We start from the raw sequence: 57,671 nt of genomic DNA, 5'->3' as shown, positions 1-57,671 counted from the left end.
AACTGCAATGTATTATTCCTGAAAAAATCTTTACGGCTGCCGTTATTAAAACTTACTTCGATTATTTTACAGGAACTTTCAGGATCACTGAATGGCAGGTTCATCAGCCAGTCGTGCACGTTTAGCCTGTTACAGCCACCGGTACTGCACCCGCCATTGCTTTTGCAACCGTTAGGTTTGCCCGTTCCGCAACTTCCACAACCCATATCTGTTAATTTACGTGGTTAGATGTATTGTTTAAGAAGGCGGAAGAAGACTATTGTGTGACAAGCTGCAGGAATACTATTGAGCTTTCGTTGTGTCACTCACTTGTACGCTTGGTTCTTTACGCAGCTGCGGGGCGCAGTATGCCATCAGTACTATGGCTGCAACCTTTAGACTCCATTTTTTTAGCGGTGTAAATGTTGCGCTATGCGGAGTTTGACAGACCATATCATTACTATTGCTGCTGCATTACCTGCCCCTGCAGGGCTTTCCTATTGTTCAATAACGATTCAACGGTACAAGAGTGCGACGCAACAGGCGATGCCATTTATTCAAATGCCGGGCACATAAAAAAACTCAACATTATCAACGGGCATAAGCCATTTCTGCACCAGCACAAAAATCTTTCTTCCTCAATCGGTCAAAAATAGGGCTTTATCCTGAATGATGTGGTACATTTTGATTGTTAAGGCATGGAAGAGCATTTTGGCGTTTGCATTGCGCTCTATGTAGTATGTGGCTTTGTCCAGCTCTTCAATAATGACCTGTTGCTGGCTTACCGAGGTTATTTTATTCAGTCGTTGTGCAAAGTCTTTTTCTTTATCTGAAATGGCCAGCCTCTCGCCCATTACGCGCAGGCGTATGCTTTGTTCCAGCAGATGATTGAAATAAAGGATCAGTTGCTTTTGCTTCTCGCGGCCCAGTTTACTAATGTCATCAACCCATTTCACCTGGTCTGGCAACATACCCCTGATGACAAATTTCAGCCAGTCGCTGAGCAGGCTTATCCAGTCTTCTTCCGAATGTTGGAGTAACTGCAGCGCTTCCCGGTAATTGCCTTCTGCAATGGCGGCGGTTTGGGCTGCAACTGCAGGTGTGGCGTTGGCTCTCTCAATAAGTGCCTTTTCTATCTCGCTGTTTTCCGGCAACGGAATTTTTACCAACTGGCAGCGCGACAGAATAGTAGGCAATATCTGCTCTTCATTTTCTGCTACGAGGATAAAAAGTGTACTGGCGGGCGGTTCTTCAATAAGCTTTAAAAGTTTGTTGCCTTCTTTACCAAGGTATTCCGGCATCCAGAGCACGAGAACTTTGTATTCGCTTTCAAAACTTTTCAGGTTTAGCTTATGGATGATGTCGTTACATTCTTCGGCTGTTATATTTCCCTGCTTGTTTTCTGCACCTATAAACTGCAGCCAGTCAAATGCATTGCCATAAGCGTATTGCGCAATAAACTCACGCCACTCGGTTATATAATCGGTGCTTTTGGGTTTGTCGCCGCTTTTGCGCGGAATTACAGGATAGGCGTAATGAATATCAGGATGTATATACCTGGTAGCTTTACTGTACGCCTCATGTCTTTCCATAAAGGCGTCTGCTTCAGCAGGTGTTGCAGGTACATTTGGCGCAACCGGCTCTTCTTCTCCAAACAAGGAAGGGCCTGCGTTTTGGGCGGGTTGCGCATGCGGGTTAAGGCTTACATACTGGGCAAATGCCAGTGCAAGCGGTAATGCACCCGAACCTTCTTTGCCAAGGAAAAGCAGCGCATGGCTAAGCCTGTTGTGCTGCACCATTTCGCATAGCTGCTGCTTGGTTGCCTGTTGCCCTATCACATCTCTGAAAAGCATAGTTGCGAAGATAGGTTTTGCACCTCTTTTGGTTTGGCATCAAATAAAAAAGGTTGATAAGTTTTTATCAACCTTCTTTTAAAATATAAGCGGTTTCTAATTCAGGTATTTCAGCAACTCCGGGCTATCGGGCGTAACCTTACTGTCGAAATGAGCCAGGAGGTTACCATTCTCATCGATGATAAACTTGTTGAAGTTCCAGGAAATGGTCGCATCAAGCACGCCATTCTCACTCTTGTTACATAAGTATTTGTATACAGGCGTTGTGTTGCTGCCCTTCACATCAACCCTTGTGGTTAATGGGAAAGTAACGCCGTAATTCTTTTTGCAAAAAGCAGAGATCTCCGTATCGTCTTTGTATTCCTGCCCGCCAAAATTATCTGAAGGAAAACCGATGATCACCAGTTTATCTTTATGTGCTTCATATAATTTTTCCAGCCCTTCGTACTGCGGCGTAAATCCGCATTTTGAGGCTGTATTTACAATCAGGATTTTCTTGCCTTTGTATTTAGAAAAATCAATGGTGCTGCCATCGAGTGCCTTAATGGAGAATTCGTAAATAGTTTTGGCAGCAATACTTTCTGTTGCGGCATTGCGTGCTGTATCCACTGTTGCCGAAGTGCATGCAACAAACACAAGCGTTGCGATTAGTAATTTCATTCCTTTCATTTTTATGGTGTTGTTTAACAGTATAAAAGTAAAAAGGTTTAGCCTAAAGATTGTGTAAAGTTTTTTACAGGCTTTATAAGCCCGATTCGTAGCAGCCTATGTCAGGATCATTGCCGCGCTCTTTGCCGTCGAGGTCTATTGTGGTGCCCGTCTGCATTCCTGCATTTATGCAGGGAGAGAATTCCTGCAAATGAAAATCGAACCTGTTATTAAAAGCATCAATGGCCAGAAAAGCCGGGTCTTCGTTTTGTATGCTGCTGGTAAAAGTTGCATTGGCCGGCTGATTGCCTTTGTATAACACATTTTCAAATGTAGTCTCAAATGTGCTGTTACCTTTCTGCACTGTACTGATCTCGTCTGTAACAAATCCTTCCCCGCCATAAAAAATGCAGTTGGTAAACAATGCCTGCAATGGAAATATTTGGTCATTGTCATCATAATCAGTTAACGCAAGTACCGGAAGCTGGTGCGACAAAAAGCTGTTGCTGTAAGATGCCACCGTACAATGGTCAAAATTATACCTGCCGCCTGCAGCAATTTGTATATTCTGGCCACAATTACTCAACAGGCAGTTAACTGCCCGCAGGCTGCTGAAAGCCGCAAATATGCCGGTGCCTGACGCATTATCGACAATGCATTGCTCCATTACAAGTTTTGGGTTATCGTTCAATGCAGGATTTTTTAACACCAGCGCATTGGTTGCGTTTAGCAGTGATACGAAGGCGAGTTCATTATTGATGCTGCTGTTATTAAAGGTAATGCCCTGCCAGCTTCCCGGTAAATCCCTGTAATATTCATCCAGCCTGTCATTGCGAAAAATAATCTGAGTACTGTCGTATTTTTCGCCCACGGCGGTAAGTGTGCCATCTACCATAATACCAGCGCCGGCATGGCAATAGATGCGGCTACCTTTTTCGATGGTTAGCGTGGCTGCAGGGGAAACGGTTAGTATGCCTTTCAGCACAACCGGCAACGTGTTTTTCCAGGTAGTGTCCTTTGTTACAACAGCATTGTTTAAGAATACTGCATTTTGCCCGTAAGCATCCAGTTGCACAAAGGTTTCTTTGCCATTGTATTCAATTTTGATGCTGTCCTGTATAATGAACGGGTTCGTGCTGTTATTTGGATCAATTGTTATTGCAACAAACACATAAATACTGTCGTTGGGTGCTATTTCTATGTCCGTAAAAGCGTTGCCTGCTGTACCATCAACATTCATATGAAAGAAAGAAGCGCTGCCACCAGCCAGTACAATATTGCTGATGCGTAACTTTTGATCATTGGCATTAAAGATCTTAAAAGACTGCGTTACCGAGCCAACCGAAGTAAAAACCGTATCAAAATGTACAGTGTCTGCAGATGTAAATACAAAAGCGTTGGGACTATCTGTAAAACCTGTTTTTTTACAGGCAGCTAATGACAGCAGTAACAACACCGTTATGCTAAAGACAACATTCCTCGCTTTCATTCTTTCAAATGTAATATGAAAATGCATACATGGTCATTACACGTTTGTCAATTTATCTTTTTGATTTCATCCCGGGTATCCGGGCCAGCATTATGCAGTTGTCAAATGGTAAATGCCACAGTGGCAATATACAGTGTGGTTCCGGGTACAGACAATACCTGTTCACCACATGCCTCAAGCGTTGCGCCGGTTGTAATAATATCGTCTACCAGTAAGATATTTTTGCCTTCTATGGCTGCCGGGTTGGTTACGGCAAAAACATTTTGCATAGATTGCCACCTGCTTACCCGGTCTTTGTGTGTTTGCGTTTCAGTAAAAATTTTTCTTTCCACTGCACCTGTTAATACCGGTCTTTGCCACGCACTGCTTAAACCGGCTGCTATTATTGCAGCCTGGTTGTAACCGCGCTTCTTTTCTTTTCGCGGGTTTAGCGGCAACGGCACAATCGCATCTACGTTATCAAAACGGTCTGTTGCTGCCATCATCCTGCCCAGTTGTCTTCCCAGGTAAAAACCAATCTCTTTATTCCCGTGGTATTTAAGCCCTGCTATAAGGTCTCTTAACAAACTATCTTTGGTAAAGTAATATGCACCTCCTGCAGCTTCCACCTGCAGCCGGCCGTAAAATTTTTGCTCAACAAGGTTGTGCTTATCTGCAATAAAGTTTGTTACAGGCAGTTGCAAATAACATTTTGCACATAAGATGGAATCATTATTTATAATGTCTGTTCCGCAACCTTCACATACGTGCGGAAAAAACAGGTGCATAAAGCTGTGGAACGTTTGAGTAAGGGTGGCAGGCATTTCAAAAAAAGGTTTGTTTAAATATAAAATATTTACACGTTAAAACAAATAACGGTATACTTCATCTACACGTGTAAGCGCAATTACTTCTATCTTAAACTGGTTTTTATCAAAACCTTTCTTATTAAATTTTGAGACAATGATTTTTTCAAAACCCAATTTCTGCGCCTCTGCAATACGTTGCTCTATCCTGTTTACAGCGCGTATCTCTCCGTTCAATCCTATTTCACCTGCAAAACAAATGTGCGCCGGCAACGGAATGTCTTCATAAGATGAAAGCAATGCACAGATTACTGCAAGATCAATCGATGGGTCTTCTACCTTAAGGCCACCGGCAATATTTACAAACACATCTTTTACGCCAAACTGAAAACCGCCGCGCTTTTCCAGCACCGCCAGCAGCAGTTGTAACCGCCGGAGATCAAAACCAGAAACCGTTCTCTGTGGTGTGCCGTATACACTCTGTGTTACCAATGCCTGCACTTCAATCAACAGCGGGCGCATTCCTTCCATGCTTGCAGCAATGGCGCTGCCGCTCAGTTGTTCTTCTTTCTGGTTAATCAGAATTTCCGATGGGTTTAGTACCGGGCGCATACCGTCGCCGGTCATTTCGTATATACCTAATTCTGCCGTGCTGCCAAAACGGTTTTTAAGTGTGCGTAAAATTCTATACGCATAGTGGCGGTCACCTTCAAATTGCAAAACAGTATCTACCATATGCTCCAGCAGCTTCGGCCCGGCAATGGTGCCGTCTTTGGTAATATGACCGATCAAAAAAACCGGCGTATCAGTCTCTTTGGCAAAACGCTGGAAAGCGGCTGCACATTCTCTTATCTGTGTAATGCTGCCTGCTGAAGAATCTACAATATCAGATTGTAAAGTTTGAATAGAATCCACAATCACAAAATCGGGTTTTAGTTTTTTTATTTCCTGGAAGATGATGTGTGTGGATGTTTCAGTAAGCAGGTAAAAATTTTCATTGCTTATTTTAAGCCTGTCTGCACGCATTTTTATCTGTTGCTCACTCTCCTCCCCGCTTATGTATAGTGTTACAACATCCTGTAGTTCGAGTGCATCCTGTAAAAGCAATGTGCTTTTGCCAATGCCCGGCTCTCCTGCTACCAATACAATACTACCGGGCACAATGCCCCCACCGAGTACGCGGTTTAACTCACTGTCTTTTGCTGTTATTCGTCTCTCTGCTTTGGTACTTACTTCATTCAACGCTACAACAGCAGCGGTTCTTTTATCTGCATGATAAGATTTCCAGGTTTCAGTTGTTTTCCTGGCACCTTTATCTACAACTTCCTCAATAAATGTGTTCCATTCATTACAGGCCGGGCATTTGCCCAGCCACTTGGTACTTTCATAACCGCAATTGCCGCAAAAGAACGCCGTTTTTATTTTGCTCATTACGTAAAGATAATTGTGATGCAATGATACATGGTATAAATGCTGAAGAAGTACAACAACCCATGATGTGTATTGATTTTTTTATACACGGCACCTGTATACGCAGTATCGTTGCTGATGTTTTGCTGCAGTACAAGAGTGCGACGCAACGGAAGCTTCATAGCAGCACAACCGCCGGGCTCATAAACCAAAAAATGCATAGAAAGATGTTAGGTAACCAGCATCGGTAGTAATGGCATCGCCTGTTGTGTCACTCACTTGTGCGTTTGGTTTTTTATGGCGGCAGTGGCGTTCCGGTCCATCGGGTTTGTTGCAGCCAACAATCTAAACAGTTGCAAACCTTGTGTGCTGCCGGTAAAGTTTTGATTTAAAAACAAGAACCAAACAAACCATATTGAACCTGTGAAAAGATAGTTTTAATGCGTTAATTTATATAAAGCAAAAGGTCGGCAAGAATGCCGACCCTTTACTTACTAACCCATTAAATTCTGCCACTAAATTACAATTTTGAGGTTCATTTCAAAATTATTTTTTCTCGTTGTTGAAAACTTTAAGGATTGGCGGTGCTGGCTTTAATAAATCCTTGCAGGCTTTACATTACGCAAAAAATACATACCATTTATCATATATATAAAATTGATTAATAAAAGCTTGACTACGTTTTGTGACAATTTATTGAGACAAAAACTGAAAAAAACATGATAATATCCTGGCAATTTTTGAAAAATGTATAAAAACAAGGCTCATTTTCTGATTGTTAAGAAAAATATAATGGTAATTTTAGGCTTTAAGCATTGTAACTGCGCTGTTTAACAGAAATCAAAACTAATTGCACATGAGAAAACTGCTATTGAGCTTTTGGGGGCTCTTGTTTCTGGTTATTTCCCACGCCCAGACCACAGTGAGTGGAAAAATTACAGACGGGAAAGACGGATCTCCCATTGTAGGAGCAACCGTAAAGTCAAAAGGTGGCAAAGCCACGGTACTTTCCCAGGATGACGGTACATTTTCAATCAACGTTGAGGCAGGCATCAAATCGCTCATTATTTCTTTTATAGGCTATGCCGAAAAAGAAATTCCTGCAAGTGGTTCTAACCTGTTGGTAACCATGACACAATCTGACCAATCCCTGAGTGAGGTGGTGGTAGTGGGTTATGGTACAAAGATCAAAAAAGATCTTACCGGCAATATTGCCAAGGTTAAAGGAGCGGATGTGCAGAACATGCCGGTACCTAACCTTAACCAGGCTTTGCAGGGGCGTGCCGCAGGTGTATTTGTAGAAGCAAACAACGGGAAAGTAGGCGAAGGCGTAAAAATAAGGATCCGTGGTTCGGGATCAATCTCCGCTTCAAACTCGCCTTTATATGTAATAGATGGCGTACCTATCAGCAACGGATCTTATTCGGGCAGCCCGCTGGCTGATATCAACTTTAATGATATTGAATCTTTCGACATTCTGAAAGATGCCTCTGCCGCCGCTATTTACGGCTCAAGAGCGGCTAATGGTGTAGTACTGATTACCACTAAAAAAGGCAAATCGGGCAAAACATCTTTCCAGGTAAATACGCAATACGGCTCTAACAAACCAACACACCTGCGTGGTTTTCTTAATGCGAAAGAATACGTGGACCTTTTAAGAGAAGCCGCGATAAACAGTGATAATATTGAAGGTGTAGATCCGCTCGACCCGGATCAATACGAAAACTCCTGGCTGGAATTTGCGGAAGGCAGGTTAGACCGCTATTCAGGCTGGTCTGACTGGAGATCGCTTGAAACAAATACCAACTGGGAAAAGCTGGCTTTCAACGACAATGCACGTACGTCTGCACTGGATGTTTCTGCATCAGGTGGTAATGACAAGACAAAATTTTATATCAGCGCTGCCTATAACAACCAGGATGGTATTCTGATCGGTAATAATTTCAGGAGAATTTCTACAAGGATCAACCTTGAGCAAAAAGTGAGTGACAAATTCCAGGTTGGTTTAAACCTGAGCCTTTCGCAAACAGTTGCCGGACGTGTACCAAACGATAATGAGTTTGCCACACCCATGCAGATTGTAGCGCTTTCACCTGTTACACCGCTGCGGGATCTTGATGGCAATGTATATAACTCACCAACCACTACATATTCAAACCCATATGTAGATTATACAGATGGCCATTATAAGTCTACTACCTACAGGAACATAGGTAATATCTTTGGCCAGTACAGCATTTTACCTTCGTTGTTTTTCAGGTCTGAGTTTGGTGTAGATATACAAAACCAGAATGATGACCAGTTCTACGGTTTCAACACAACCTATGGTAATGGCACCAACGGTTATGGTGAATCTGACTGGTACCAGGCGTTGAACTACAATACCAACAACTATTTCAATTTCAATAAAACGTTTGGCACTGTACACAACCTTGACGTCGTTGTAGGTATGGCCTACCAGGAATATAAAACCGAATCAGCAAACGTTTACGGAGAACAGTTTCCGGTAGAAGATTTACAAAAACTGGCAAGTGCGGGGTTAATCAAAGGTGGCACGTCAAGGTCGAATCAAACCGCTATACTTTCCTATTTTGCCAGACTTAATTACAAGTTTAACAACAAGTATTTACTGACTGCAAGTAACCGTATTGACGGATCGTCAGTTTTTGGTTCTGATAAGCGATATGGATTCTTTCCTGCTTTTTCTTTAGGATGGATAATAACAGAAGAAAAATTTTTAGAAACCTCCAAAGTTTTAAGTTTTTTGAAATTGAGAGGAAGTTTTGGGCTGTCAGGGAATGACGATGGCTTTGGTAGCTTTTCTTCACTTGGATTGTGGAGTGGTTCTTCTTATGGAGGCACATCAGGTCTTGCACCAATACAACTCGCTAATAAAGATCTGCGTTGGGAAAAATCTAACCAGGTGGATATTGGTTTAGATTTCGGCTTTTTCAACAATCGCTTAAATGGTGAAATCGACTATTACAACCGTAAAACACAGGATCTGATCTATAATGTGCCGGTTCCGGCAAACTCAGGCTTTACCAGCCAGACCGTAAACATCGGCTCAATGGAAAACAAAGGTGTTGAGATCGTTTTAAACGGTGATATTATCTCTTCCAAGTCGTTTAAATGGACCAGCAGCTTCAATATTTCTTTCAATAAAAACAAAGTGCTGCAGTTGGATGGTGAACAAAAACTAATACCCGGTAATGATGGCCGTTACCTGAATTCACTGATCGTTGGCGAATCAATAGGTGTATTTTATGGACCGAAGTTCGCAGGAGTTGACCCGGAAAATGGTGACGCGCTGTACTACCTCGAAGATGGCAAGGCAACAACAAATGATTATGATGCAGCGGGCAACTTCGTGGTGGGTAACCCGAACCCGACAACCATTGCCGGGTTCAACAACTCTTTTTCTTATAAAGGCATCGAACTTTCCGTCTTGTTCCAGGGTGTTTTTGGCAACCAGGTGCTGAATGGTGCAGGTGGCTTTATGAGCGCCAGCTTCGACTGGTTTGATAACCAGACAAGAGAGCAGCTGGACAGATGGCAGAAGCCCGGCGATATTACCAACGTACCACAATTAAGGCTTGGTTACGGTAATGGTATCAGTGCTTCAAGCCGTTACGTATATGATGCAGACTATATAAGGCTGAAGAACATTACACTCGCTTACAGGCTACCTTCAAGCATTGCCACCAGGCTCAGATTGCAGTCAGCCCGATTGTATGTAACAGGCGTAAACCTCTTAACCTTTACAGATTATCCCGGCTGGGATCCTGAAGTGAATACTGATTACAGGGCGGGTAATATCAACCAGGGCTCAGACTTTTATGCTGCACCACAGATCAAAAACATTTCAATTGGCCTGAACATCGGGTTCTGATTTGACTACTTTAAAACTGAAGCAATGAAAAAAATATTTTTTATAATTACTGTTACAGGGCTGATGCTTTCGGGATGTTCTAAAAATCTTGATATAAAGCCAACCCAGGAAATAGCGGAGGGAGAAGTTTTTACCAATGATGCCAATATAAAGGCCGCTTTAAACGGGGCATATGATGCGCTGAGCAGCAGTTCGCTACTCGGCGGCGATATGCAATTGTATTCAGAACTGCTGGGCTCTGATGATGAGATAAGATGGGCGGGAACATTTAATGAGCCCCGTGAGATATGGAACAAAGCTATCCTAACAAACAATGGGTATGTAAGTGCCACCTGGAACGCGGCTTACCGCGCAACCAATATTTGCAATAACATCATCAATGCTATTGACAAAGTGAACGAAGAAGACAGGGACAGGGTAAAAGGAGAAGCCTTGTTTATTCGCGGCGTTATCTATTTTGAGCTTGTTAAGTTATATGGTAAGCCTTACAGCGCCGGTAATACAACTGCTAATTTGGGTGTGCAGATTGTAACCACCCCTACGGTGGGCAATATATCTGAATCCAATTATGTGCCGCGGAGTACCGTACAGGAAACCTATGACCTGGTTGTGGCAGATCTTACTACAGCCAAGTCTTTGTTACCCGAAGAAAATGGTGTGTATGCCACCACCTATGCTGCCTCAGCATATCTTTCCAGGGTTTACCTGCAGATGGAAGATTACGCAAAAGCCAGGGATGAAGCGGATGCTGTAATTGCGGGCGGATATTATGCACTGAACAACTCTTACGCATCCTGCTTCAATAATGAAAGCAATACTGATGAAGATATTTTTGCCATGCAGGTAACAGCACAGGATGGCGCAAATGATATGCACCTGTTCTGGTCTATTCCTGATTTTGGCGGCAGGGATGGCGATGTGGACGTGGAAGAAAAACACCTGGACCTGTACGAGGCCGACGATGAAAGGCTGGCGTTATTCTACCTGGATGACCAGGATATTTACCGTAGCGGTAAATGGCAGATCCAATACAGGAACCTGCCTGTAATAAGACTGGCAGAAATGTATTTAACAAGGGCAGAATGTAATTTCCGTTTGGGAACAGCTGTTGGTGATTCTCCGGAAAATGACATTGATGTAATCAGGAGCCGGGCTGGCTTAGGCTCACTGGATGAGCTTTCCCTTGATGACATTATACTTGAACGACATCTTGAACTGGCTCATGAAGGTCAGCGCGTACACGATATCAAAAGATTAAAAGGCTCTGCAGACGGATTTGCATACGATGCCAATGAAATGGTATTCCCGATCCCGATAAGCCAGATCAATGCTGTAGGAGCAACCATTTTGCAACAAAACGATGGTTACTAAATATTGTAACACCTTCGAAAGTTAAATAAAAAAATGCCCGTTTTCAACGGGCATTTTTTTATTTAAAAAAGCAGTAAATCATTACTGCTGATCAGATGGTCAGTTCAATCCTGTTTCCTTCAGGATCAGCAACAACGCTTTCATAATAGCCATCTCCCGTAAACCTTGGTTCGCCCAATATTTTTACTCCTGCATTTCTCATAACCGCGGTTAACCTGTTTACTTCTTCGGCAGTGCCAAACGAAATGGCAAAATGTGCGAGACCTGTATACACGTGATTCAAATCATTATGGGTAAAAATAACGCCGGACATTTCCATTAGCTCCAGCCGTACCCCTTCACCAAAGGTGAGAAAGTAAGAAGAGAATTGTTTTACAGGATTATGATAACGTGTATTTGCCGTAGCATTGAACCACTTTACATAAAAGGTTTTCATGGCCTCAAGGTCTTTACACCAGATTGCGAGATGCTCAATATGCATGTTATACCAAAAATTTTACGATCAATATCGAAAAGGTAAGCTCAATTACCCAAATTGGTATAATCTTTTTGCCCGTGAAATACTTCCACAACGCAAAATCTGCATAAAACAGGTTGATCTCTGTAAACGGAAATAAAAACAATAACAGCCAGAAGCTCCTGATGTTTCCTGTGCCGGTTATCATCATATAGGGAAACAATATGAGCAGGGCGCAACATAAAATAAGGAACGGGGAAAATCTTTTTATAATAGAAATTTTTCCTGGTTCTGCGGGGTCCTCATCGCTTACTGCATACAGGCGGTAATCATCGTCTGTGGATAAGGGGGTTCTTTTTAACGGATTTGCTTTCTTTGCCATGATCTTTCACTCCTCTGTATATGTGTGTAAACGTGTGCAGAACATAGATAGTTTTAAGAGCACAAGGTTTAACAAGGAAATGCGTAAAAGCTGTATAAAGCGTTTACATAAAGTTAAAACGCATCTCCCGGCTTTGCAATAGCCTGTTCAGGCTGTGGCATTTTTTCAAGAATCAACGCGGCCTGCGCCACCGCGTGCCGGCATACAGGCTTCGTGCTGTTTACCTGTGTTATACAGTTGCAGTGTGCGACGCAACAGTTGCCCAATAGTAGCAATGCAGCTTAGTACACAATAAAAAACCTTCTTATTGCTAAGAAGGTTTATGAATCATGTGCGTTGATATTTTGTTGTTTGAAATACCTGCTGCATCGTGGTATTACTCACATTACACCCGTTCATCTGCCATATCCGGGATAGCTTCTACTTTATAAGCACCGGCATCGAGCTTGGCTTTTGTTTCAGTAAATGCTTTCAGCGTTTCTTCAATATCTGCATCGGTATGTGCTGCAGTGGGAATAAGGCGATAAATGATATGACCTTTTGGTATTACGGGATACACAACGATGGAACAAAATACATGGTAATTTTCGCGGAGGTCATGCACCATGGCTGTAGCTTCTTCTACGCCACCTTTCATGTAAACAGGGGTTACTGGAGAATCGGTCTTACCAATATCGAAACCCCTTTCTTTTAAACCACCCTGCAGTTTGGTAGCATTCTGCCACAGTTTTTCCTTCAGCCCGGGCATGGTGCGCAACATTTCCAGGCGTTTGAGATTGCCAACCACAATCGGCATAGGCAAGCTCTTGGCGAAGATCTGCGAACGTACATTGTAGCGTATATAATCAATGATCACCCTTGGGCCGGCGATAAATGCACCGATCGATGCCATTGATTTTGCAAACGTGGAAAAGTAAAGATCAATCTCATCCTGGCAGCCCTGCTCTTCCCCGGCGCCGGCGCCTGTTTTACCCAATGTGCCAAAGCCGTGTGCATCGTCTACCAGCAAACGAAACTCGTATTTCGCTTTTAACGCTGCTATTTCTTTCAGTTTACCCTGGTCGCCCGCCATACCAAATACACCTTCGGTAATAACGAGTATACCACCGCGCCCCTGCTCTTCAATTAGTTTTGTGGCACGCTGTAACTGCTTTTCGCAGTCGGCAATATCATTGTGCTTGTACACATAACGGTGCCCCGGGTGTAAACGCAAACCATCAATGATGCATGCATGGCTCTCGGCATCGTACACGATTACGTCGTGTCTTCCGCAAAGTGCATCAATGGCGCTCATGATGCCCTGGTAACCGAAGTTGAGCAGAATGGCATCTTCTTTATGTTCAAACGCGGCCAGTTCTTTCTCGAGCTGTTCGTGGTTATTACTGTTGCCACTCATCATGCGTGCACCCATAGGCAGTGCCAGGCCGTATTGCGAAGCAGCTTCGGCATCTACTTTCCGGATCTCCGGGTGATTGGCGAGACCGAGGTAATTATTAAGACTCCACACAATCATTTCCTGGCCGCGAAACTGCATGCGGCTGCCGATTTCGCCTTCCAGTTTTGGAAAAGCGTAGTAACCATGTGCCCTTTCGCGGTGCTCGCCAATGGGCCCGTAATTCTTCACTAGACGTTCGAAAATGTCTGCCATATGTACTTAAAATTTAGATAATGATGAACTTAGCTGTGGTACTTTTACTCATCGCCTGTTGTGTCACTCACTTGTACTTTCTGTCCGTTAATCAGCAAGTGTACAACCTTACAAGGGTTAGTAAAATTTGCGCAAAAATAAGAAAATGGTAATAATGGAAAATTGTAAAGATTTACAGTATGCTGCAGATGTTGTTTATACGGCGTTGTTGTTGCCGGTCTCCCGGCCGTAAGCCGCCTTGTTGGCGCCCGCCTGCTTACCTTCAGCGAGCATCATTTTGTTGTTGCAATGAATTACAGTATGGGTTTACGGCCATAGGCTTACAAAGCTTAAGACCGGCAAGGGGCGGTTTGAAAATATGCCGGCGCGCCTTTGCACATGCTGAATAATGTTACAGGCGTACAAGAGTGCGACGCAACAAAAGCTTCATGCTTTTACTACAGCCGGGCTCCCAAAAAAACGATTATAAACTTACACCGCGTTTCCATAAAATAAAATCATCCTGCCCGTTGCGAACTGCCGCAACAGTTGTTTCGCCACCGGCAACTTTTAAAACGTAATCGAGCATACGGTCTGCTGCCTGCTCGATGGTTTCTTCACCGTCAATGATTGTCCCCGTGTTCAGGTCAATAATATCATTCATACGGTTGTACAATTCTGTATTGCTCGAAACCTTGATTACGGGTGCCACGGGATTGCCGGTTGGCGTACCGAGACCGGTGGTAAACAATACAATGTTTGCACCGCTGCCCACCTCTGCCGTGGTAGACTCTACATCGTTGCCGGGCGTACACAACAGGTTAAGACCGGGCCTGGTAACTTTTTCAGGATAATCCAACACATCTGTTACGGGAGATGAACCGCCTTTTTTTGCGGCGCCGGCAGATTTTATGGCGTCGGTAATCAATCCATCGCGAATGTTGCCGGGCGAAGGGTTCATATCAAATCCGCTGCCCGCTTCCACGGCTCGTTTGTTATAGCTTGTCATCAACTCAATAAATCTTTTGGCAACATTTTCGTCTACGCACCTGTCGCTCAACTCCTGCTCTACGCCGCACAGTTCGGGAAACTCAGACAGTATAACGGTGCCGCCCAATGCCACCAGCATGTCTGAAACATAACCCAGCGTTGGGTTTGCTGAGATACCGCTAAAACCATCAGAACCGCCGCACTCGAGGCCAATGGTAAGCTTATTGATCGGCTGCGGCGTGCGTACGCAGTTATTTGCTTCAATCAGCCCTTCAAATGTTTTACGTATGGCTTCTTCCATAACGTCTTTTTCCAGGCCGATCTTTTGTTGTTCTATCAAATACAGGGGTTTTGAAAACGACACATCCCGTTTTTTGATCTGCTCCGTTAAAATTGAAAACTGTGAATGCTGGCAGCCCAGGCTTAGCACGGTGGCACCGGCAACGTTTGGGTGTGTAATATAACCGGCCAGCAGACCACAGAGTGCTTCTGCATCCTGTCTTGTACCGCCGCAGCCACCATCATGCAATAAAAACTTTATGCCATCCACATTTTTAAAAAGTCTTTCATAAGTTGCCGTGGCAGCAATTGTATCAAGCTTTACATCGGCAACATTTTTACCTGCTTTAAAAGATGCAATGATCTCTTCAGCAAAGTTGTTATACCTGTTTTTTCTGCCATAGCCAAGTTTCTCCACCAGCGAATCTCGCAGCACCTCCACGTTCCGGTTCTCGCAGAAGACAAGCGGCACTATAACCCAGTAGTTGGCAGTGCCTACACTGCCATCTGCACGCTGGTAGCCCATAAATGTTTTGTCTTTCCATTTTGATACGTCGGGCTGGTGCCAGGCCAGGTTTCTTTTATCAAGTGAAAATGCTTCAGAAGCATGTTGCAGGTTTTCAGTGGAAATGCGCGCAGCCTTTGGAATATGTTTTTTTACTTTGCCAACCAGTACACCATACATATACACACTTTCGCCCACCTGCATTTCATTGACCGTAAACTTATGTTTAGCCGGAATGGTTTCTTCCAATACAAATTCTTCATTACCGTAAGTAAACTTTTCTCCTTTGTCTAGTTTTCTGAGTGCGACAATTACATTGTCTTTGGGGTGCACTTTTACAATTGCATGTTTCATTGCAAATGAAATTTAAAGTCTGTTCTGTATAAGTTGCCTGGCGCCATGCTGGTTAATAAGCGCACAATATTGTGTTACTGCTGCTGTAAAACCCGGCAGATCGTCCAGGTTTTGATGCCACAGCTTTTCATCGCTCAAAATACTTTTTACCGCAGCTTCGGGGCTGCTTTTTTGCCAGTGTATGTGCAGCAATGAAGCCTTATCATCATTGATTGCATATGTGCGGCCGTTTACCGTACCACTGTATTTCCCATCCTCTTGCTGAACGCTTTTCATAAAACAGCAATAAGCGGCAAAACCCAGCGCTATATGCCGGGGTGCTGTACCAAACTTCGAATAATACTGTTGCAGTACCGGCAGGTTACGCATCAGCATTTTACTGCTGTATTGTAATGTAATGCTCAGCCACTGGTGCTCAATAAAAGGGTTGGCGAAGCGGTCGAGCACCTGCATTCCAAACACGTTTGCTTCTTCGGCTGTAATGGCTGATCCCGTTACAGCAGGTGCTATCTCCTGCAACATCACCGTTTCCACATATTTCCTGAAAGCCTTATCGGCCATTGCTTCTTTCACTGTTGCAAAACCTGCCAGCACTGCCAGCCCGCAGGATAATGTATGCGTACCATTCAGTAATCTGAGTTTAAGCTCCCTGAATTTGTAGATATCCGGCGCTACTACCACACCAGTATCTGTTTGAGCAAAAGACAGCCTTTCTATTACTTTTCCGTCAGATGATTCTATTGCCCATAAACTATATACTTCACTCATAATAGCAAGATCATCTGTATAGCCTGTATCTTCTGTCGATGCTTTACCCGGCACAATTCTGTCCACCAAAGAATTACAAAAACTGTTGGCATTTTGCAGCCATTGTATAAACGCTTCACCGAGCCTGTTATGACTGGCCAGTTGCAGCAGAATATCGCGCAGCTTTTTGGCATTATCTGTAAGCAGTTCCGTTGGTATAATGATCATACCTGCATCGCTGCTGCCATCAAAACATTGGTAACGTTCGTACAACCATCTCAACAATTTACCCGGGTAAGAGCCTGGCACACCTTCCATGATGTGCTCAGGTATAAACGTTATACCCACTTCTGTAGTATTGGAAATAATCAGCTGCATTGCTTTATTGGCTGCGCATGCCAGAATACTGTCCCACTCTTCACTGGCAGCCAATACACGGCTGACAGCGGCATTAATGATCGTCTGCTCAACCGTGTTACCATCTTTAACGCCCCTTATAATATGGGTGTATAAATTATCCTGCTGCGCAAATGCATCCGTACTGCCTTGCGTTGTTGATTTAACCACCACAACACGCCCGTTGAAAACGCCCTGCCTGTTGGCTTTATCAATATAATAATCGCATAAACCACGCAATAAAACGCCGGTTCCAAATTGCAATACTTTTTCGGGCAGCAAAAAAAGCGCTGCTTCCGGCTTTTCTATCGCGTTGTTTTGTATGTCTGCTATGGTTGCTTTTGACAGTTGCATATATGTATGTTACCAGCGTTTGTTTTTTATGGCATCGCCTGTTGCCACGCTCGGTTCAGGGTTCCGTTGTTATGGCGACTGAAGCGATCTGTGTAACCCATGCCGCATACATCAATGTAGTATGTTTAAGCATGGTTGATGAACAGCAATTGCCCTTATTAATTATTCATCGTTCCCAATTATTATTCAATCATTCTCTTGCCAGCTCATAGGTTTTCCCCTTTATCGTTTTAAAAGAGATCACAAAACCATATGTTGTTTCTTTCGATTGAATATTTGTTCCTTTCAACGTTACCGGTTCACCCGTTCTTACCACGCATTCATTACCCAGCCCGGAGGTAATCTTTGCAGCAGTTATGTGCCCGCTGGACCAGTCTATATTCACTTCAAAACCGCCACGCGCTTTTAACCCTTTGATGCTTCCGTTGGCCCATACAGCAGGAACTGCGGGCAACAAATGCAGCTCTTTGTTTTGCGATTGCAGCAACATTTCAGCCACGCCGGCTGTACCGGCAAAGTTTCCGTCTATCTGGAAAGGTGGATGAGCATCAAAGAGGTTTGGATAGGCGCCGCCGCCATTGCTCATGTTGTAACCAGATTCCCGCGTAAGATGAAAGAGTTTGCGGTATAACTGATACGCATGGTCACCATCAAGCAAACGTGCCCAAAAGTTTATCTTCCAGGCAAGACTCCAGCCGGTGCCATCATCCCCGCGAAGCTCCAGCGTTTTGGTGGCGGCTGCGGCAAGATCGGGCGTGCCAATGGGCGAAATCTGGTTAGAAGGGTGCAGGCCATATAAATGAGAAACATGACGGTGGTGTGGCTCCACATCTTCATAATCTTTATACCACTCCTGCAGGTTTCCTTTGTGGCCAATCTTAAAAGGATACAACTTATTTTTTGCAGCAATAATGGTATCTATAAAAGCATTGTCTGTTTGTAAAATATTACCTGCTTCAATCAGGTTTCCAAACAGGTCCCTGATAATACTCATATCCATTGTAGTACCTACTGATATGTCAGACCTTTTATCACCATCATAATAATATTCGTTCTCCGGCGAAACACCCGGGGCCGTGACAAGGTAGCCGCTGCTGCTGTCCGGGATTAACCAGTCAAGACAAAACTGTGCAGCGCCTTTTATAAGCGGGTATGCGGTATCGCGTAAGAAACGTTTATTGCCGGTAAACAGGTAGTGCTCCCACAAATCCCTTGTAAGCCAGTTGGCACCCATGGCCCAGTTGGCCCATTTCGGATCGCCTTTGCCTTTATCTCCTACCGGGTTGGAAAGTGCCCATATATCGGAGTTATGGTGTACCACCCATCCGTTCATACCATAGAACTCTTTGGCCGTGGCAGCACCGGTAACCGATAGATGTTCTATGAGGTCAAACATGGGCTGGTGCAGCTCAGGAAGATTGGTTACCTCAGAAGGCCAGTAGTTCATCTGTACATTAATGTTGGTGGTATAGTTGGCACTCCAAGGAGGCCTCATCTCTTTGTTCCAGATACCCTGCAGGTTTGCCGGAACATCGCGTGTGCGGGAAGAAGCAATAAGCAGGTAACGGCCGTATTGAAAATACAATACTTCAAGCGCATTGTCGGTTGCGCCTTTGGTATAAGCTTCCAGCCTTTTATCTGTTGGCTCATTACCGGAAATATCACTGTTGTTCAACGTAAGTGAAACACGGTTAAAGAAGCGCTGGTAATCCTTTACATGCTCAGCCTTCAGTATTTCATAAGTCCTGTTCATTGCCTTGTTCAAATCAGCCGATGCAAGGGCTATTTCGTTTTTACCATCTTTGTCGGGGCATTTATCAAAACCATTAAAGCTTGTGGCGGCGCTTACAAGGAGCGTTACTTCGGTAGCATCTTTGATATGCAGGCCTGCCGAATCTGAATAAACCGACCCATCTTTATGTAACGCTTTCACCATCACGCTAAAGCGCATACCATCACAACCTGTCGGATCTTCATAAATAATAGGTTCTTTGTTATCATTGTAGTAACTGGGATCTGCGTGGGCAGGCGCTTTGCCTTTCAATATGATCTTATCTTTTGCCAGCGTCTCGCTGTAATGCACCTGGCTGCTTGTCCTGATGTTTGCCGTTATTTTCCTGGCAGCACCGGCTGACAATTTTATCACCATCACCTGTGCCGGCGCAGACACAAAAATTTCTCTTTTATATTGCACGCCGTCAATATCAAACGTTGTAGTGCTTACTGCGTTACTGATGTCTAATGTGCGCTTATAATTTGCAGGTTGTTTTCCGCCGAATGGCTGCTCTATACTCAGATCTGCCATTGGCAGGTAACTTTCAGAATAAAGACCCTGCATTTTTTTAACAAGGCTTACCGCTTTATCATATTCCTTATTAAACAAAGCCTGCCGTACCAGTGGTAGATAGCTTTTTGATTCCGGGTTTACATTGGGTGTTACCGGGCCACCGGTCCATAGAGTAGCTTCATTCAGTTGTAATAATTCCTTTTCCACGCCACCATAAACCATCGCGCCAATTCTGCCGTTGCCAACCGGTAATGCCTCTGTCCATACAGTGGCAGGTTTATCATACCAAAGCTGCAGGTGCGCCTGTGCAAAAGTTCCCGTACTGCAGCAAAAAAATAATATGGCAATAAATGCTTTATTCATGGCATTGTTGTTTGTTTTACAACCGGCAGGTTTACACAGCTGGTCTTTGTCGCACATAAAAAACCAAAACACCTGCTGTAATGCGCAGGTTATATGTTGTCTTATTTGCCTGCTGTTTTAGAGCAAAGCGGGAAACCGAAGCAGTCTTAGTCTAGAAGGATCATGCTAAATTCTATTATTCTGTTTAGATTACCGTTGCAAATGTTATCTATTACTAATACAATTCTACCATTGCTTTTATCACAGCATTGCCGGGTTGCAGCCACGAACTGAACTGTTCTTTCACTTCGCCAAAAGCTGCGCGGTGCGTAATAAAAGCTTCGGGTTTTACCAGTTGCTGTTGTATACATTGTATTACGTGGTCAAAGTCCTCACGGGTTGCGTTGCGGCTGCTCATTAAAGTGGCTTCGCGCTTGTGAAATTCGGGGTGAGAAAACCCAATGTCGCCTTTTTGCAATCCCACCAATACGTACCGGCCACCATGTGCTATATAACTAAAACCACCATTGATCGCTTTCAGGTTGCCCGTAGCATCTATCACTACGGAAGGCATGTTATTATGCGTAATTTCTTTTAAACGGCCGTTAATATCCTGTGCAGATACATTAACAATATGCGGTATACCCAACTGCTCATCACAAAACCGCAGGCGTTGGGCATTTACATCTGCCGCAATAACTGTGGCACCGGCAATTTTTGCAAATGCCATTGTAGCCAGTCCTATTGGGCCGGCACCAATAACCAATACATGTTCACCGGGCTGCACATTTGCTCTCCTGATTGCATGGGCGCCAATAGCCAGGGGCTCTGCCAGCGCCAGTTGATCGAGTGAGAGGCCCTGCCCGGTTACAATTGCGGTTGCAGGCACAGCAAAATATTCCCGCATACCACCATCGGTATGTACACCGGCTACCTGCATGCTTACACAACAGTTTGGTTTACCGCTGTTGCATGCGATACAATTACCACAATTGAAATACGGAATAATAGTAACCTCGTCGCCGGCCCTGTATATAGCGGCTGTATGTACCACTTCTGCTGCAAGTTCGTGCCCCAGTATGCGGGGATAAGAGAAGTAAGGCTGCGTGCCTTCAAACGCATGGAGGTCTGTACCGCAAATACCAATACGCCTGATCTTTAGTAAAACCTGCCCGTCCTCTAATATGGGCATATCAGTTTCCCTGTATTCGAAAAAGCCGGGCTTGGTACACACTAAAGCTGTCATATAGTACATTGATTACTGGTGAGATTGAATGGGAAATTGCCGGGTGTATGCACACAAACTGTTGTAGTGATACACCAATATTAATATGATAATGAACTTAACTGCATTGCTACTATCGGCACCTGTTGTGTCACTCACTTGTACTGCAACAAGCGCTTCAGCAAGGTGCAACACGTTCTGTTTATATTACCCTGTACAAAGCGGCCAGGCAAACAGCAACTTAAAACGCTTTCTCAACATCTTCAGCATTGTTGTTACGCTTAGCTCTTCGCTTTGCTGCATAAAGAACCAAACGTACAAGAGTGCGACGCAACGAAGCTTCATAGCAGTGCTGCAGCCGGGTCCATCATTTTTCTACGCATTGGCAAGTGCCCTGTCTAAATGGGTGTAACCACCATCTACATGTATTAACTGCCCGGTTGTATGGCTTGAGCGCTGCGACAACAGGAATACAGTTGTATTGGCAATTTCTTCTGCGGTGGTCATACGGTTTTCCAGTGGAATTTTAGAAACGATCTCCTGTAGTTTCTCATCGGGGTTTGGCAGTGTTTTTATCCAGCTTTCGTAAAGCGGCGTCCAGCATTCGGCTACAACAATGGCATTTACACGAATGCCGTACTTGAGCAACTCTACCGCCCACTCCCTGGTAAGCGCATTGCGTGCGCCGTTTGCCGCAGCATACGCAGAGGTGCCGCCCTGGCCTGTTTCAGCCGTTTTGGAAGTGATGTTTACAATGGCTCCTTTGCTCCTGATAAGCTCGGGCAATGCATGATGCGCCATCAGGTAATAATGCACCACATTTTTATGCAGCGATGCCATAAATCTTTCATACGTACCATGCTCCAGGTTTACGCCATCATTTACACCGGCATTGTTTACAAGACCATCAATTTTACCAAACTTTTTTACTACAGCATCTACCGCCTGCTTACAGGCAAGAGGCTCGGTTAACTCGGCCACAAACTCGTAAGCGTTACCACCTGCTGCCTTTACGGCCTCAACGGTTTGCATGTTGTCATTTTCATTTCTGCCGATGATTACAGGAATGGCTCCTTCTGCAGCAAGAACTTTTACAATACCCTCACCTATACCTTTTGCACCACCTGTAACAATGATGACTTTATCTTTTAATTGCAGATCCATAGACGTTGTACTTATAAGTTGTAAAAAGTTGTTGCGTTATTGCCAAAAAAATCATCCTGCTCAGCGGCGGAAAAAGCGGAAAAATAACGGGTTACTATGCTGAGCATCCTGCCATAATCGGCTGCTACCAGGCAAACCGGCCAGTCTGAACCAAACATGATGCGTTTTGTGCCAAATGTTTCTGTCACCACATCAAGATATGGTACAAAATCTTCGTACTCCCACTGCTGCCAGTTTGCTTCTGTAACCATGCCGGACAGCTTGCAATAAACATGCTCGCAGTGTTTGAATTGTTGTATATCTTTTTTCCAGTCGTCTATTTTCCTGTCTTTGATGTATGGCTTGGCTATATGGTCTATTACAAAAAGCTGCCCGGGAAATTCTTTTACCAGCTCATACGCATAAGACAACTGGTCGGGGAAAATGAGTATATCGTAAGTGTATCGGTACTTTTGCAGCTTGCTGATGCCGTTCCTGAAAGCAGGTTTCAACATCAAAGCCCTGTCTGTCTCGCCCTGCAAAATATGCCGAAAGCCTTTCATTTTCGGATGTTGCCGGTAATATTGCAACTGCTCTTCCACAGCGGCTGACTGCAGGTCTGCCCAGCCTACAACACCTTTTATAAAATCGTGTGCAGCGGCATTGGCCAGTTGAAAATCATTTTCGGCCAGCGACTGGTCTACCTGCACCAGCACACAACCATCTATATGATGTTGCTCAAGAACAGGCAGCAGGCTGGCAGGCATAAAATCCTGCCGGATCGTTTGCATATCATCATTGATCCACGCATGGCGTTCCTTATTATACAACCAAAAGTGCTGGTGTGCATCAATACGCGCCATATGCAACTACGTTTTGTTTTGCAGTACCAAGGCCATCGATGCCCAGTTCAACAACATCTCCTGCCTTTAAATATACCTGGGGGTTCATACCAAGCCCCACGCCGGCAGGTGTTCCGGTAGAGATAATATCTCCGGGTAGTAAGGTCATAAACTGGCTTGTATAGGCAATGATGTGTGGTATCCTGAAAATGAGATTGGCAGTTGTACCATCCTGCATTTTTTTTCCGTTCACAGATAACCAAAGCCGTAGATTGTCTATATCATCCACTTCATCTTTTGTTACCATGTAAGGCCCAAGCGGCGCGAAGGTATCACAGCCTTTGCCTTTGTCCCATGTGCCGCCACGCTCTAGCTGGAATGCTCTCTCGCTTACATCATTGTGTAGTACGTAGCCGGCCACATAGTCCATTGCTGCTGATTCTGACACATAACTGGCTTTTTTGCCGATCACAACAGCCAGTTCTACCTCCCAATCGGTTTTCTCAGAATCTTTCGGTATAACAATATTATCATTTGGTCCAACCAGCGCCGTAGTAGATTTCATGAATATAACTGGCTCTGCCGGCGGTGTGGCACCTGTCTCTTTTGCATGGTCGGCATAATTGAGGCCTATGCAAATAATCTTGGAAGGTCTTGCAACAGGGCTGCCAAGCCTGGTGCCCGCAGGTATTTCGGGCAATGCAGGCTGGTGTTCATCTAAAAATTGCTGCAAACGTGCCAGGCCATCGGTTTCAAAAAAGTGTTCGTTATAATCTTCTCCAAAAGCTGATGTATCGTATAACTTATCACCAACAGCTATGCCTGTTTGTTCATTATTGAATGCTCCAAAACGTATCAGTTTCATGACTAACTATTTTTTGCTGCTATAAAAATGCTTCTTTTCTTAACCATCCGCTAAGTATTCAACCTTATAAATCCACCGTCAATCGGGTAATCTGTACCGGTTATAAAAGACGCTTCATCACTACAGAGGAAAAGAATGATCGCTGCTATCTCATGGGGCTTACCCATCCGGCCAATAGGTTGGGTCTGCGATAATTTTTCAAACATTTCCTGTTCCCGGCCGGGATAGTTTTTGGCCAGGAAGCCATCTACAAACGGCGTATGCACACGACCCGGCGAAACAGAGTTGCAGCGGATATTATCTTTTACATAATCTTTTGCTACAGATAATGTCATAGCACTTACGGCACCCTTGCTCATTGAATAGGCAAAACGATCCTGCAGCCCTACAAATGCAGCTACAGAACACATATTTAGTATAACGCCACCGCCTTGCTGTTTCATAACGGGAACAACCGCGTGCAGACAGTTGTAAACACCTTTTACATTCACCTTGTAAATGCGGTCAAAGTCCTCCTCCGCCGTATTGTCTGCACGGCCTATGTGCGATACTCCGGCACTATTTACCAGGATATGCACCCTGCCGATTGATTGCATCAGTGCTATTACCTGCTGCTGGCTGGTTACATCACAGGCATGCGCCATTGCCTGCCCGCCTTCAACGGTTATCTGCAGCGCACATTGGTCAGCAGCTTCCTGACTGATGTCTACTACATGAACGATAGCCCCCTGCCTGCCAAATAACTGGCATACAGCCCGGCCAATTCCACTACCACCGCCCGTTACTACTGCATGCTTATCTTTTAAACTAAACATTATTTTTTATTTTTATGAGCCAGGGCAATTGAATTACTATCAGGCTTCTGTTGCGTCGCACTCTTGTGCAACAGAACATTATTCAACTGCTCCGGACGTAACAGCGTATTTTATACCAGGCAGGTCTCCCTGCAATCGGACAATAATATTTATCCGTACTCTTTTAAATCAAATATCTTATCCATCAGCAGCCACTTCTCTCCCTCTTTCGCCACAGGCAGGGCCTGTTGGTATTTCCACATTAAAGTTTCCCATTCCTGCACTTTTGCATTGTCTGCATCGGCAGCCGCTTTAGATGCAAAAGAAAAGTTGTCGGTAGTTTCCATTATCATAAAAAGCCGGTTGCCTACGCGGTAGATTTCCATTCCCGTAATTCCCGCATCTGTAATACTGGCAACAATGTCGGGCCATACGGCGCGGTGATAATTTTCATATTCACTGATCAGTTGCGCGTCATCTTTAAGATCTAATGCAAGACAGAGTTTTTTCATACTGTTAATTCCTGTTGTTTAACCTTATGACCTTTTAAGCCAAAGAATAAGATATATGCAAAGCATAACAATGGCACAATGTATGCCCACTGTATGCTACCTGTTTTATCAGATATGTAACCCATAATAAGCGGTGCAACGCCACCACCAATAATAGCCATTACAAGAAAGGATGATGCAATTTTCGTTTCTTCGCCAAGGTCTTTAATGCCCAGCGCAAATATGGTTGGGAACATGATAGACATAAAGAAGGGTACCGCCATTACTGCATATACGGCTATTTCGCCTTTGGTGAGCAACGCTACCGTTAACAACAGAACACTAATGAATGCATAAATGCTCAGCAGTTTTGCCGGCTTTATATACTTCATGAAAAACGTGCCTGTAAAGCGGCCTACCATAAAACCAACCATTGCATAACCAAGCCATTGAGCAGCTAACTTTTCAGGTGTATCTGTAATGTATTTTGCATAGCGAACAAAAAAGCTGCCAACGCCCACCTGTGCACCCACGTAACAAAACTCCCCTATAACCGCCCACTTTACATGCGGGTATTTAAAAACATTCATCGAAAATGATGTATGACTTTCCACATCGCTGGTTTTTACTTCGGGTAGTTTGGAAAATACAAAGAGCAGGCAAATAAAAATAACCACGCAGCCCATAACCAGGTAGGGCATCTTAATGGTATCTGCCTCTGATTGAAGGTATGTCAACAAAGTGCCTGCAGCCTTCATACTGCTTAACTCAACATCAGAATATTCTTTACCGGAAAGTATAAACATGCCGCCGAGTATAGGTGCAAGAAACGCCCCTACCCCATTGAACGACTGGGCAAAATTCAACCGCTGCTCAGAGGTTTCTTTAGGACCAAGTATGGTGATGTATGGATTGGCGACTGTTTCAAGGAAAGTTGCGCCGCTGGCAGATACAAACAATGCGAAGAGAAAGAATGCATAACTGCGTACCGAAGCCGCGGGTATGAACAATAATGCGCCCGCAGCATACAGCGCCAGCCCCAATAATATACCTTTTTTGTAGCCGTATTTGTGCATGAACAAACCTGCAGGAATAGCTATGACAAAATAGCCAAGATAAACGGCAGAATCAATAAATGCTGACTGGGTATCACTTAACTGGCAGGCTTTTTTTAAATGCGGAATAAGTATGGGATTGAGGTTATGCAGGAAAGCCCATAAAAAAAACAAAGACGTTACAAGAATGAACGGAATGAGGTACTTGTTTTTTGGCATGTTGGTTTGTATTGATTGGTCGTTAGAGTTACTGCTTGCTCCATCTGCTTTCTTTTCAAAGAAAGAAATTTTACGGTAAGCATCGTGGTCTTATTTTATCGTTTTGTAAAGTTATTTTACCACGGAGGCTTTACTGCCATACAATATACTGATTATAGCATTCCGGCTGTTGTAAAACGTTGGTGGTGAAGTTAGTGGGGGTAGTGTTTACAACTGTACTGCCTGGCTGCTGATGCAGTAAGGCTGACCAAGGCAGAATCGGTCCGGAGCTGTTGAATATTGGTCTGCAGTACAAGTGTGCGACGCAAGGGACGATGCCATAAGTATTACAGCCGGGCACCAAATAAAAAAGCCGATCATCTCTGATCGGCTGTAAATGTGCCCCGGAACGGAGTTGAACCGTTACTTGCATTGCTGCAAACAGGATTTTAAGTCCTGCGTGTCTACCAATTCCACCACCGGGGCTACCTGAAAAAAAATCCCGCATAAAGCGGGATCTTTTGCTGAGCGGAAGACCGGGCTCGAACCGGCCACCCCGACCTTGGCAAGGTCGTGCTCTACCAAATGAGCTACTTCCGCATTTTTTTATAAGAACTTGTTTTTTGGGAGTGCAAAAATAGGACTCTGATGCAAACCACAAAATTTTATTGCCAATTTTTTATTTATACTTCGGTGTATACAACGTGTTATCAGGCACTTCTACTTCCGGTTTGCCTTTATAGCGGTGCTGGTATAAATTATAACAACCACCCAATAAAAAAGCCAACACCACAAAAACCTGCATGTAGAAAAGAAAGCGTGAAGATGTAACCCAGTTATATCCAAATTCCTTGTCTTTGTGGCTTTCAACTTCGTGCTGTAAATCTTGCTGTGACATATTGTAAAAATTGCTGTGCAAAAATAAGGCTGTGGGTCAAATAATTAAAAGTTCTTTTTAACAATTTCTGAAAAACGTGTTTTCTTTTCAATAAAGTAGCTCCATATAATAGAGCCGCGGTATACTCCACCCAGGCTTTTCATAGGCCTTTTATTTTTTGTCCTGTACTGCCCGCCCGTAATACACCAGCGCATTACCGAAAGATGCGCTTTAAACACTGCCACAAAAGATTCGCTAAAGCCGGATAACAGGCTCTTCCATGCAAATAATGCATCTAAAAAAATACGGAAAGGAAACTTCCACAACTTTTCTGTCCATGGCAGGTTTTTACCAAGCATAATGAGGTTATTGCGAAAGTTGAGGTACACTTTTCTTGTATTACCTTTTGGCAATGTGCCGCCACCAATATGGTACACCACCGATTGCGGCACACAACATATTTTATACCCCATCAGTTGTATGCGCCAGCACAGATCTATCTCTTCCATATGCGCAAAGAATGAACCATCGAAACCACCGGCTTCATGAAATACCGGCGCCCGAACAAACATCGCAGCACCACTTGCCCAAAATACTTCCGTAACATCATCATATTGTCCCCTATCGGCCTCACACACTTCAAACACGCGACCCCTGGAGAAAGGATAACCCAAATGATCGATCCACCCGCCTGATGCCCCGGCATATTCAAACAAGTGCTGCTCATGGTACGATAATATCTTGGGCTGGCAGGCGGCAACAGAACTGTCTGCTTCCATTACATCAATAACAGGTCCTATCCATCCCGGTGTTACTTCCACATCAGAGTTAAGCAACACATAATAATCTGCCTGCACTTGTTGCAATGCCTGGTTATAACCTTCGGCAAAACCAAAATTCTTATCAAGGGTAATCAACACAACTGCAGGAAAACGTTGCGCAAGTAATTCCCTGGAAAAATCCGTAGAGGCATTGTCGGCCACAATCACCGTCATGTTATCGTACACCGATGCAAGTACCGATGGTAGAAATCTTTCCAGGTAATTACTGCCATTGTAATTAAGAATAACGACCGCAACAGTGGGATTAGCCAATTAACTATTTTTTCCAAAAATAAGGCAGCCTTTTAATCCCGCAATTTTTTACCGCATTACAGTTCGTTAATGAATGGTACAGGCAGCAGTAACGCTATGCAGCTTTGGTTGTGTCACTCACTTGTACGTTCGGTTCTTTGTGGGGCTTTGGGCTTCGGTTACAGTTATACGCAGTCTTATATACCGCTTGTTATTATGGCAGCAGGCGTAATAGTTACCATTTATTCTATAATTGAAATATATTGCAACACATTTTTTGTTACTACACATCTTCTATCAAAAACACGCGCTATGTTTGGTGTAACGATTTTAGGAAATAACTCTGCACTGCCTGCATACGACAGGCATCCAACTGCGCAGATCGTTACATTAAACGACCAGCTTTTTTTAATCGATTGCGGCGAAGGCACGCAAATGCAGCTTACACGCTACAGGATCAGGCGCAGCAAGATCAGCCACATTTTTATTTCTCACCTGCATGGAGACCATTACTTCGGACTGCCCGGCCTGCTCACCAGCTTCAGCCTTATGAACCGCGAACAGGATCTGCACCTCCACGCACCTGCACCACTGCAGCAAATACTCGAACTGCAATTTGCCACGGCAGATACAAGGTTTTCTTACAAGTTACATTTTCACGCCCTTGGCGAACCGGGGACAATTATAGAAGATGAAAAATTTACAGTGGAAACGTTTAAAATGTTTCACCGCATAGATTGCTGGGGCTTTGTGATACGTGAGAAAAAGAAACCCAGGAAGATAGATGGTGAGCGTATTGCAGGAGCTGGTATACCTGCTGTATTTTATGAACGTTTAAAAGACGGTGAAGATTACATTACAAAATCCGGTGAACGAATTCTCAATGCATCTGTAACCATTCCCAACACGCCACCCAAAAGCTACGTTTTTTGCGGCGACACCATTTACAACGAGTCTGTCTGCAACCATATACAAAACGCAACATTGCTGTACCACGAGTCTACCTTTTTGAAAGACCAGGCAGAGCGTGCTGCCAGCCGTTTTCATACTACAACTATACAGGCGGCAAATATTGCAAGGCTTGCAAATGCCAATCGTTTGCTCATCGGGCATTTCAGCAGTAAGTACGAGGCATTGGAACCTTTTCTTACAGAAACAGCTGCCATCTTTCCAGACACACAACTGGCCATTGAAGGCGTTACTTATATCATCAGGTAAAATATGGCCGCTGCTTTACCTCAATGTAAGACAGGATTTTTCTTTTATCTTATTGCATCAGTACCCTGTAGAAGGGATCAAATGCCTTTCTCCAGTATTCTTCTTTGTGCTGGCCAAGCGGGAAAATAAGCGTGGTTATTTTAAAAGCTTTTGTGCTTTTTAATAACTCCTCATAATTCTCCAGGTCCGGGATCATATCGTCTCCCTCCTTTTTGCCGGCATAGAAAAAAACAGTATGCGGCTCGTTCCAGGTGGCTTGTTGCAGCGCTGTGTATAGTTGTGGTGCAATCCATAACGAGGGAGAAAAAACACCTGCCTTTCCAAACACTTCGGGGTATTTTATTATGGCATATAATGAGATAAGCCCACCCATACTGCTGCCGGCAATAAAAGTATGCGCCTTATCTTTTTGTGTTCTGAAACGACCGTCAATAAAAGGTTTCAGCGTTTGCACAATAAAATCGAGGTATTCGTTTCCTTCACCTTTTCCATATTTTTTATCATCGTAGGGGTTGTATTCAGTCATACGTTTATCACCGCCATTGTCTATGCCCACAACAATACAATCCTTATTGATTTTTTGTTGCAGTGTATCAAGGCATTCATCCACGCCCCACTCGCCGTTAAAAGCGGTGCGCTCATTAAAAAGATTTTGCCCGTCATGCATATACAATACGGGAAACGATTTACTTTTCTGCAGGTTATAATTTTTGGGCAGGTATATCCATATACGCCTCGTGCGGTTAAGCTGCGGCATATAATATGCAGTATCCAACACCTGCACCTGTGCCGAAGCAGTGTTTGGTTTTGGCTTATCCGGAAAATCATCTTTCCAGCCGGCCACAAAAAATGTAAGCGATGTATCTGCGGTTACAGTAACCGAATGATTTTCGATGTCTTCGCCTTTGGCACTACTTTCTACCTTATCCCATGTGCCACGCGTAAACTTAAAATTAATGGTACCCGGTGCCACATCTTTCAAAACATAAATTCTGCGGGTAGCACCAAACAGTTTCATTTTAGCAGCATCATCATGCGGGTTCCAGTTGTTGAAATCGCCGGCCACGTAAATATCATCCTGCTTTTTGGTGGCAACATCGTTTACAATAATGCGTACCGTAAACTGGGCGCTACTATGCACCGTACAAAAAAGTAAACCGGCTAAAAAGAGAAACTGCTTCATGGTGTGAAAATACAAAGTTTTAACACCGTCAACTACCGGCGCGTAAGGATTAACTTTTTTATGAACCCGGCAGCAGTATATGCATTAAGCTGCTGTTGCGTCGCACACTTGTACTGTATATGGTAATGCGGCTGCGCCGGTTCCATTACCGCAACAATCCTCCCACACCATTATTATTTGATCTGCGGTTTCATTTAATTTTATACAAGGCTTAGCCAACAAAAAGGCAAACGCCCGAAAACAACACACAACATGGCAGGTAACGTACAAATTACAGCATACATTAACCGTTGGGTTTCTTTAAATAATGAAGAGGCCGCAACTTTTGCTGCAGCTTTCAAAGAGGTCAAAATCAAAAAAAGACAGTTTATTGTACAACCAGATTTCATTGTACGAAACAGGAATTTTGTACTCAAAGGTGCTTTCAGGGCTTATGTTGTAGACGACAAAGGCCAGGATAGCACCATCGCCTTTGCCATTGAAGACTGGTGGATTACAGACTATAACAGCTATATTTTACAAAAGCCTGCCACCATGTTTGTTGTAGCACTTGAAGACAGCATTATTCTTGAATTGCCCTATGAAAAAGAACAGGCATTGAAGCAAACCAACCATAAATTTGAAACCTTCTTCAGGATAAGGGCAGAGCGAACAGCTGCCTTTATGCAGCAACGGATCATTTCCAATCTTACACAAAGCGCGGAGGAACGCTACGAAAATTTCATGCAGCAATACCCGCTTATTGTGCAGCGGGTACCGCAATATGCGCTGGCCTCTTACCTTGGTATGACGACAGAATTTTTGTCCAGAATAAGGAACAAACGTACTGCTAAAAAAAGTTGAACTACATCAACCATATTTCCTAAACTACATCATTTTTATCGCTGCGGGTTCGTGCCACTTTTGCTTTGTAAACAAACGATCACATTTAAACAAAGCAATATGACCACTACAGAAAAAAGGACATTTACCGTTCCTTCAAAAGCAGCAGTTTCTGAAAACAACCAGGCAATCTTTAATACACTTCAGAAAAGCCTTGGTTTTGTACCAAACCTTTATGCATATTTTGCAAAAAACGAGACCGCACTGGGCGACTACCTGGCTTTGCAAAACCGCAAAAGTTCATTACGGGCGAAAGAAAGGGAAGTAATCAACCTTGTAACAAGCCAAATAAATGGTTGCCGGTATTGCCAGTCTGCACATACTGTTATTGGCAAAATGACTGGTTTTACAGATGAACAAATTCTTGAGATAAGAAAAGGCTCTGCATCTTTTGACAGCAAGCTGGATGCGCTGGCAAAATTTACCGCTGCGGTGGTAGAAAACCGAGGCAGGGCCAGTGAGGAAAGCAAGGCAATGTTTTTTGAAGCGGGTTATACAGAAGCCCATATGATCGATGTTGTAATTGTAATTGGTGATAAAATCATCAGCAACTACCTGCATAATCTTACAGGCTTTGAAATTGATTTTCCGCTGGCTGATAATATCTGATCGTGTAAAACATGCTACATTATTTACCATGCAGGAAACACATCAAAAGACCCGCATCTGCGGGTCTTTTGATGAAATGTATTGTGCAAACAACAACTATCTTGTAGCGAGGAAAGCTTTTATCTTATTGTAAACACCATCACTCAATGGTACGAGCGGGAGACGCAGGTTGTTTTTCAACAAGCCCATTTCTGTCATAAATGCTTTTACACCGGCAGGATTGTTTTCTTCAAACATGAGGTTGTAAGCATCTACCAGTGTATCGTTGATGGTTTTTGCTTTGGCAAAATCGTTATCGAGGCAAAAACGCACCATGTCTGAAAACGCCCTGGGATAAGCGTTTGCTGCAACACTTATAACACCTTTCATGCCGCAGGCTATTTGTGGCAGCGCAAGTGCATCATCGCCACTTACAACAAGAAAATCTTTTGGTGCATGGCGCAGTATCTGTATACACTGGCCCATATCGCCACTGGCTTCTTTAATACCTGCAATATTGCTTACTTCTTTTGCAAGACGTATGGTGGTTTCTGCTGTAAGGTTGCGGCCTGTTCTGCCCGGTACATTGTATAACAGGATCGGTTTGGGCGATGCTTCTGCCAGCGCTTTGTAGTGCTGGTACAAACCTTCCTGCGATGGTTTACTGTAATAAGGAGAAGCACTGAGTATGGCAGTGGCATTTTCCAGCGGGTAATTCTGCAGGTCTTTCAGCAGGTCTTTTGTATTGTTGCCACCAATGCCTACTACAACGGGCACGCGGCCATTTACTTTTTCAAACGTAAATTTTACAACATCTGTTTTCTCAAACTTATCAAGTGTAGGTGTTTCGCCGGTGGTGCCAAGTGTAACCACGTATTCTGCGCCGCCGCTTATGACGTGCTCAATAATATTGGCCAGTGCAGCAAAATCTATAAAACCCTGCGCTGAGAATGGCGTAACCAATGCTACGCCTGTACCTTGTAACTGACTGAGAAAAGATGACATTTTTAAATTTGATATTGTGAGCCGTCAAGTTAATGAAAAGATCATTTAAGCATGCAGTAAATTTATACCTGCGGGCTGGTTGACAACAACTGCGCTGCTGCACCCGGAACTGTTGCCTGCGGTGATGCAGTACAAGTGTGCGACGCAACAGGTGCTACATTGAAATACCGATGCCGGGTTCATAACCTTACTCCGCCGCATCTGTAACGGGCAACTCATCCCAAAAGCCCATTTTGCCAAACTTCTCTATGCGGTAATCCATACGGCTTTCTGCGGGCATATCTTTTACTTCGCTAAGTGCTTTGCTGATGTAACCCTTTAGTATTTGTGCAGCTTCTGCATAATCCCAATGTGCGCCGCCAACCGGTTCGGGCACGATATCGTCTACCAGGCCAAAACTGTGCATGTCTTTTGCGGTAAGGCGCAACTGCTCTGCCGCTATTTCTTTTTTGTCCCAGCTACGCCAGAGAATGGAGCTGCAGCTCTCCGGGGAAATAACGGTGTACCAGGTATTTTCCATCATCAGCACCTTATCTCCCACACCAATGCCCAATGCACCACCGCTGGCACCTTCGCCAATGATGACACATATAATAGGCACTTTGAGGCGCACCATTTCGTAAATGTTACGGGCAATAGCCTCGCCCTGGCCACGCTCTTCGGCCTCGAGACCGGGATAAGCGCCGGGTGTATCTATTAAAGTGATGACAGGTTTGTTGAACTTTTCGGCAAGCTTCATTAACCGGAGTGCTTTGCGGTAACCTTCGGGATTGGCCATACCGAAATTGCGAAGCTGCCTTGTTTTGGTGTTGATCCCTTTTTGCTGGCCGATGATCATGACGGTTTGCCCATCGAGCTCTGCAAAGCCGCCCACCATTGCTTTATCGTCTTTTACATTGCGGTCGCCATGTAACTCAACGAAATTGGTGGTCATTTTCTCTATATACTTGAGTGTGTATGGGCGGTCCGGGTGGCGGCTGAGCTGTACGCGCTGCCATGGTGTAAGGCGCTCGGTAATTTCTTTGCGTTTATCTACTATAGAATCTTCCAGTTGCTGAATGATTCCTTTATAATCTATTTTGGAATTTTTTTCAGCAAGTTTTTTGTTTTCCTCAATATGTTCATACAGCTCCTTGATGGGCTGTTCAAAATCCAGGAATTGTCTATTGGGGTATTGCGGCATAATGCGAATATATAGATTGATAGGCGGTAAAATTACAGTGAGAAATTTTTTGCGGAAAAGTTTTGTTTGAAAAATATGTTTCCCCTTATCTTTGCCGTCCCGAAAACAAAGGGAACTACAAGGATCGGTAGTTCAGTTGGTTAGAATGCCGCCCTGTCACGGCGGAGGTCGCGGGTTCGAGTCCCGTCCGGTCCGCAGAACATAAGATGTTGAAATCCTTACTGGGCGCTACTTTCAGCGCCCAGTTTGCATTTTAGGGAATTGCTTCCCCCCTCGAAAAAGTGCTCAAATCTGCTTTTTCTGCATGATTTGCCTCAAACATGCAACACCCTTGCGACAACCAAAAAGCATTGTAACCGTTTGCACTACCGGCTACTTTTTGCGAAGCTAGACAAATACAAAAGCCGGTAGCAAATGAAATTACTTTGTCAAACTTTTTCAGTTTTAATAACGGCTTTTTCCAATGCTCCGGTGGTGCTTTATAACAAACGTAGTCCACGCCTTCAATCATGCCGGCATTGTGTTCCAGGATTGCGACGAATATTGCGTGGAATGTTCTACAGTAATTTGGCCAGTTCTCGTGAATCTTCCGGGATGGTAAATTCTTTCTGGTCTAGGTCGGGCAGCGATCCATGTTCAAGATAATGTGAACGCTTTGCCCAAATCGCTTCGCACTGATCTTCAAGATCGAGGATTTCGAAAGCGATCGGTTCACGCAAAGCAACTGTTTCTGAATTATTGGATCCACCATACTCGTCAATCCGTGCACGCAAATAGTTCATGCGAGTGTATAATGGCGACCATTCTTCGCGCAATGCTTTTCGTACTGTATCATTTGAAGCAGGCATTTCAGAGGCTGTAGAATCAACTATAATTGCCTCTTTTACGGGTCTCCGTAATAAATTCTCCAGTGATTCCCATAGCAATCGTCTAGTGCCGGCGTTCTCACCCTTTAACAGCTGTTGTTTGATATCATCATCATCCCCAAGCTGCTTATACAGCCCACGGCCAACGATAAAATTTTGGCCTCCAGTTAACCAGCCGCGGATATTGTCTTTTAGCATAACACAAAAATCCGCCTAATCAGGCGGCACTCAAAGGACAGTAAGAATGAAAACGTCCACGGCTTGCTGCTGTGGTGGAATTCATTGAATGTCCTGCCCGGCACAATAGCCGAATTGTAAAACTAAAGTTGAAGTTGTGAACTAATGCTCAAAATTGTACCTCATTCCCGAACTGTAGCTGATACCGAACTGCAGTCGATTGTTACTACGACTGCCAGCATAGCAGCAAACCGCATGTTAGCTGCTGCCGCTTACTTCCTGTCGACAACTTTCCTCATACACTCTGCCCAAAAGTCAATAAATTATTGTCAGGGTCAAGCAAAGCAAATTCCCTTTGTCCCCACGGCTTGGTCTCTAAAGGCCCGTTAGGATGTATGCTTACATCATTGTCCAACAATGATTGATATAGGTTGTCAATGTTGTCTGTTCTGATATAAACTCCTGAATAATTTTCTTTAGCCTCAATTTCTTTGAATTCAAAAAAGTGAATTTCTATATTGTCTTTTTCGACCATCAAATAACCGTCGTATTCAGAACTACCTACGTTTTGAAATCCTAATTTGTTGATGTAAAAGTCTTTTGTAGCAGCTTTGTTGCTCATTGGCAACTTTGGATTGATGGCTGTCAGCATATCATTATTATTTTAAGCAAATGTAATTCGTCAAAAGTTGTCATGAGTATTGTTGCAAGCATTCTTTGTTTATGAACGGAAAGGTTGCAGCCAACGGCCAAGGCTTACCGAAGTAGGGGGATTTTCCAACTGTCCGCCCGGAACCGAAGTTGAATTTATGACTAAAATTTGAAGTTGCGCACAACAGCCAGGAGAAGATTATCCAGCCCGGAACAGGAGATGATTAGCGAACTGAAGCTGAAGATTTGCTGGTCAAGCCCCAATTTTGCTAAACCATTGTTGTGTGAAGTTTTTCGTATCGGTCAATCAATTTTTAAAGGTGGTCCAACTACTTGCATATCATTGTCTGCAAAAATCTTTGATATTTCTTCCTTACTTGGCTCATGGTCTAAAGCAGCCATTGTAACAAAGAAATTCTCCAATTTGCCTGCAGGTTGCATTATTACCGTCATTTTTCCTTTTTCAGATACTTGAGTCCAAGCATGAGCAACTTGTCGTGGTAAAAATATACTGTCACCAGTTGTCAAATCAAATTTGTCGTCACCTACTTGAAACTTATATGAGCCTTCTATCACATAAAATATTTCGTCCTGTGCATTGTGAATATGTAAAGGTGTTCCCTTGCCCTGCGACAAAGAAGTCTGCTCAAAAATTGCCAAGTCGCCATCCGTGTCACTTCCTGAAATTTTCACATCAAGGATATTGGAGTTTACACCTTTCAATTTAATGTGTCCGTGAATTCGCCCTTCTCCTGCTGGTATTTTAAATCCTCTTTTTTGTCTTAGCAATTTGGTTGGCAATTGTGAGATTGCAAAAATTGGAGCTGACATTACAGTCAGAATAGATGCAATAAATTTATTTCTTTTCATAGCTGTAATTATTTAAAAGGTGGTACTAAAATTTCACACAACGGGCAGGGCTTTATGCAGGTTGGGTATTAGTATTCCGTCCGCCGATAACCGCTGCTGATTGAAAATATAAAGTTGAATTTAAGAACTAAAGTTGAAAGGTGTTTGTCCTGCCCGAACCAAAGCCTGGATTTGCAATTGGTTGATGTTTGCTGGTAACGCCCAAATTGCATAAAACCCAATGTTGTACGCCGCTTATCTTCAGTTAACGGTCAAGTCCACCTTAATTCCATTGTATGGCAAAGAATTGTCAAAAAGCTGTTTGATAATTGATAAGTATAAATCAATTTTTGTCGAAAATATCATTGATTTGTTTTCGTGATACTCTGATAAAATTCCAATTAGAAACGGTTGATAATCTAATTCTGATTTTCCCGCTAATATCCAAAGTCCACTTCCACTCATACCGTGTGGTTGAGCTGCTGTCATTCGTTGTTCGGTGCTTGTTTCTTTGAAAGATTTTTTTGGGAAGTCAACTACATGATGATAAGCTTTAGGAAATCCTATGTTTGAATAGTCTTTCGTTATGGGAATTGTCCGAACTATAAGCGGATTAAATTTTAAAGATTTTGTTTTGCTGTCAAACTTAGTTTTAGTTGCAGGATAGGCAGCAATCATTGTCACATTATTGCGTAGTAATGTTACAGAAGTTTCAATTTGGTCAAGTTCCAAAAACGTATATCCAAAAAACTTGTCCTTTACTTGTTCAGTTAGTTCCATAATCCCTACGTCAAAAGTGTCATTGTTTATGTTGTTGCCAAAGCTTGGTTCTGAATACATTAATCCTCCCTCTAACAGCACATATTCATTGTCCCTTGTGAGCATGTAAACATTTGGAAATTTGCTTTTATTAAAAACATGAGAGTTTGACAAGCAATAATATTTTGAGTTACAAGTTACAAGAACTGCACAGCCATGTGGCTTTTTGCTACGTTTGTCAATTATAAAAAGCTGGCAAGTTGAACTAAGAATTTTTGTTGCTGAAATTAATGCAGTAAGTCTTTTTCTTTTAGTCGGATATGTCTGCATAATGTGTCACTAAGTGGCGTACAACGGGCAGGTATTGCTGCAGGTGGGATATTTTATAACGTCCAGCCCGGAACTGCTGCCCAATTGAAAATATGAAGTTGAAGTTAACAACAAAAAGCCAAATAGATATTCGTCTGCCCGAACTAAAGTACAGCGATGCAAACAGCCGAAGTTTCAACGTCCAGCCCCACTTGCAGCAATACCAATGTTAGCTGTAGTGCTTTCAAATTTGGTATTTAGACTTTAATTTCTTCCACGAATTTGGAAGTCTTGCCGTTGTATTTTCTCTTATACTTGTCAAATTTAAACTCCTGCATATCTGCATTGTTCCCCATTAAATCCTTACCCTGCCATTCAACTGTTGATACCATATGCAATTCTTTCAATGCCCTTGTCATTCCAACAAACAATAGCCTCCTTTGAGCTTCTATAGTGTCTAAGCCTCTTGACTCGTTTGGCAAAATACCCGAAACCAAACCATTTATTAATACATAGTCGGCTTGAAGCCCTTTAGATTTATGAATTGACATAAAATTTATCTGACCTTTTTCAAACTCTTTCTTAACCTTGACTTTACTAGTCAGGTAAGATATACTTTCTGCGATTTCATCCTCGTCTATATATTCTTTCAAGGAGTCAAACTCTTCTTGAGTGTCAAAAAATTCTGCTATTGAAGGTTGTGATGTTATAAAAGTCGCTAACTGTTCAGGTAAATACCCCAAGTCAAGTAAATCTTTGATTAGCTGATCTTCTGTAAATCCAGCTTGAAACTTTGTCTTTAAGAGAGTAATCAATTTAGCTTTGGCAAAATGTCCATAATGTTTTAGTAAAAATAATATGTAGGGTAATTTGTTTTTACCATAGATAGCATTCATCCACCAAATCTTAGCCAACAACTCTTTATCCCAATCTTCGTTCCAGCAATCATTTATTGCAATTTGTTCTTCTGTAAGTTTTGCCTTTAAAGTTTCTACAACAACACCCAAAGGACTCAAAACAAGTATGCTTGCGTCTGGCTCTTTAGCTTTAATTGTTTTGATTATCTCAAGATTATAATCGTCACATTGAGATTGCGTAAGAAGTTGTTTAAAGTAAATATTTCCTTCTTTGTTAGATTTATTCCACGCTTTATCAACTCTCTTTTTATTTCTTTTTAAAAGCTTTACGCAATAGTCAACTACTTCGTCTGGACAGCGGTAGCAAATATTTTCGTGGTCAATTTTTGTAACCGTCTCGTTATTATAAAGTGAAATAATGCCATCGGGGTCAGCATCTTTAAATCCATAAATTGATTGGTCATCATCGCCTAAAATTATTGTTTCAGCTGACAGTTTGGATGCAAGCATTACAAGTTCCTGTTCATTTGGGTTGAAGTCTTGAAATTCATCAACGAGAAGCAAGTCTAACTTTCCAATTTTTTCTTCTGCATATGCTGGATTTGCTTTAATAAACCCTACACAGCTAGCAATCATTCCGTCAAATGTGATACACTTTACAAACTCACATAAAGTTGAAAAATCAATTTCTATTTTATTAGAGAGAGCCGACAAGATTTTAAATTCAACCTTGTTGTCAATAATGTGAAGTTCAGGAAGGTGATTAAGCTTTAAAGCAAAACTGTGCAAAGTCGAACAAGAGACTTTAGGATTTTCATTGAAGCTGTTAGTTAAATCATTCACAGTTGCATTTGTAAATGAGATTACATTAATTTTTTCGGCTTCTGGAAAATCCTCGGAAATTATTTTTTTTACTTTGGTTGTCTTACCTGTACCAGGTCCTGCAAGAAGTATTTTCATATTTTGAGTGTTCTAAGTATGGTGGTGTCGCATTACAGCTAACTCGTATATTTATGAAGCTAAATGATAAAAGTAATTGATTATAAGAAACCTATATTCTGCATCGAAATTTACGGAATTCGCTGTGAATTTATACCAATGGAATTATTTTCTGAAAAACATTTACTTCCCATACCCAAGAAAGTGAAGGGTTCGACGCTTGGTTGGTATGTAAAACAGAAAATGGGTAAGCTACAACCAACTGCGAGATTCGATCAAAGCTTTCTCAAGACAAACTAAAGCTTCCTGAACAACCATAACATCTCATGCCCTTGGGAAACATACTCAAATCCGGCATCCAGCAATGCCACATATAATTCATTGAGGTCAACGTCAGCGCCTGTATGATCTTCCAGTAAACGTTTTATTTCGCGGGTAGTAAACTGATCGTCGCTTTCAGCGATGGTCTTAACAGGAGTGTATTTAGAAAGGAAATTTGCGAGTGCAGGCTGCCACATAAAAAAGAGGTTGAGGCGCCCACAACGTTTTTTGCGTTGAACCCCGAACCCCAAAGAGCCGGAATTACCTCAACCCCATCCGGTCATGACCAGACAAGGTAGAGCTTTGAGACTAACCTATAAATGTGGGCACTGCAAATGTAGCAGATGCCACGCAATCAGAAAGTACAAGAGTGCGACGCAACAGCAGCTTCATTAAAATACAAAAGCTGGCTACCAAAATTATATTACTCCATACCCTTCACCAGGTAACAATTCAAATGAACTCTCATAATGCCCTGCCGGCTGTGCATAGCCACCAGTGCTGGTGAAGTCATACTCCACCAGGTGATAAATAGAAAGGTTAATATTCATCTGCTGGCCGGTTAGTTTAAATGTTTCGAAGACATGCTCCGAGTACAGTGAACCATCTTTCTTAACCGTCTGCTTGCAACGAAAAGCAAAATTTTTCAGTGTAACCGGTATCGTGCCTGCAGGATCCGCAAAGGCCTGCACATAAGCGTAAGCGGTGGTAGCATTGCTGTAGGTGTTGGTGTTTTCTTCCCACTTGTAGGTTAGTTCCTGAACATCCACTTTATTGATTACAGGCACCACAGGATTCTCAGCTCTAAATAGCAAAGCACACATTAAATTGTTCATTTCTTCATCATTAGCAAACGAAGCTGCAGCGCAGTATTAGAAAACCACGACATGAAGCAAGTCTGCAATCATTTTGAAAGGAATGCAACAACAAGAAATTAAGAAGATAACAACAGAACATTCTCTTACAACGGTGGAAACCCATCTGTTTCAAAACTCCAGATCTGTGTGGGTAAATCGTTATCGTATACAACAATAGAGGTGATCTTACCAGGCTCGAGGTTGCGTACTTTTCTTTTGGCACGTGCAACAGCATTTTGCAGGAAAAAACGCTTGGCGATGATCCTGCTATCCTGCCACGACACTACCCACCGATGTTTTACTTTCCTGATTACAATGCTACGGAGCATAATTGATTAAAAGGCCCAAAGATAACAGCCGCAGGCTATTCATAAGACCATGTGTATAAGTTATACATACGCATAAGCGTTACTACTTGCCGTATGTGTTGTACAACAGGCTAAAAATGTTCAATGTATTAGCAAATAAAACGGGAAAACTTTAAGCATTTCAGGAATGGCCGGCCAGCAGTGTATACGCGCCATAAATAAGCAGACCCACCACGATCACTATTGCAAGAATAATGGTAACCCGTACAAAAATATTATCGTAATTGCTGTAAGAAAAGAGCTTCATAGATTAGACATTTGGTGATGACCAGTGGCAAAGGTAGGCACTCCTGCAGATCTTGCCTGTTTAGTTTGTTATTACGGCCACAATGCTCTGCAGGTAAAATAAATTTGCAGGTATATATCATTGCAAACGCCGGGGTTTCAGTACGCTACACCTGCTAACTCCTATACCCTTTTATTATATATATCCCGTTACGCTTAAACCAGCTATATAAAGCTTACCTTTCCGCTATTGAGAGAAATTCCTGCCCCCGAAATTTGCTCCCTCGCACATCTTATTATTAAAGCATTTTATTATGACTATATCATTACAACATAACGATGTCAATTTCGTGGCATATGTGGCTTACAACTTTCTACAGGTATCAGATATTATTTTATTACGATTCAATAATACGCTGCAGGAATATGGCAATGAAACCATACTAACCTATAACCATGACAAAAGGGCCTGGACAGAATCAGGAGGCATGGAAACACAGGAACCGGCACTTTTCAGGCAGGTGGCTTATAAGCTTCGCAATGTATTTGCAGAACGCAGTAAAATGGCACACAGAAAAAATGCCTGACAATCTTCCGGCGGCTTCGCAGGTATATAACAATAACGGGTGTATCACCACCTGACAGATTACAAAGCAAGCCTGCTCTTATAAAAAATTCATACCTATGTTTAATACGATCTTTCGTTTTCGTTTTTTTAAAATTGATTTACGGCCCGGTACAATAATAAAAAAAGTACTCTACCAGGTCAGAAGCCACTGGGCACGCTGGTAGCCATGCACAGTATCCTGTGTATTTACTCCGTAAAAGGCACGGGCATAAAACCACGACTATACTTTTTTATCCGTCTTCCGGCTTATTGCCATATCTTTACAACGTTCCGTTCAATCAGCAGCACGCCCTGTCTTACATTGTCTCAACAAGTGTTGCAACCCGTTTACAAAGTTCAGTTCCGTTATCAATCGTCTCAGTTTTTGTTCTCGTTATCAGTTAGTGTAAAGTTTTGGTAAGCCTTTATTCGTTAACATTTTAAGATTAACATTATGAAGCTTTCAGAGTTTATTCTATTAAGTGAAGCGGAAAAAAAATGGTCTGTTATGCACAAGGCCGTTCCATTGGCCCGGCGAACATATCCGCATGTTGTAGTATTCCTGTTCCAGTTAGAAGATTATTATGTAGAGGCCTTTTGCAATGTGGCAGACAACCGTATTGATGAATACCGCGTATTGCCAGATACCAATGCCATCAGGCATTACCTGGATGCTATACCCATCGATGAATTGCTCAATTAATGTGCCTGCAAAACATGGTAATTATAATGCTTTCGCAACCTTTCGGAAAGCATTATAATTATTTTATCATGCTTATGTAAAATAAAAGCCTATCTTCACGCCGTTAATATGAGCCTCGCATTAGTATTCATTAATTACATGCTTTTTACATCTGCATTATAGTTAGTTCGTTACTTCTTGCTTTCCTCAGAAATTATTTAATCAATCAATTGTTAGAAATGAACATTTATGTTTCAAATTTAAGCTTCAACGTTCAGGATGAAGACTTAAAGGATTTTTTTGCTCCTTACGGAGAAGTTACTTCAGCTAAAGTTATCACAGACAGGGAAACAGGCAGATCAAGAGGATTTGGTTTTGTTGAAATGGCTGATGAAGCTGCATCCAAAAAAGCCATTGCAGAGCTTGATGGTGCAACAGTAGAAAACAGAACGATCGGTGTATCTGAGGCAAAGCCAAAAGAAAGCCGTCCTTCACGCGATAGAAATTTCAATAACGGCAACAGTTATAATAAGAACAGATACTAATCGCATTTTTATTAAACAAGCCTCCTCACAGGGGCTTGTTTTTTATTTATACCAGCCCCGGCCAACCCCTTATTTCATGCAGGCTTCTCTTCTTTCTCCTGCAACATTCAATTCACGGCATAATCATTCCCTGCTATCACCAAATGTTCGCACCACAGCGCTTATAGTTTAATGGCTGATAATACAGGTACCGGCAGCGGTTTTTCATGGCATCGCCTGTTGCGTCGCAATCCTTTCATCTGTATAACTTTTGGGAACTGCAGTTTGCGGGTACGGTCTTGCCGTTGAAGAATGCAGCCAAACTATTACTATGCCTTGTAACAGGCATAGCACCGAAACCTGCAGCCGCCCAATGATATACAGTACAAGTGAGTGACACAAGGGACGATGCCATAACAAACTACCGCCGGCTCTATAATATTTTTTTTATAAACCATCACCTTCAGAACATGGTAAAACCACCTTCAACATGATGTATAAACCATTACCTGCTTTATTAATGAGTGCGCTGCTGCTTTCGTGCAGCACCGGCAATAACGATACAAAGGAAATACCTCCTGCTGCGCACCATGCCGTCTCCGCTACACAACCTGCCATAGCGCCTGCATGCGCCGGCATACCGGAAAGCTTTGCCTCTTATGAGCAGGCCAAAAACCTAATTGTAAAAACAACATTCGTTTATAGCGACAAAGTGAATACAGGAAAGAGCAGTTGGATAAGAGGTGCCAGCTTTTATAGTTGTGATAGCGTGACAGGATTTTTTGTGCTGGAAACGGATAAGCAATCATACATTCACCAGCACATGCCTGCTACCGTGTGGAGCGATTTTAAAAACGCTGCCTCGTTTGGGCAGTTTTATAACCAGCATATAAAAAAGCAATACCAGCTTCAGCTGACAAAGACTTTACGATGACACCGTTTAGCAACTGGTATCCTGCACATATGACCGGTGCTTCTGCAATTTGAATTGAGATGGTGTGAGACCGGTTACTTTCTTAAATTGGTTTGAAAGATGCGCAACGCTGCTGTAGTGCAGGTTCCAGGCAATTTCTGTAAGGTTCATTTCATTGCATTGCAACAATTCTTTTACCCGCGCTATTTTATGGTGAATAATAAAATGTTCTATGGTTACACCTTCTGCGGAAGAAAACAGGTTGGACATATAGGTATAATCATACTGCAGCTTTTGTACCAGGTGGTCTGAAAAGTTTGTTTGCAGTGGCCCGCCGGAACAATACACAGCGCTGATGATGACCTGTTTTATTTTTTCTACCAATACCAGCTTTTTATCATGCATGAGCTCTAACCCCCAGGGTAGCAGCGCACTGTTTATTTGTTTGTACTGCAAGCCGGTGATAACAGTCGTTTTCAAAAAGTTCGCTTCGCCCAATGCGATGGATGTTGGGTGAAAACCCAGTGTTGCTAACTCCTGCCGCACCACCATAATACACCTGGTACAAACCATGTTTTTTATAAAGAGCTTCATAATTTTTGTGTGGAACAAGTGTATATATAACAGGATAAGTTACCTGCCATATAACCTGCTTTTTTTACAGCGGCAAGAAACATAAAATCGTTTCGAGTAAGCCGCAGCAATGCTGCAAGGTAAGCTTATTAAACGGCAACACCGCTGGTGTAATAAAGGCATTAAAGCTTACCACCACGGCAGCCTGTGAATGATACAAGAAGGCTTTACAATTGTATAACAAACCCTTGTATTCTTAGAGTAGTTTTACAAAGACAAACAATGCATAACAGTTGACCTTGCAAGAGGTTATTTCCCTTCCTGAAAACTAGCCAAAGTATATCACTGCTGGTTTTACGGCTATCATTTTCAACCGGGCCGTGGTTAACCTATACTAATAACAGCAATAAGACCGGTGGTGTTTATACTATGGTGCAGATGGCTTAGCACACGTATTGCCGGGTGGCCATTTCATACATTAACTAATAAAGTGATGAATTTTGGATAACTTATTACACTTACCGGACATTGATTCAGTGAACGAGTGCAAAAAATTTTATACCATCCTGGAAAATATGGTGCAACAGGAACGGGAGGAACAATTACGGGTAAGAAAATATCATTTTGCTTATAGTGTGTACATCAATAAATCATCCATACCTTTTTTTGAAAGGCTTGCATGGCTTTTATAATGATGCGGATGCATTTTTACAGCAAGTCACGCCTGTTGGGATTGCTCATTGTGTATTATAGCTTCACTGAACTCCATCTCCATTTCCTGCACCCATGAGGGCAATACATTGTGCTCAATCTTCCAAATAGCATTATGCGTTTTAAGCATGCTAAAATTCTTTACCGTACCATTGTTATTAAAGCTGATATTGTAAGAGGCAAAGGGATTGGTTGTACCGGTTTTATGAAAGAAAAAAACCACGCCATTGAAAACGGTTTGAAAATCATTTTTGATCAAAGCTGCATAATCATCGCTTTTCTTTAACCGCCTGAACAATTCGGCACCGGAGTAAGTTAACGTGGCACCGGAAATAATGTCATTATGCCTAACAATGATAATAAGATTGAACTTCTCCAGGTCTTCGTATACGCTTACGCTTATCTCTGCTTTGCCATACTGGCCGATGGCCATGATGGCATCGTATTTCTCTTTTGATGTATAACTCATAATGTTTTTTTCCATGCATTTTGCATTACCACTTCAGCCATAGCTACACGATCTATTCGTGCTAGCCGGCATGTGCCAGGTACTTCAGCAGGTTTACATGCAAAAGCGTATTTTTTTCTGTGTTTACCACGTACACTGTGCAACTGCAATCATCTTTTTCCAGAAACGCCAATGCTTCTTCATTGGTCATTGACCGGGTTTTCATGGTATGCAGTACTTTATTTAAATATCCGAAGGGTGTTACAATTACATCTGTAACCAGGCTGCTGTCAGCGGCGGCAGGCTGCATCCTGATTAGTTTACCGATTACTTCTTCCTGGTGTTGTTGTTTGTATACAAATGCGGCTGTGTAAGAGAGTGCAGGGTATTTGTTTTCCAAAGGTTGCTTACTAGAGGCTAAAAGCTGCTTGTTCATTATCTGTTATTTGTGTATTGTATTGTGTTACCGGCATGCCTGCGAATTGCAGGGGGCCCGTAAAAAACTGGTTATTGTATGTCTTTTTCAAAAGCGCAACCGGAACGTAACTGTTCCTGCCTGCACTACTGATGTTTAGTGCTGCAGGTGCTGGTATACTGTATGCCTGCGGCGCTGTAATGGAGCTGTACCAGCGGAATGTGAAATGCTTTATTGTATACATGATATGCTTTTGCTGTGGTAAAAAATGTTCCTTGGCCGGTAGCGTAAACGACGCTGTCACTGCCTTCAACATGGTGCACCGGCATACTACAAATGCAATACACCGATCCTTATAAAGGTCTGCTATTAACAGTCTTTAATCTTACACAACTATGCGAATAACTTACATTATTTACTGATTGTGCAGTGAAGCGCTACGCATTCATTGCCGGGAGCACAGGTTTGACGGAAAAAGCATGACTAGTGCAGCAAATAATAATGTACCAGCCCAAATAATGCGCTGACACCTATCCAGGGTATCATACCAATTTTAAAACGATACATGGCTATGAATGAGATAATGATCCAGGCAAGCATGATATAATCGAGCTGTGCCAGTGACACCCCTGCCGGGAAAATAACAGCACCGGCGAGATAAATAGTAAGGTTGAGCACAACACCAACAACGGCTGCCGTAACAAAACTGAGTACCTGTTTAATGCTGTTGTTGCCCCTTGTACGTTCAATAACAGGTGCCCCCATAAAAATGAAGAGAAAGCAAGGCAGGAAAGTATAATACGTAGTAAGTACAAGCCCCAGTGTGCCGTACCAGGCTGAATTGAAAAAATGGTTATGCCCGGCCATAAAACCTACAAAAGCCAGCACCATGATAAGCGGCCCGGGTGTTGTTTCACCCAGCGCAAGACCATCGATCATCTGGTATTTGGACAGCCAGTTAAATTTTTCCACGCTAACCTGGGCTACATAAGGCAGCACGGCATATGCGCCACCAAAAGTTACCAGCGCAGCTTTTGTAAAAAAAACAGACAGGTTTTGCCAGAACGCAAAATCAGGCACAAAGAAGTACAGGAATATAAACGGTACACACCACAATGCCATACCGGCCAATAACTGTTTTGCAAAATGGAGCCACGAAAAGCTGCCCTGTACCACAGCATACCTGTTGATGATATAACCGGTCTCATCTACCTCTTTAGTGTCTGCTTTACCACCCTTGCCTGCAAACAGTGCAGGAAACCATTGCTTCAGCAACGCTGCCAGGACAAGTACACCTATTATAATGAGCGGAAAAGGAATGTTGAAGAAAAAGATGCATACAAAGGCCAGCGCAGCAATAACATAATGGTAGTACGAGACAAGTGATTTTTTACCGATCTTGATAAGTGCCAGTATAACGATGGCTATAACCGCAGGCTTAAGCCCGGCAAACATGGCATATATCCAGGGTATGTTGCCAAAAGTTACATAGAGCACACTAAGGCCGGTTAGTATGAACATGGAAGGCAACACAAACATTACACCTGCTGCAATACCACCCCAGAAACCGTGCAACAGCCAGCCAATATACGTAGCAAGCTGCTGTGCTTCGGGGCCGGGTAAGATCATACAATAGTTTAGCGCGTGCAAAAAACGGCTGTCACTGATCCATTTTTTTTTATCTACCAGGAACTCGTGCATAATAGCGATCTGGCCTGCGGGCCCGCCAAAACTGATGAAACCAAGTTTGGTCCAGAACTTAAATGCTTCCCTGAAAGATGGCTTTTGCATGCTAATGGTATTACAACCGAATATAGGTAAGAAAATAATATAACAGCGGTGTTACATGCATGAAAGATTGACGGTGCAGGCATAGAAGGATGCTGACTGCAACCGCGGACTGCAGCTGCCATCAGCTATACTGTACAAGTGAGTGACACAAGGGACGATGCCATAAAAAACTACTGCCGGTTACAACATGATACCGGCATTGTGCATATTACGAAGCGGCAAAAGGAGATACTGTTTACACTCTATAACATGCTGCATTAATATTCATACCTGCACCTACAGAAGCAAACATAATGATGTCACCTTTGTGCAGGCTGTGCTCTGCATCTTTACCGTGCAGCACAAGATCATACAGTGTGGGTATGGTGGCAACGGAGCTGTTACCAAGATAATGAACGGTCATGGGCATAATGTCTATAGGTGCTTTGCTGTAGCCATACATTACATACAGCGCATCAACTATGGCCTGGTCCATTTTTTCATTGGCCTGGTGTATGAAGATCTTTTTTACGTCTTCAATTTTTACGCCGCTAATCTCCAGGCATTCTTTCATGGCTTGCGGTACAAATTTCAAAGCATATTCGTATACTTTTCTGCCTTTCATTTTTATGTAGCGTATGGCTTCATCGCTGCCGGGGTGGTAAGACTTTGCCATATTGATGTAGCTGATCTCATCGAGGCTATGGCTGGCGGCTGTACAACCCAATATACCCGCCGTGTCTTCTTTGTATTGCATCACCACCGCGCCTGCACCATCGCTAAAGATCATACTGTCGCGGTCGTACTGGTCTATAACCCTGGAAAGTGTTTCGGCACCCACTACCAGCGCATTTTTTGCCATGCCTGCTTTAAAGAAAGCATCGGCCTGTATTACACCCTGCAGCCAGCCGGGGCAGCCGAATAAAAGATCGTACGCTACGCATTTGGGATTTTTTATCTGCAGGTGGTGTTTAACCCTGTTGGCAAGCGATGGTACGGCATCGCTCTGTATAGTACCCTGTATAACGTTACCGAAATTGTGTGCAACAATAATGACATCCAGTGTTTCCGGGTCTATACCACTGTCTTCAACAGCGCCTTTTGCGGCAATGGCCGCAATGTCTGATGTAGTAAGCTCTTTGGAGGCATAACGCCGCTCTTCAATACCGGTGATCTTTTTAAATTTTTCAATCAGGTCTGCCTGGTTGGTGGTCATTGGCTGAGATACCTCGCTGAAAAACGCCTGCGTTCCAAAATCAGTATTTGCTTTTGTAATAGTTGGAAGATAAGAACCTGTTCCTGTAATAACCGTACTCAAATGCATCAGATAAAAAGTTTAATAAATTAAGGTCATCCTTTATTTGTTGCTGTTGTTCCTGTATACAGTGGCAACAAAAAAACGATATAAAAGTGCCGGTATGCACAAGGAAAGCATTTGGGTAAACCCCGGGAACGGCGTATTGCCATTCCTGTAAAAGTAATAATGCCCATTGGTATGATAAAGCCCACACCACGTACAAACGCTGACCCGATAAATGTAAGAAAGTCTGCAGGTATCTGTAAAAGAAATCTTTTTATGCCGGTTTTTTACCTGCTTAAACCCACACAGCAAGACTTGCGTGTTGAACATTTATTGATCTCAGGCGGCGCAAAAGTTATACGTATGTTACTGGCAGTAACATCTTTACAATCTGCTACACGCAAAGACCGCGAATGTTTATTATGTTACAGGCAGTAGTTTGCTATGGCATCGCCGGTTGCCACGCTCGGTTCGGGGTTCCACTTTTATGGCGGCTGCAGCGTTCAGGTTTCATCTTCTTATCTGAATAGCAACAGCTACCTGTGCGCAACCATATTGGTGCATGACCAGTAAACGCATCAAAAAATACTTACATATAAATTATTTCATTTTAGTACTTACTTCCAATAGAAGCTATTATAAAAACAAAGCTGTTGGTAGTGCCCCGGCTAACCGTAATACATTTTGTAAAACAGGCGCCCGGACGATTGCCGTACTTACAACAACCATTGAAAAATTTCCGGTTTTTATGTTTATTTAAGTAGCTTTTTTCTAACGTAACCGTGTTTGTATGTATATTCATCGGTAGTTTCCATTACATAGCTTAACATCCTCATCTATCCTGTTTGCACACACAGTAACTGCGTTTGGCAGTGCAACCCTCCTGCTCCAATGAAAATTTTTTTTTGATCATGCGTGTTGTTGGTTTCATCCATTTGCCGGCGATTGCTCTGCATGTACATTTTTGTTTTATAAGGTTTTCATTTTTTAATTTTTAAAATCCAATGTTTATGAAAGTCTCAGCACGATTGTTAGTAAACGTACTCCTGTTCTCTGCGGGTGCGTTTGTATTTTTCGCCTGTTCAAAAGAGGTAAAAACACAACCCGCCGCAACAGGCGCCGTAAGCGCCACGGTTTCAAATTCCTTTACAGATGCCGGCGGCAACATCATTAACATCTGCGGCTATTCGCAAATAGAACCGCTTACCGCAGGGCAAACCATTCCCGCAGGCTCCGTAGAAATAGCCAACGATGCAGACAATGTTTATGTAACCTACCACACCACCGGTGACTGGAAAATAAAGGAGGTACAATTAAGCGTGGAATGCAACATCAACGGAGATTGCACCCAGAGTAAAAGTTCAGACCTTGCGCCGGGGAAATTCCCTTTTAAACAGGTGTTTGCATATGGTACAGACGGGCCATGTGGTGCAAATGGTTTACCTGGTGCGTACACATTCAAAATACCCAAAACGGCGCTCGGCTCCTGCACCTGCTATTGCGTGTACCCGCATGCGGTAGTGGTTAAATGCAGTGGCGGCACAACTACCGATACGCAAACAGCCTGGGGTGGTGCTGTTACAAAAATCACCAATGGCAAATGGTATGGTGGAACAAACTATTGCCTGCAGGATTGTAACGACCTGGGAAAATAATGTAACAAAGGCACGATAACACACGCTGCCAGGTGCAAAGCGACTGCCCCATAAGAAGGCAGTCGCTTTGTTAAACAGCACAAATACTACGGTGTATTATTTTACGCTTTCATGAAGTGGAAGTGAAACAGTATGTGTTTACATTTTTACAACCCGCTGTGTATAGCGCTGCCCGTCGATATCTACCACGAATAAATACACACCTGGTTTTAATGTTGCGTTGTTGTAAGTTACCATGTTACTGCCCGGTATAAGCGTACTGCGCCTGGGAGGGTTGTCTGCAATTTTGCCATTTACATCGTACACGGTAATACTGGCTGTGGCAGCTTTTGCCACCGTAATATTTACTTGCGTTTGCGCATTGAAGGGATTGGGATAAATATAAACGATATTGTTAGCAACGGCCTTTTGTTGAACTGCTTCGGGTGTGGTTGCTAAAGCAGTCTGCGGCTGGCTTTGCTTATTTTGCGTATTGAACACACACGAGCCTATGAAGGCAATAAATTTTCCCGTGCCATTACCAACAGATGCAGAAAAGCCGGGTAATAATGTAAGGTTATCGGTGGCCGAGTATAAAATGCTTCCATCGCCCAGTAAGCTGCTGCCAACGATATTTTCTGAAGTAATAAAAATATCATTCCCGGAAGCCACATACGGTAAACCAAAAGCCAGCGTGGAATTAACCGGGTAAAAGAAATCGCGCTTGCGCAACCTCGCACTGCCATAGGATTGTGTCATACTTGTGGTGATAGCGCTAAAGCTTAATGCAGACCAGTATGGTGTACAATTATCTGTGCAAGCTACATTGATGGACGAACACATAATTGGCCCGTCTGTACTGCTGCAGCCAATTTCATCGTGGGCGCAGTTGAAAATATGCCCTACCTCGTGTGCAACCAGCACTTCACGCGTTTCATCGCTGTGTGAGCCGATCCACTGTATCACCGCGTAACAAAGATCGCTGGCAGAGTTAAAACCGCCCAGGTAAGCACATCCAATTGTTGAGCCATCGAAATCAACACCCGAGTATAGCAGGCTAATATCTCTTTTAACCCATGCGTAATTGTTTCGCCAGTAGTCGGCAAATTCTGAAAGCCTCGTGCTGCCTGCGTTGTTACAGGCGTAAATACTTGTAAAAGGGTCTAAAGGTGTGGCCCACTCATGCTGGTATTTAATAACGATCTGTGCGCCAAAGTAGGTTGCATACAGCGGCTCCACGAAATTGAGGTTTTCTATAATGTCTGTGCTTGTTACACCCTGTACATAATTTTCCCAGTCAGAATCTGTGGCAATCTCAATGATCCTGCAATCCGGTGCAGGTGCGGCTTCGAGCGAGGCAGCCTTTTGTTCAACAGCCACAGACGCAGGGGTACCTGCCTGGTTACAGTTGCCTTTTACCGGCTTTACATCGCCTGCATAATAGACCACATACCTGTCTGCCGGGGCAGCAGCAACAAACTTTTTTAATGGTTCTATGTACATCGATTTTCCATTATACAGCACATTGCCACTCATCTGCTGCCTGCGTATATTAAACCTTACGAGGGCACGGTCGTTGCCTTTGAGGGCTCCGGCATAGGTAAACAATGCTTCGCGCTGCAATTGCGCTGTACCCTTTGCAGTGGTACGTTCGGCAAAGTAATCGGCACTGCGCAATTCATGTTGTTCCAGCAACACATCCCATTTGAAAAGGTTGCCCGCATCTATGATGATGTTACTGCTTTTGCCTGCGTTTTGTACGTGGTTATAGATGGCCGGCAGATCGAGCTGCACGATGGTTTGCTTCCTGAATGTATTGCGCAGTATGGCAGATTCTGCGGCAGTAGTATTTACAGGCACTGCAGTAAATAATTTTTGCGCATTGACACTGCTGACTGTGCACAGTAACAGTACTGCTACGGAATGCAGGTATAATATGCATTTCTTTTTCATTGATTTCATTTTAAAGATGAACATAAACGTGGCATGCTGCTACTTAACAAGGTTGTGTACCTGCTGAACAGCGATATGAACGTACAAGTGAGTGACACAACCGCAGATGCCAGTAGTAATGGTGCCGGTTAACTATTGCTTTACATTGTTTAAAGCCTGTTGTATGGCAGCCATTTTTTCGGCCAGTTGTTTTACCTGCTCTTTCAGTTGTTCATTCTCTTTGTACAACTGCAGTATATACAATGTTGCCTCTTCTACTTTCTCTACGATCTTGCCCTGCATTTTACCTACTTCCATACCATTGCTTTCAATTTCGGCCGCAGCAGGCATGCCTGGTAAACGATGAAACTCGTTGATGTGCTCCTGCAATGCTGCGAGTGTTGGCAACTGGTATTTCTTGTCGAACACATAGTCCGGGAAGGGCTGCAACTGCACTTTCACTTCTGTACAGATGACCTTGCCGCCGATGGTAAGTTTATAACCTGTAGCTGGTGCAACAGCGCCTACGGTAACATTGCCGTTGCCTTTAATACGGAACAGCTCTGCAGAAGTGGATGATGATGCGCCTGCAAAAAACACGTGGTCTGCTGCTGTTGTATCTACCTGGTAGCGGAGCGTAAGGTTATTTACACCAAAACCATAAAACTGGTGATCATTGGACGGGCCCTGGTATAAAACAATCTTGCGGTTGGCTACTTCGTTTGACAACTGCAATGGTGCGTTGGGTGCAATACCTATACCCACCCGGGAAGAAAATATGGCATTGCCGGAAATGCTTGCCGTACCTGCTACTGTGAGTTTACTGCCTGGCGTTAATGTGCCTATACCAACATTGCCTGATGCACCGGATACCTGCATGGTAATATTGCCGAGGTTTTTTGCATTGAGGGAAAGATCCTGGTCATTGTTGCTGCCGATTGCTTTGATACCCTGGTATCCTATACCAATACCCTGCGTAAGATTATTGGCATATACACCCACAATGCCGCTGTATTGATTTGTGTTGCCGCCATCTACAACAGTGGTTTTTTCTGCAGGCGTGCCGGTGCCTATACCGATGCGGCCATTTGCATCTGCACCAATATTGAGGTTTGAAATACCGGCGGTAGACCTGAACTCGTACCGAAGTGCTGCAGCATTGAAAAACAGCCCTGCCGCAGGTGCACCTGCCGACACAAAAGCAAACTGGTTATTGGCCACGCGATAGCCTGCCGTGCCGGCAAAACTTAGGTTGCCGGTAGCACTATCTACATTGAGGTAATTGACCGTGGTACCAATTCTTGCGCCACCTACCACCTGTAATGACGATGCCGGCGAAAGCGTGTTGATACCTGCACGGCCACTTGCAGGAAAACGGTTTTGTGCATTGATTGTGCCTGTAAGAACAAAGGAAGTGATTAGCAAAAAAGTTATCTTTCTCATAGCTGAAAGTTTTGTTTTGGTTAGAATAATTTGATACACAAATATTGATCAATAGCAGGGCGGCAACAATCGTTGAATACAATGATTGCGCCTGGCAGCGGAGCATTTTTATCATTGAAACCAATGACAGAAAACACTGTATTATCCTTTTGCAAAAGCAGGAAAGAGTTGATTAAGTATTTACACAGATGAAATATATTTGAATATATGAATGCCCCTCATGCGTAAAAAAGTGATCCTCCTTTTTTATCTGGTTGTTCCTGTTTACCTGTTTGCAAGGCCAATATCACCAGACGAGTGGCGGCTGACAGGCGAATGGCTTACTGCCAACAATGGCCTTTCGCAGGGAATGATCAACGGTATACTGGAAGATAAAGAAGGCTACATGTGGTTTGCCACCAAAGATGGTCTGAACCGGTATGACGGTTACCGCATCAAAGTCTTCCGGCAGGATCCGGATGACCCTTATTCGTTACCGGACAATTATATAACCTCTGTTTCGGAAGATGGTAAGAACAACATCTGGGTAACAACCTTATTTCATGGGATTTATATTTTCAACAAACAAACAGAACGTTTTATAAAAGTTGCGCTGCCAAAGCGAAAATCGCAGGCTTACAACCTGGTAAACATCATTTTCAGGAATAACTATTTACTGCTGCACGAAACGGATGATATAAGCCTGTATGACATAAGCAAGATGGAAGCGGGTGACACAGGATATGCAGTTGAGAAAAGTATCCGCCTGGCATTCCGGTACAATGATATACAACGGAACAACCGGTACAGGTATAGTTTTTCTGAGCGCAGCAACTCTACGGTAAGCTGGCTTCCGAACAACAATATCTGGGTAAAATTCACAGATACGCTGATTGCTGTAAAGCCATCTGCAACGCGTGCAAAATGGATGGTTGAAGGCATTGCAAGCACCAGCCTATTGTTATCGAAACAGGCATTTGGCGGCGCGGTAATTGAGCATTCGCCTGCATCAGACAGCATCGTTTATTACTACGCAAATAATACTTTGTACGGCTATAATTATAAGCGAAACAATGTTAGCCTTACAGCATCTTTCTCATTTACCCGTGCGCAGGCCTGCCAGAAGTTACAATCGCTGCCCGATGGATCGGTCTATTTGTTTCCCGGCAAGTCGTACATTTTTGATCCACAAACAGCATCTGTGAAAAAAATTTATGTGGAAAGAAAAAACCAGCTTTTTACTGCTATGTACACCAGCGTGTGCGTGGGTAAACACAGGGACATGTGGTTGGGAACGGCAGGCTTTGGTGTTTTTAAAACCGATCTTCAAAGACCGGCTTTTGAAATACATACCACCTACAGCAATATCGATGCATTCCGTTTACTCTACCCCGACAACTGGGAAAAGACAACAGGCTTTATCAAAAAAAATATTTCGCTGGACTTTATCAACTTTACGAGAGATAGTGAAGGGAATTATTGGTTTACCAATTTCCTGGAAAAGAAAGGAACAGAGGGTTGCCTGGTAAAATACAGTGGTGATGGTAAGCCACTAAAAAAATTCAACCTGCTAAAAGGCACACTGTATGGTTATGCCAAAGTATTTGAAGACAGGCAAAAACGTTTATGGGTGTTTATCGATGAATCGGGCAGGAATAAAAAATGGTGCAGGATCAACAAACAAACGGGTGCTGTAGAACAGGCGATATATTTTCCTGTAAAAAATATAGATAATGGCCAGTACTCATTCTTGTTTAAAATTTTACAGGATGCGGAAGGCAATTTCTGGTTTGCCACCATACAGGGTTTATACAAGTATGATGTGTCTGAAGGCATTTGGGTAAACTGGCGCAATGTACCGGGCAATACAACCTCGCTGCCATCTGATATGGTATTTACAATTTGTGCCGACCCGTTGCAGCCAGACAGTATTATTTGGGCCGGCACCAACGGCGCCGGTTTCTGCAGTATTGATACGCACACTGGTGTATGCAAACGCTACAGTGATAAAGATGGCCTGCCCAACAATGTTGTTTATGGTATACTCGCAGACCGTCATGGCAACCTTTGGATGAGCACCAACAAGGGACTGAGCTGCTTCAATATTGCGTCACGCATGTATAGAAATTATTCAGGCCCTGATAACCTGCCGGGTGATGAATTTAACCGGAACCAGTATTTTATGCTGCCGGATGAACGGATGATGTTTGGCGGCGTGGATGGCTATGTAGTTTTTGATCCGGTGCAGGTTTTGCAGCCCAAGCCACCTGTACCTGTTGTGTTTACAGGTTTATCAGTATCGAACAGGGTAGCAGAATGGAAAAACGATAAGCTGCTGATGGATGGACCGATAGAGTATGCAGGCAACATCATATTGCAACCGGGCCAGAATACATTTTCCATCAGTTTTGCCTCGCTGGATTACCGGAGCAACGATAAAAAATTTTATACGTACAAACTGGAAGGCCTGGCCGATAGCTGGACCGCACCGGCTACAAAAAACGAAGCCACTTACACAAACCTTAGCCCGGGCACGTACACTTTTTATGTAAGAGGTACAAATGCTGATGGTGTATGGTGTACAAACCCGCGGAGTATAAAAGTTGCGTTATTGCCTTACTGGTACCAGACTATTTTATTTAAAGTGATGGTACTGCTTATTGTAGCAGCAAGTGTGTATACGTTATACAGGTACCGGCTTTCACAGCAGGTAAAACTGCTAACCATCAGGAACAGGATAGCGGGCGACCTGCATGATGAAATAGGCAGTACGCTGAGCAGCATATCACTGTC

The 57,671-nt window shown here is 43.3% G+C and carries 54 protein-coding genes and 3 tRNA genes (2 of these 57 only partly in view); 14 read left to right on the top strand and 43 right to left on the bottom strand.

All coding sequences use genetic code 11. The annotated features are described in order from the left end of the window. The 6 genes from I5907_RS20360 to radA all read right to left on the bottom strand — a co-directional run. Nucleotides 1–206: the start of a PSP1 domain-containing protein gene (locus I5907_RS20360; RefSeq protein ID WP_196992693.1), read on the bottom strand. Its footprint begins 1,165 nt before the window's first position; only the first 206 of its 1,371 coding nucleotides appear in the window; it begins with the start codon at nucleotides 204–206; its stop codon lies off the left edge, out of view. 411 nt (nucleotides 207–617) lie between these two features. Continuing rightward, nucleotides 618–1,832 (bottom strand): DNA polymerase III subunit, encoded by a 1,215-nt coding sequence (locus I5907_RS20355; protein ID WP_196992692.1) that lies wholly within the window; start codon nucleotides 1,830–1,832, stop codon nucleotides 618–620. Between the two features lie 96 nt (nucleotides 1,833–1,928). Then, nucleotides 1,929–2,492, bottom strand: a complete 564-nt coding sequence (locus I5907_RS20350) for a glutathione peroxidase (RefSeq protein ID WP_196992691.1) — start codon at nucleotides 2,490–2,492, stop codon at nucleotides 1,929–1,931. Between the two features lie 82 nt (nucleotides 2,493–2,574). Next, nucleotides 2,575–3,996 carry a choice-of-anchor Q domain-containing protein gene (locus tag I5907_RS20345; RefSeq protein WP_231402206.1) on the bottom strand — a complete coding sequence of 474 codons (1,422 nt, stop codon included), beginning with the start codon at nucleotides 3,994–3,996 and terminating at the stop codon, nucleotides 2,575–2,577. Between the two features lie 74 nt (nucleotides 3,997–4,070). Next, nucleotides 4,071–4,772 (bottom strand): ComF family protein, encoded by a 702-nt coding sequence (locus I5907_RS20340; RefSeq protein ID WP_196992690.1) that lies wholly within the window; start codon nucleotides 4,770–4,772, stop codon nucleotides 4,071–4,073. Between the two features lie 39 nt (nucleotides 4,773–4,811). Continuing rightward, entirely contained in the window at nucleotides 4,812–6,185 is a 1,374-nt protein-coding gene (gene radA, locus I5907_RS20335) for a DNA repair protein RadA (protein ID WP_196992689.1), read from the bottom strand. An 835-nt stretch (nucleotides 6,186–7,020) separates the two neighbouring features. On the opposite strand from radA, the gene I5907_RS20330 reads away from it, so the two are divergent. Further along, nucleotides 7,021–10,056 carry a SusC/RagA family TonB-linked outer membrane protein gene (locus I5907_RS20330; RefSeq protein ID WP_196992688.1) on the top strand — a complete coding sequence of 1,012 codons (3,036 nt, stop codon included), beginning with the start codon at nucleotides 7,021–7,023 and terminating at the stop codon, nucleotides 10,054–10,056. A gap of 24 nt (nucleotides 10,057–10,080) precedes the next feature. Beyond that, the gene (locus tag I5907_RS20325; RefSeq protein ID WP_196992687.1) at nucleotides 10,081–11,427 is read left to right on the top strand and encodes a RagB/SusD family nutrient uptake outer membrane protein; all 1,347 of its coding nucleotides are present in this window, start codon (nucleotides 10,081–10,083) and stop codon (nucleotides 11,425–11,427) included. A 91-nt stretch (nucleotides 11,428–11,518) separates the two neighbouring features. Here I5907_RS20325 and I5907_RS20320 read toward each other — a convergent pair whose 3' ends face one another. The 17 genes from I5907_RS20320 to I5907_RS20240 all read right to left on the bottom strand — a co-directional run bounded on the left by I5907_RS20320 (nucleotide 11,519) and on the right by I5907_RS20240 (nucleotide 28,731). Continuing rightward, nucleotides 11,519–11,908 (bottom strand): VOC family protein, encoded by a 390-nt coding sequence (locus I5907_RS20320; RefSeq protein WP_196992686.1) that lies wholly within the window; start codon nucleotides 11,906–11,908, stop codon nucleotides 11,519–11,521. Between the two features lies 1 nt (nucleotide 11,909). Beyond that, nucleotides 11,910–12,266, bottom strand: coding sequence for a hypothetical protein (locus I5907_RS20315; protein ID WP_196992685.1), 357 nt, complete (start codon nucleotides 12,264–12,266; stop codon nucleotides 11,910–11,912). A gap of 385 nt (nucleotides 12,267–12,651) precedes the next feature. Then, on the bottom strand, nucleotides 12,652–13,914 hold the full coding sequence (locus I5907_RS20310; protein WP_196992684.1) for an aminotransferase class I/II-fold pyridoxal phosphate-dependent enzyme: 1,263 nt from the start codon (nucleotides 13,912–13,914) through the stop codon (nucleotides 12,652–12,654). Nucleotides 13,915–14,377: 463 nt separating this feature from the next. Beyond that, complete coding sequence (locus tag I5907_RS20305; RefSeq protein ID WP_196992683.1) at nucleotides 14,378–16,021, bottom strand: UxaA family hydrolase; 1,644 nt, start codon at nucleotides 16,019–16,021, stop codon at nucleotides 14,378–14,380. Nucleotides 16,022–16,033: 12 nt separating this feature from the next. Then, nucleotides 16,034–17,518: a tagaturonate reductase gene (locus I5907_RS20300; RefSeq protein WP_196992682.1), complete on the bottom strand. Its 1,485-nt coding sequence runs from the start codon at nucleotides 17,516–17,518 to the stop codon at nucleotides 16,034–16,036. Nucleotides 17,519–17,708: 190 nt separating this feature from the next. Beyond that, nucleotides 17,709–20,168 (bottom strand): glycoside hydrolase family 95 protein, encoded by a 2,460-nt coding sequence (locus I5907_RS20295; protein ID WP_196992681.1) that lies wholly within the window; start codon nucleotides 20,166–20,168, stop codon nucleotides 17,709–17,711. Between the two features lie 214 nt (nucleotides 20,169–20,382). Beyond that, nucleotides 20,383–21,393 (bottom strand): zinc-binding alcohol dehydrogenase family protein, encoded by a 1,011-nt coding sequence (locus I5907_RS20290; RefSeq protein WP_196992680.1) that lies wholly within the window; start codon nucleotides 21,391–21,393, stop codon nucleotides 20,383–20,385. Nucleotides 21,394–21,747: 354 nt separating this feature from the next. Further along, nucleotides 21,748–22,536: an L-fucose dehydrogenase gene (locus tag I5907_RS20285; RefSeq protein WP_196992679.1), complete on the bottom strand. Its 789-nt coding sequence runs from the start codon at nucleotides 22,534–22,536 to the stop codon at nucleotides 21,748–21,750. A gap of 11 nt (nucleotides 22,537–22,547) precedes the next feature. Then, entirely contained in the window at nucleotides 22,548–23,378 is an 831-nt protein-coding gene (locus I5907_RS20280) for an amidohydrolase family protein (RefSeq protein ID WP_196992678.1), read from the bottom strand. Next, complete coding sequence (locus I5907_RS20275) at nucleotides 23,365–24,222, bottom strand: fumarylacetoacetate hydrolase family protein (protein ID WP_196992677.1); 858 nt, start codon at nucleotides 24,220–24,222, stop codon at nucleotides 23,365–23,367. The genes I5907_RS20280 and I5907_RS20275 overlap by 14 nt, the downstream gene beginning before the upstream one ends. A 50-nt stretch (nucleotides 24,223–24,272) precedes the next feature. Then, on the bottom strand, nucleotides 24,273–25,037 hold the full coding sequence (locus I5907_RS20270) for an SDR family NAD(P)-dependent oxidoreductase (RefSeq protein WP_196992676.1): 765 nt from the start codon (nucleotides 25,035–25,037) through the stop codon (nucleotides 24,273–24,275). 149 nt (nucleotides 25,038–25,186) lie between these two features. Continuing rightward, nucleotides 25,187–25,528, bottom strand: a complete 342-nt coding sequence (locus tag I5907_RS20265; protein WP_196992675.1) for an L-rhamnose mutarotase — start codon at nucleotides 25,526–25,528, stop codon at nucleotides 25,187–25,189. Next, complete coding sequence (fucP, locus tag I5907_RS20260) at nucleotides 25,525–26,781, bottom strand: L-fucose:H+ symporter permease (protein ID WP_196992674.1); 1,257 nt, start codon at nucleotides 26,779–26,781, stop codon at nucleotides 25,525–25,527. Before fucP ends, I5907_RS20265 begins: the two co-directional genes overlap by 4 nt. 379 nt (nucleotides 26,782–27,160) lie before the next feature. Then, a tRNA-Leu gene (locus I5907_RS20255) sits at nucleotides 27,161–27,246 on the bottom strand. 41 nt (nucleotides 27,247–27,287) lie between these two features. After that, nucleotides 27,288–27,360, bottom strand: a tRNA-Gly gene (locus I5907_RS20250). Between the two features lie 79 nt (nucleotides 27,361–27,439). Beyond that, nucleotides 27,440–27,658, bottom strand: a complete 219-nt coding sequence (locus tag I5907_RS20245) for a hypothetical protein (RefSeq protein WP_196992673.1) — start codon at nucleotides 27,656–27,658, stop codon at nucleotides 27,440–27,442. A gap of 44 nt (nucleotides 27,659–27,702) precedes the next feature. Further along, nucleotides 27,703–28,731: a glycosyltransferase family 2 protein gene (locus I5907_RS20240; RefSeq protein ID WP_196992672.1), complete on the bottom strand. Its 1,029-nt coding sequence runs from the start codon at nucleotides 28,729–28,731 to the stop codon at nucleotides 27,703–27,705. Between the two features lie 291 nt (nucleotides 28,732–29,022). On the opposite strand from I5907_RS20240, the gene I5907_RS20235 reads away from it, so the two are divergent. Then, nucleotides 29,023–29,928 (top strand): ribonuclease Z, encoded by a 906-nt coding sequence (locus tag I5907_RS20235; RefSeq protein WP_196992671.1) that lies wholly within the window; start codon nucleotides 29,023–29,025, stop codon nucleotides 29,926–29,928. Nucleotides 29,929–29,977: 49 nt separating this feature from the next. On the opposite strand, the gene I5907_RS20230 is transcribed toward I5907_RS20235, so the two are convergent. Then, nucleotides 29,978–31,111: an alpha/beta hydrolase-fold protein gene (locus tag I5907_RS20230; protein ID WP_196992670.1), complete on the bottom strand. Its 1,134-nt coding sequence runs from the start codon at nucleotides 31,109–31,111 to the stop codon at nucleotides 29,978–29,980. 252 nt (nucleotides 31,112–31,363) lie between these two features. Here I5907_RS20230 and I5907_RS20225 point away from each other — a divergent pair, with 252 nt between their 5' ends. Next, entirely contained in the window at nucleotides 31,364–31,954 is a 591-nt protein-coding gene (locus tag I5907_RS20225; protein WP_196992669.1) for a Crp/Fnr family transcriptional regulator, read from the top strand. A 99-nt stretch (nucleotides 31,955–32,053) separates the two neighbouring features. Continuing rightward, nucleotides 32,054–32,602 carry a carboxymuconolactone decarboxylase family protein gene (locus I5907_RS20220; RefSeq protein ID WP_196992668.1) on the top strand — a complete coding sequence of 183 codons (549 nt, stop codon included), beginning with the start codon at nucleotides 32,054–32,056 and terminating at the stop codon, nucleotides 32,600–32,602. 96 nt (nucleotides 32,603–32,698) lie between these two features. Here the strand turns inward: I5907_RS20220 and dapA are convergent, their stop codons facing one another. Then, nucleotides 32,699–33,586: a 4-hydroxy-tetrahydrodipicolinate synthase gene (gene dapA, locus I5907_RS20215; RefSeq protein ID WP_196992667.1), complete on the bottom strand. Its 888-nt coding sequence runs from the start codon at nucleotides 33,584–33,586 to the stop codon at nucleotides 32,699–32,701. 187 nt (nucleotides 33,587–33,773) lie between these two features. Beyond that, entirely contained in the window at nucleotides 33,774–34,769 is a 996-nt protein-coding gene (locus I5907_RS20210) for an acetyl-CoA carboxylase carboxyltransferase subunit alpha (RefSeq protein ID WP_196992666.1), read from the bottom strand. A 121-nt stretch (nucleotides 34,770–34,890) separates the two neighbouring features. On the opposite strand from I5907_RS20210, the gene I5907_RS20205 reads away from it, so the two are divergent. Next, nucleotides 34,891–34,964, top strand: a tRNA-Asp gene (locus tag I5907_RS20205). Nucleotides 34,965–35,326: 362 nt separating this feature from the next. Here I5907_RS20205 and I5907_RS20200 read toward each other — a convergent pair. The 9 genes from I5907_RS20200 to I5907_RS21855 all read right to left on the bottom strand — a co-directional run bounded on the left by I5907_RS20200 (nucleotide 35,327) and on the right by I5907_RS21855 (nucleotide 41,969). After that, nucleotides 35,327–35,833 (bottom strand): hypothetical protein, encoded by a 507-nt coding sequence (locus I5907_RS20200; protein WP_196992665.1) that lies wholly within the window; start codon nucleotides 35,831–35,833, stop codon nucleotides 35,327–35,329. Nucleotides 35,834–36,107: 274 nt separating this feature from the next. Then, on the bottom strand, nucleotides 36,108–36,464 hold the full coding sequence (locus I5907_RS20195; protein WP_196992664.1) for a bleomycin resistance protein: 357 nt from the start codon (nucleotides 36,462–36,464) through the stop codon (nucleotides 36,108–36,110). A gap of 302 nt (nucleotides 36,465–36,766) precedes the next feature. Beyond that, nucleotides 36,767–37,333 (bottom strand): cupin domain-containing protein, encoded by a 567-nt coding sequence (locus I5907_RS20190; protein ID WP_196992663.1) that lies wholly within the window; start codon nucleotides 37,331–37,333, stop codon nucleotides 36,767–36,769. A gap of 240 nt (nucleotides 37,334–37,573) precedes the next feature. Further along, nucleotides 37,574–38,401 carry a hypothetical protein gene (locus I5907_RS20185; protein WP_196992662.1) on the bottom strand — a complete coding sequence of 276 codons (828 nt, stop codon included), beginning with the start codon at nucleotides 38,399–38,401 and terminating at the stop codon, nucleotides 37,574–37,576. Between the two features lie 236 nt (nucleotides 38,402–38,637). Continuing rightward, nucleotides 38,638–40,197, bottom strand: coding sequence for a UvrD-helicase domain-containing protein (locus I5907_RS20180; protein ID WP_196992661.1), 1,560 nt, complete (start codon nucleotides 40,195–40,197; stop codon nucleotides 38,638–38,640). 275 nt (nucleotides 40,198–40,472) lie between these two features. After that, nucleotides 40,473–40,694, bottom strand: coding sequence for a hypothetical protein (locus I5907_RS20175; protein WP_196992660.1), 222 nt, complete (start codon nucleotides 40,692–40,694; stop codon nucleotides 40,473–40,475). 222 nt (nucleotides 40,695–40,916) lie between these two features. Continuing rightward, nucleotides 40,917–41,312 carry a TBP-associated factor 9 domain-containing protein gene (locus I5907_RS20170; RefSeq protein WP_231402205.1) on the bottom strand — a complete coding sequence of 132 codons (396 nt, stop codon included), beginning with the start codon at nucleotides 41,310–41,312 and terminating at the stop codon, nucleotides 40,917–40,919. Between the two features lie 146 nt (nucleotides 41,313–41,458). Next, a complete protein-coding gene (locus I5907_RS20165) occupies nucleotides 41,459–41,683 on the bottom strand; it encodes a hypothetical protein (protein WP_196992658.1) in 225 nt (74 codons plus the stop codon). Between the two features lie 160 nt (nucleotides 41,684–41,843). Continuing rightward, nucleotides 41,844–41,969 (bottom strand): hypothetical protein, encoded by a 126-nt coding sequence (locus I5907_RS21855; protein WP_283016303.1) that lies wholly within the window; start codon nucleotides 41,967–41,969, stop codon nucleotides 41,844–41,846. 292 nt (nucleotides 41,970–42,261) lie between these two features. Between I5907_RS21855 and I5907_RS20160 the strand changes: the two genes are divergently transcribed. The 4 genes from I5907_RS20160 (at nucleotide 42,262) to I5907_RS20145 (ending at nucleotide 44,694) form a co-directional block, all read left to right on the top strand. Beyond that, nucleotides 42,262–42,534, top strand: coding sequence for a hypothetical protein (locus I5907_RS20160; protein WP_196992657.1), 273 nt, complete (start codon nucleotides 42,262–42,264; stop codon nucleotides 42,532–42,534). 474 nt (nucleotides 42,535–43,008) lie between these two features. After that, nucleotides 43,009–43,257 (top strand): hypothetical protein, encoded by a 249-nt coding sequence (locus tag I5907_RS20155; RefSeq protein WP_196992656.1) that lies wholly within the window; start codon nucleotides 43,009–43,011, stop codon nucleotides 43,255–43,257. A 218-nt stretch (nucleotides 43,258–43,475) separates the two neighbouring features. Next, nucleotides 43,476–43,781 carry an RNA-binding regulator gene (locus tag I5907_RS20150; RefSeq protein ID WP_196992655.1) on the top strand — a complete coding sequence of 102 codons (306 nt, stop codon included), beginning with the start codon at nucleotides 43,476–43,478 and terminating at the stop codon, nucleotides 43,779–43,781. Nucleotides 43,782–44,250: 469 nt separating this feature from the next. Continuing rightward, a complete protein-coding gene (locus I5907_RS20145) occupies nucleotides 44,251–44,694 on the top strand; it encodes a KTSC domain-containing protein (RefSeq protein ID WP_196992654.1) in 444 nt (147 codons plus the stop codon). 6 nt (nucleotides 44,695–44,700) lie between these two features. On the opposite strand, the gene I5907_RS20140 is transcribed toward I5907_RS20145, so the two are convergent. Further along, a complete protein-coding gene (locus tag I5907_RS20140) occupies nucleotides 44,701–45,267 on the bottom strand; it encodes a helix-turn-helix domain-containing protein (RefSeq protein ID WP_196992653.1) in 567 nt (188 codons plus the stop codon). Nucleotides 45,268–45,746: 479 nt separating this feature from the next. On the opposite strand from I5907_RS20140, the gene I5907_RS20135 reads away from it, so the two are divergent. Next, the gene (locus I5907_RS20135) at nucleotides 45,747–45,938 is read left to right on the top strand and encodes a hypothetical protein (protein WP_196992652.1); all 192 of its coding nucleotides are present in this window, start codon (nucleotides 45,747–45,749) and stop codon (nucleotides 45,936–45,938) included. A 26-nt stretch (nucleotides 45,939–45,964) separates the two neighbouring features. Here the strand turns inward: I5907_RS20135 and I5907_RS20130 are convergent, their stop codons facing one another. The 5 genes from I5907_RS20130 to I5907_RS20110 form a co-directional block, all read right to left on the bottom strand. Continuing rightward, on the bottom strand, nucleotides 45,965–46,426 hold the full coding sequence (locus tag I5907_RS20130) for a hypothetical protein (protein WP_231402204.1): 462 nt from the start codon (nucleotides 46,424–46,426) through the stop codon (nucleotides 45,965–45,967). A 61-nt stretch (nucleotides 46,427–46,487) separates the two neighbouring features. Continuing rightward, nucleotides 46,488–46,841, bottom strand: coding sequence for a hypothetical protein (locus I5907_RS20125; protein WP_196992650.1), 354 nt, complete (start codon nucleotides 46,839–46,841; stop codon nucleotides 46,488–46,490). Further along, nucleotides 46,816–47,064, bottom strand: a complete 249-nt coding sequence (locus I5907_RS20120) for a hypothetical protein (RefSeq protein WP_196992649.1) — start codon at nucleotides 47,062–47,064, stop codon at nucleotides 46,816–46,818. The genes I5907_RS20125 and I5907_RS20120 overlap by 26 nt, the downstream gene beginning before the upstream one ends. A gap of 239 nt (nucleotides 47,065–47,303) precedes the next feature. Continuing rightward, nucleotides 47,304–48,611, bottom strand: a complete 1,308-nt coding sequence (gene chrA, locus I5907_RS20115) for a chromate efflux transporter (RefSeq protein WP_196992648.1) — start codon at nucleotides 48,609–48,611, stop codon at nucleotides 47,304–47,306. 235 nt (nucleotides 48,612–48,846) lie between these two features. Continuing rightward, complete coding sequence (locus I5907_RS20110) at nucleotides 48,847–49,914, bottom strand: 3-oxoacyl-ACP synthase III family protein (RefSeq protein WP_196992647.1); 1,068 nt, start codon at nucleotides 49,912–49,914, stop codon at nucleotides 48,847–48,849. 111 nt (nucleotides 49,915–50,025) lie between these two features. Between I5907_RS20110 and I5907_RS20105 the strand changes: the two genes are divergently transcribed. Together I5907_RS20105 and I5907_RS20100 are read left to right on the top strand one after the other, a co-directional pair. Further along, nucleotides 50,026–50,328, top strand: coding sequence for a hypothetical protein (locus I5907_RS20105; protein ID WP_196992646.1), 303 nt, complete (start codon nucleotides 50,026–50,028; stop codon nucleotides 50,326–50,328). 572 nt (nucleotides 50,329–50,900) lie between these two features. After that, complete coding sequence (locus I5907_RS20100) at nucleotides 50,901–51,545, top strand: hypothetical protein (RefSeq protein ID WP_196992645.1); 645 nt, start codon at nucleotides 50,901–50,903, stop codon at nucleotides 51,543–51,545. A 138-nt stretch (nucleotides 51,546–51,683) separates the two neighbouring features. Here the strand turns inward: I5907_RS20100 and I5907_RS20095 are convergent, their stop codons facing one another. Together I5907_RS20095 and I5907_RS20090 are read right to left on the bottom strand one after the other, a co-directional pair. Beyond that, nucleotides 51,684–53,477 (bottom strand): zinc-dependent metalloprotease, encoded by a 1,794-nt coding sequence (locus tag I5907_RS20095; RefSeq protein ID WP_196992644.1) that lies wholly within the window; start codon nucleotides 53,475–53,477, stop codon nucleotides 51,684–51,686. A 132-nt stretch (nucleotides 53,478–53,609) separates the two neighbouring features. After that, nucleotides 53,610–54,899, bottom strand: a complete 1,290-nt coding sequence (locus I5907_RS20090; RefSeq protein WP_196992643.1) for a cell division protein ZapB — start codon at nucleotides 54,897–54,899, stop codon at nucleotides 53,610–53,612. Nucleotides 54,900–55,119: 220 nt separating this feature from the next. On the opposite strand from I5907_RS20090, the gene I5907_RS20085 reads away from it, so the two are divergent. Beyond that, on the top strand, nucleotides 55,120–57,671 hold the 5' portion of the coding sequence (locus I5907_RS20085) for a ligand-binding sensor domain-containing protein (protein WP_196992642.1). Its footprint extends 553 nt past the window's final position; only the first 2,552 of its 3,105 coding nucleotides appear in the window; its start codon is at nucleotides 55,120–55,122; the stop codon falls past the right edge of the window.

The sequence above is a fragment of the Panacibacter microcysteis genome, from assembly GCF_015831355.1.
Classification (GTDB): domain Bacteria; phylum Bacteroidota; class Bacteroidia; order Chitinophagales; family Chitinophagaceae; genus Panacibacter; species Panacibacter microcysteis.
Note: the sequence above shows the minus strand (reverse complement) of the source record. Positions and strands in the feature narration are given on the sequence as shown.

Bases quoted from the DNA above. Each gene is read 5' to 3' on its own strand.
- I5907_RS20355 (WP_196992692.1), bottom strand. From the start codon at position 1,832: ATGCTTTTCAGAGATGTGATAGGGCAACAGGCAACCAAGCAGCAGCTA.
- I5907_RS20350 (WP_196992691.1), bottom strand. From the start codon at position 2,492: ATGAAATTACTAATCGCAACGCTTGTGTTTGTTGCATGCACTTCGGCA.
- I5907_RS20345 (WP_231402206.1), bottom strand. From the start codon at position 3,996: ATGCATTTTCATATTACATTTGAAAGAATGAAAGCGAGGAATGTTGTC.
- I5907_RS20340 (WP_196992690.1), bottom strand. From the start codon at position 4,772: ATGCCTGCCACCCTTACTCAAACGTTCCACAGCTTTATGCACCTGTTT.
- radA (WP_196992689.1), bottom strand. From the start codon at position 6,185: ATGAGCAAAATAAAAACGGCGTTCTTTTGCGGCAATTGCGGTTATGAA.
- I5907_RS20330 (WP_196992688.1), top strand. From the start codon at position 7,021: ATGAGAAAACTGCTATTGAGCTTTTGGGGGCTCTTGTTTCTGGTTATT.
- I5907_RS20325 (WP_196992687.1), top strand. From the start codon at position 10,081: ATGAAAAAAATATTTTTTATAATTACTGTTACAGGGCTGATGCTTTCG.
- I5907_RS20320 (WP_196992686.1), bottom strand. From the start codon at position 11,908: ATGCATATTGAGCATCTCGCAATCTGGTGTAAAGACCTTGAGGCCATG.
- I5907_RS20315 (WP_196992685.1), bottom strand. From the start codon at position 12,266: ATGGCAAAGAAAGCAAATCCGTTAAAAAGAACCCCCTTATCCACAGAC.
- I5907_RS20310 (WP_196992684.1), bottom strand. From the start codon at position 13,914: ATGGCAGACATTTTCGAACGTCTAGTGAAGAATTACGGGCCCATTGGC.
- I5907_RS20305 (WP_196992683.1), bottom strand. From the start codon at position 16,021: ATGAAACATGCAATTGTAAAAGTGCACCCCAAAGACAATGTAATTGTC.
- I5907_RS20300 (WP_196992682.1), bottom strand. From the start codon at position 17,518: ATGCAACTGTCAAAAGCAACCATAGCAGACATACAAAACAACGCGATA.
- I5907_RS20295 (WP_196992681.1), bottom strand. From the start codon at position 20,168: ATGAATAAAGCATTTATTGCCATATTATTTTTTTGCTGCAGTACGGGA.
- I5907_RS20290 (WP_196992680.1), bottom strand. From the start codon at position 21,393: ATGACAGCTTTAGTGTGTACCAAGCCCGGCTTTTTCGAATACAGGGAA.
- I5907_RS20285 (WP_196992679.1), bottom strand. From the start codon at position 22,536: ATGGATCTGCAATTAAAAGATAAAGTCATCATTGTTACAGGTGGTGCA.
- I5907_RS20280 (WP_196992678.1), bottom strand. From the start codon at position 23,378: ATGGCGCGTATTGATGCACACCAGCACTTTTGGTTGTATAATAAGGAA.
- I5907_RS20275 (WP_196992677.1), bottom strand. From the start codon at position 24,222: ATGAAACTGATACGTTTTGGAGCATTCAATAATGAACAAACAGGCATA.
- I5907_RS20270 (WP_196992676.1), bottom strand. From the start codon at position 25,037: ATGTTTAGTTTAAAAGATAAGCATGCAGTAGTAACGGGCGGTGGTAGT.
- I5907_RS20265 (WP_196992675.1), bottom strand. From the start codon at position 25,528: ATGAAAAAACTCTGTCTTGCATTAGATCTTAAAGATGACGCGCAACTG.
- fucP (WP_196992674.1), bottom strand. From the start codon at position 26,781: ATGCCAAAAAACAAGTACCTCATTCCGTTCATTCTTGTAACGTCTTTG.
- I5907_RS20245 (WP_196992673.1), bottom strand. From the start codon at position 27,658: ATGTCACAGCAAGATTTACAGCACGAAGTTGAAAGCCACAAAGACAAG.
- I5907_RS20235 (WP_196992671.1), top strand. From the start codon at position 29,023: ATGTTTGGTGTAACGATTTTAGGAAATAACTCTGCACTGCCTGCATAC.
- I5907_RS20230 (WP_196992670.1), bottom strand. From the start codon at position 31,111: ATGAAGCAGTTTCTCTTTTTAGCCGGTTTACTTTTTTGTACGGTGCAT.
- I5907_RS20225 (WP_196992669.1), top strand. From the start codon at position 31,364: ATGGCAGGTAACGTACAAATTACAGCATACATTAACCGTTGGGTTTCT.
- I5907_RS20220 (WP_196992668.1), top strand. From the start codon at position 32,054: ATGACCACTACAGAAAAAAGGACATTTACCGTTCCTTCAAAAGCAGCA.
- dapA (WP_196992667.1), bottom strand. From the start codon at position 33,586: ATGTCATCTTTTCTCAGTCAGTTACAAGGTACAGGCGTAGCATTGGTT.
- I5907_RS20210 (WP_196992666.1), bottom strand. From the start codon at position 34,769: ATGCCGCAATACCCCAATAGACAATTCCTGGATTTTGAACAGCCCATC.
- I5907_RS20200 (WP_196992665.1), bottom strand. From the start codon at position 35,833: ATGCTAAAAGACAATATCCGCGGCTGGTTAACTGGAGGCCAAAATTTT.
- I5907_RS20195 (WP_196992664.1), bottom strand. From the start codon at position 36,464: ATGCTGACAGCCATCAATCCAAAGTTGCCAATGAGCAACAAAGCTGCT.
- I5907_RS20190 (WP_196992663.1), bottom strand. From the start codon at position 37,333: ATGAAAAGAAATAAATTTATTGCATCTATTCTGACTGTAATGTCAGCT.
- I5907_RS20185 (WP_196992662.1), bottom strand. From the start codon at position 38,401: ATGCAGACATATCCGACTAAAAGAAAAAGACTTACTGCATTAATTTCA.
- I5907_RS20180 (WP_196992661.1), bottom strand. From the start codon at position 40,197: ATGAAAATACTTCTTGCAGGACCTGGTACAGGTAAGACAACCAAAGTA.
- I5907_RS20175 (WP_196992660.1), bottom strand. From the start codon at position 40,694: ATGTGGCAGCCTGCACTCGCAAATTTCCTTTCTAAATACACTCCTGTT.
- I5907_RS20165 (WP_196992658.1), bottom strand. From the start codon at position 41,683: ATGCTCCGTAGCATTGTAATCAGGAAAGTAAAACATCGGTGGGTAGTG.
- I5907_RS21855 (WP_283016303.1), bottom strand. From the start codon at position 41,969: ATGAAGCTCTTTTCTTACAGCAATTACGATAATATTTTTGTACGGGTT.
- I5907_RS20160 (WP_196992657.1), top strand. From the start codon at position 42,262: ATGACTATATCATTACAACATAACGATGTCAATTTCGTGGCATATGTG.
- I5907_RS20155 (WP_196992656.1), top strand. From the start codon at position 43,009: ATGAAGCTTTCAGAGTTTATTCTATTAAGTGAAGCGGAAAAAAAATGG.
- I5907_RS20150 (WP_196992655.1), top strand. From the start codon at position 43,476: ATGAACATTTATGTTTCAAATTTAAGCTTCAACGTTCAGGATGAAGAC.
- I5907_RS20145 (WP_196992654.1), top strand. From the start codon at position 44,251: ATGATGTATAAACCATTACCTGCTTTATTAATGAGTGCGCTGCTGCTT.
- I5907_RS20140 (WP_196992653.1), bottom strand. From the start codon at position 45,267: ATGAAGCTCTTTATAAAAAACATGGTTTGTACCAGGTGTATTATGGTG.
- I5907_RS20130 (WP_231402204.1), bottom strand. From the start codon at position 46,426: ATGAGTTATACATCAAAAGAGAAATACGATGCCATCATGGCCATCGGC.
- I5907_RS20125 (WP_196992650.1), bottom strand. From the start codon at position 46,841: ATGAACAAGCAGCTTTTAGCCTCTAGTAAGCAACCTTTGGAAAACAAA.
- I5907_RS20120 (WP_196992649.1), bottom strand. From the start codon at position 47,064: ATGTATACAATAAAGCATTTCACATTCCGCTGGTACAGCTCCATTACA.
- chrA (WP_196992648.1), bottom strand. From the start codon at position 48,611: ATGCAAAAGCCATCTTTCAGGGAAGCATTTAAGTTCTGGACCAAACTT.
- I5907_RS20110 (WP_196992647.1), bottom strand. From the start codon at position 49,914: ATGCATTTGAGTACGGTTATTACAGGAACAGGTTCTTATCTTCCAACT.
- I5907_RS20100 (WP_196992645.1), top strand. From the start codon at position 50,901: ATGAAAGTCTCAGCACGATTGTTAGTAAACGTACTCCTGTTCTCTGCG.
- I5907_RS20095 (WP_196992644.1), bottom strand. From the start codon at position 53,477: ATGAAAAAGAAATGCATATTATACCTGCATTCCGTAGCAGTACTGTTA.
- I5907_RS20090 (WP_196992643.1), bottom strand. From the start codon at position 54,899: ATGAGAAAGATAACTTTTTTGCTAATCACTTCCTTTGTTCTTACAGGC.